Here is a 55,993-nt window from a genome sequence, read left to right on the forward strand (position 1 = left end):
CGTACTTCAGGCACACTCTGCCCTGGATGTTGAGGAACTCCTTGCTGTAGTCCCAGTAGACCGCGTGAAAGGCCTTCTCCATGACGAGGCTCGTGATGTATTCGAGCACGGTGCCGACGACGAGGCCCAGCCCGAAGACCGCGAACGGGTTGTCGAAGAACGGCAGGAGCGCGAGGGAGATCACGACTCCACCCGTGCCGTACAGCAGGTTGAAGGGCAGGTAGAGCAGGCCCAGTCGAGACTCGACGACGCCGCGGTACTCGATCGTCCAGCAGTAGAGCATCTCGACGATCACCCCGGCGAAGCTGTAGATGAAGAACAGCCAGAGGGCGATGTAGACGTAGGTGACGACGGTAGCGAGATCCACTCGAGCCTCCCCAGGAGTGCGGTTGCCGAGAGACTATCGGTACCTGTCGGAGGCGCACGGTAGCGTCGCGGCATGGACCTGCTGCTGATTCCCGGTTTCTGGCTCGATGGCGATTCGTGGGGCGAGGTGACGACCCGCTTGCGCGATGCGGGGCGCACGGTGCATCCGCTCACGCTGCCAGGCCTGGAGTCGGTGGATGCCGACCGCTCGGGGATCACCCTGCGCGACCACGTCGACGCCGTCGTCGCCGCGGTCGATGCGATCGGCGAGCGCGTCGTCCTCGTCGGCCACAGCGGCGGCGGATCGATCGCGTGGGCCGTGGCGGATGCCCGGCCGGAGCTCGTGGCCCGCGTCGTGTTCGTGGATTCCGGCCCGCTCGGCGACGGGGGAGTCATCAACGACGAGCTGCCTGTGGTCGACGGGGAGATCCCGCTGCCGGACTGGTCGGTGTTCGAGGACGAGGACCTCGTGGACATGACCGAGGAGCTGCGCGACCACTTCGCGGCGATCGCGAAGCCGGAGCCCGCGCGCGTGGCGAGCGACAAGCAGGTGCTCTCCGATCCGCGACGCTACGACGTCCCCGTGACGGTGATCTGCTGTGAGTTCACGGCGAACCAGCTGCAGCAGATGATCGACGGCGGGGCGCCGTGGGTGGCAGAGCTCGCCGCGGTGAAAGAGCGCGTGCTCATCGACCTGCCGACAGGCCACTGGCCCCAGTTCACGAAGCCCGTGGAGCTCGCGGAGGCGATCGTCGGGGCGCTCTAGCGGCGCTTCTTCGCGGCGAGTGCGCTCGCGGCGCCGTTGCGCATGACTGCTTGCCGAGCTGCGAACGACATCACCGAGAAGACCGCGGCGGCGGACAGGATGCTCCCGAAGGCCACCCACGACCCGATGGAGAGCACCGAAAACGCCGACCCCACCGACCCGATGCTGCCGATCGACCCGATGCTGCCGATCGACAGGAACGACCCGCGGCTGCCGACCGACAGGAACGAGTCGCGCGAGCCGATGCTCAGGATCGAGTTGCGGGCCATGGGGTGAGGTTACTCCTGCCGTGGGGCTCAGCGAGTGGCGAGTTTCGCACCTTCGTGGAGGGATTGTGCACCGGTGAAGGTGCGAAAGTCGCTACTCAGTGCCGTCCTAGCTCGCGGGCTAGTTACACGCGCCCGGTACTATTGACCGGTCCGCGCCTCCTTAGCTCAGTTGGCCAGAGCATCGCTCTTGTAAAGCGAGGGTCATCGGTTCGAATCCGATAGGGGGCTCCAACGAAAACAGGGCCGACCCCGAAGGGCCGGCCCTGTCTCAGGCTGAGGCGGGTCAGACGGCGGGGCCGTCGGTCTCCGTCACGTTGCGGGTCACGCGTGCACCGCTGGCCGGGTCGACACCCGACGTCGAGGTGGTCACGGCCGCGCGCCGACGGAACATCGCGATGAGTCCGATGAGGAACACCACGACTCCGGCACCCATGAGGATGTAGCCGATGAGGTCGATGTTGACGACTCCACCGAGATCGAAGTTGAGGGCGAACACGAGGATCGCGCCGATCACGAACAGGACAACTCCGGTACCGATACTCATTGCTTCATTCCTTTCCGCCCTGGGTAAGGGCTTGTCCCCGAAGGGGACCACTCGACGCTAGAGGTTGGCGGACGCGGGCGAGTAGGGGTTGATTTCCCAGCCGGTTTTGGGGCATGAGAAGAGGTCAATTCACGTCTGGCGCGACTCGCCGCTCTCCGGCCCCCATGCCCACGTCGCCACCACCTCGGCGGCGTCGCCCCTGAGCTCCACCAGTGCCGCGCTCTCCAGGGTGACACGGTCGCCCTCCTGCGGGCGGGTCTTGCCGACATGGGTGATGTGGGGCCGGTAGTTCGGCGAGAGGTACTGCGGCTCCGCGAAGGCCATCCCGTCGAGCACGAGCTGTTCGTGCAGCGCCGTGAGGACACTGGAGGGCTCAACGAGGCTGACCTCTACAGCACCATGCGCGCCGAATAGCGCCTCGACACCGACCTGGATCGCACAACGTCGGGCCCGCCGGAGGACCGGATCGACGAGCGCGACCAGGGCCTCTGTTCCGCCATCCCATCGGAAGTTCTGCCCGACGGTCACGTGCAGCGGCCACGCTCGGCGGGAGAAGGACTGCCCCGCATGCAGGGCCTCGAGCGGGCACACGATGACGAAGGTCTGGCCCATCCCGAAATAGTAGTGACCGCGCCACCCACTAGCCTCGACTAGTCATGTCCACTCAGCACCGCCCCGCATGGGTCACCGTCGTCTGCACCGCGGTCGCCGTCGCGTGCGGGCTCGGGATGGCGGCGCAGGCCCGGGTCAACGGCGAGCTCGCGACGCGCATCGAGAACGGGCCGCTTGCGGCGTTCATCTCATTCGGCACGGGGCTCATCATCATGATCGTGGCGATGGCGTTCTCGCCGGCGGGGCGAGCGGGGGTGGGCCGCGTCGCGGCGAGCATCCGGGAGCGGAGCATCCCGTGGTTCTGGATCCTCGGCGGACTCGGCGGTGCGTACCTCATCCTCTCCCAGGGCCTGGTCGCGGCGACCCTCGGGGTCGCCCTCTTCTCGGTCGGGGTCGTCGCCGGTCAGACGCTCAGCGCCCTCGTCATCGACCGGCGCGGGCTGGGGTCGATGGCCCCGAAGCCGATCACAGCACTGCGGGTCATCGGCGCCCTCCTCGCGCTGGGCGCGGTGATCTTCGCGGGCTCCAGCCAACTGCACGGCGACTTCCCCGTCTGGATGCTCCTGCTCCCGTTCTCGGCAGGCATCGGCATCGCTTGGCAGCAGGCGTTCAACGGGCAGATCCGGGAGGTGAGCGGATCGGCCGTCACCGCGAGCTTCGGCAACTTCGTCGTCGGCACCCTGGCCCTCGGCATCGCGACGCTGGTCGCGAGCCCGTGGAACGGCTGGCCGGACTCGCTGCCGCTCGACCCGGTCGTGTACCTCGGCGGGCCGATCGGCGTCATGTTCATCGTGTGCGGCGCGATCGTGGTCCGCTACATCGGCGTGCTGCTGCTCGGGCTGGGGATGATCGCGGGGCAGCTTCTCGGTTCGCTCGTGCTCGACATCGTGGTGCCCGCTGCGGGGCACGAGCTGGGAATCCCCACAATCGTCTCGACGATCGTCACGCTCGTCGCGGTGTCTCTCACCGCGCTCGGCGGTCGCCCCGCTCGAGCACGCTGATCAGTCGAGCACGCTGATGAGCGGCTCCGCGTCGATCGGCTTGCGCGGCTTCTCCTTGTCGGGGATTCGCCCGCCGACGTAGAGCCAGCCGAGCAGGTGCTCGTCATCGCCGAGTCCGTGCATGCGGTGCACGGCGGCGGCGCGGGTGTGGCCGCCGGTGCGCCACATGACGCCCCAGCCCGCGTCATCCAGCAGCAGCGACAGCGTGTGGGCGACGCCGGATGCGACGGCCTCCTGCTCCCACGCGGGCACCTTGAAGCTGGGTACCGTGCGTGCCACCACGGCGATCAGCAGACTCGCACGCAGGGGTTTCGCGGCGAGCTTCTCGGCGTCCTTGCCCTCGAGCCCGCTCGCTTCGACGAAGGCGGCGCCGAGCCGTTCGCGTGCGGCGCCTCGCAGCTCGATGAGCCGCCACGGCCGCAGGGCGCTGTGGTCGGCCACGGTCGCTGCGGCGGCCACGAGGGGCAGCAGCTCCTCGTGGGTCGGAGCGTCGGCGGTCACGCTCGAGTGCGACCGCCGACGCAGCACGGCGTCGAGCGCCGAGTGGTCGGCCACCTACTCGGCGGCCTCGAACGAGAGGGAGACCGAGTTCATGCAGAAGCGGTCACCGGTCGGCGTCTGCGGCGCGTCGTCGAAGACGTGGCCGAGGTGGGAGCCGCAGTTGGAGCACCGCACCTCGACGCGCTCCATGCCGAGCGAGGTGTCCTTGACGAGTTCGACGGCGTCCTGCTCGCTCGGGATGTAGAAGCTCGGCCAGCCGCAGTGCGAGTCGAACTTGGAGGTGCTCCGGAACAGCTCCTGCCCGCACGCCTTGCACTTGTAGACGCCGGTGCGGTTCTCGTCGAGCAGCTCGCCCGTCCAGGGGCGCTCCGTGGCGGCCTGGCGCAGCACCGCGTACTCCTCGGGGCTGAGCTGCTCGCGCCACTCGGCGTCGGACTTGTCGACGTTGTAGGTCATGGGTTCTCCGTAGAAGGGGTGACGATCACCACCATTAAACTCGGGCGCGTGCCCGAATCTTCCGTGATCGTCCGTCGCAGCGACGAGCTCTCCCTGCGAGAGCTGTACGCGATCCTCAAGCTTCGCACGGATGTGTTCTTCCTCGAGCAGCATGTCGACGAGGAGGAGCTCGACTGGCGCGACCTCGAGGCCGCGACCGTGCACTACGCCGTGCTCGACGAGACCGGCGCGGCGGCGGCGTGCTTGCGTGTACTGCAGGATGCCCACCCCGAGCACCTCGACGCGCGTCGCGTGATCGGCCGGGTCGTGACCCGCGCCGACCGCCGAGGGGAGGGGCTCGCGTCAGCCCTCCTCGGTCGCGCGATCGAGGACTTCGGGTCCGAGCCGATGCTGCTGCACGCCCAGGAGTACGTTGCACCTCTGTACGCGCGGCACGGGTTCGTCGCGTTCGGGGAGGTCTACGAGGAGGCGGGCATCCCGCACATCTCCATGTACCGGGACGCTGGGTAAGGTAATCCTAACCAAACTTTTGACACCGCGACCTGTCTCCCGCTAGCGTCGAAGTTAGCTTAGCCTTAGCTAAAGCTCGGCTCCCCCAGAGCCGACACCTCCCGAGCACCGCACCCTCGAACCGAGCCGTGCGCGCCACGGGTCTACTGGAGCGAACACTCGTGAAGAAAGCCGCGTCGCAGCAGCGCGCCCTGTCCCGGAAGGCGTTCGCGGCCCTCGCCGCCGGCGCCCTCGTCCTCACCGGCCTGTTCGGCTACGGGCTCCCCGCCGTCGCCGACGAGGCGACTCCCGACGTGGTCGTTGTGGACGAACCCGCCGTCGAGGCCCCGGGGGAGGAGGCTCCGGTCGAAGAGGCGCCGGTCGAGGACGCTCCGGTCGACGAGGCGCCCGTTGAAGAGGCGCCCGCCGCCCAGGATGCCCTGCTCCCGTCCGAGGTGGAGGCGGCAGTATCCGCGCAGCCGGCCGCCGACGTGACGGGGCAGGCGAGCATCTCCGTGTCGCAGACCTCCGGCTTCGACCCGGCGGCGACCACGGCAGTGACCGTCAGCGGCTCCGGGTTCACCACTACCGGGAATCTGGGCACGAGGCCGCCGCTCTCGGGCATCCCGGCGGGTGTCTACGTGGTGTTCGGCAAGTTCGCCGACCAGTGGCGGCCGTCGACGGGCGCCGCGTCATCCACCCGCACGGTCCTCGACCAGAAGTGGGCCGCGCCCGGAGCGCCCGCCGCGCTCGCGGGTAACGCGCAGTACGTGCCCCTGAACGAGGATGGCTCGTTCACGGCCACGCTGAACGTCGCCGTCGGCACGTCGGCCAACCCGAACTACGGCATCTACACGTACCCCGCGAGCGGCGCCGTCAATGCGGCTGAGGAGCTCTACACACCGATCACTTTCCGCACTCCGAGCATCTCGGTCTCGCAGACGGACGGCTTCGACCCGGCCGCGACGACGCAGGTGACGGTCACAGGCTCGGGCTTCACGGCAGCGGGCAACCTCGGCACGAGGCCGCCGCTCTCCGGCATCCCGGCGGGTGTCTACGTGGTGTTCGGCAAGTTCGCCGACCAGTGGCGGCCGTCGACGGGCGCCGCGTCATCCACCCGCACTGTGCTCGACCAGAAGTGGGCCGCGCCGGGGGCTCCGGCGGCGCTCGCGGGCAACGCTCAGTACGTGCCCCTGAACGCCGACGGAACCTTCACCGCCACACTGAACATCGCCCCAGGCACGTCGGCGAATGCCAACTACGGTATCTACACCTACCCCGCGAGCGGAGCGGTCAACCCGGCGGAGGAACTGTACGTGCCCGTCACGTTCGCCGTTCCGGCCACCGCGACCACGACGACGCTGAGCGCGCCCGCGAGCATCCTCGTAGGGGACACGGTGTCGCTCACCGCCACGGTCGCGCCGGCTGCGGCGGGCACCGTGACGTTCTTCGCCGGATCGACCGAGCTCGGCTCACACGACGTGACAGCCGACTCCGCAACCGTCACTCAGTCCTTCGCGCCTGACGCAGCCGGCGTCGTCACCCTCCGCGCCGAGTTCGAGCCGGCCGACGCCGACGCGTTCGCCGCGTCGAGCGACGAGCAGGAGGTCACGGTCACCGAGCCGACGGTCGAGGAGCCTGAGGCGACCGCTCTGGACCTCACCGCCTCTCCGTCCGCGGGGGCTTCGGTCGGCTCGACCGTGTCGCTCTCCGCGACCGTCACCCCGGCGGCTGCGGGAACGGTGGCGTTCTCGGTCGGCGGCACCGTCATCGCGACCGCGCCGGTGACCGCCGAGTCCGCCACGGCGACGGCGGAGTTCGTTCCGACGGCCGCGGGCACGCTCGGGATCGCGGCACAATTCACGCCGACGGATGCCGCGGCCTTCGACCCCTCGCAGGACTCCCTCGAGTACTCCGTGACCGCCGCCCCTGCGGCCACCGGTCTCGAGTGGGGCGTCAAGGAGTCCTTCCGCACCTACGTCACCGGTCCGATCGCGCACGGCACGATCACGACCCTCGGCGACGCGGGACGCCGCGGTGACCTCTTCACCTTCGCGGCCACCACGGGCGGCACGTTCTCCGGAGCGACCGGTACCGGCACCGCGCTGTACAGCGGCGGGGTGAACTTCTTCGGCCACGCGGGTGCGCTCGACCTGACGCTCTCCGACCCGAGCATCCGCGTCGACTCCGCGTCGAGCGCGGTGCTCCTGCTGTCCGTCGACGGCGGCGAGGCGATCCCGTTCGCGACCCTCGATCTGGCCTCCGCGAGCCGCACGTCCAGCGATGACACGATCACGTGGGCCGGCGCGCCAGCCTCGCTCACCGCTGAGGGCGCCGCGGCGTTCACCGTGGGCGGGTACACGGCGGGCACGGCGCTCGACCCGGTGACCTTCGTCGTGACGGCGCCGAGCACGGGCCCCGAGCCGGTCGCCACCTCGGTCGCTTTCTCGGCGACTCCTGCGGGCGGCACCACCGTCGGCGGCGCCGTGACGCTCACCGCGACCGTGACGCCGTCGGCCGCCGGCACCGTCACCTTCCGCTCCGGCTCGACGGTACTCGGCTCGCGCCCGGTGACGTCGGGCTCCTCCACGGCGACGCTCGCCTTCACCGCCACGACCGCGGGCATCGCCACGCTGCGGGCGGACTTTGTGCCCAGCGACTCTGCCGCGTTCCTCGGCTCCGCGGCCACGCTCGACTACTCGGTGACCGCACCCGCGGTCGCGGCCGGTTCGTTGCGCTGGGGTGTCAAGTCCTCGTTCCGGTCCTACGTCACGGGCGGCATCGCCCAGGGTGCGATCACCACGAGCGGCGCTGGGGTCGACGGTGGCGAGTTCGTCTTCGGCCAGTCCACGGGCGGCTCGTTCTCGCCGGCGACCGGAACGGGAACCTCGAACTACTCCGGGTCGGTGCGCTTCACCGGGCACTCCGGCCTGCTCGACCTGACGCTCGCGAACCCGGTGGTGAGCATCCAGTCGTCCTCGACCGCGATGCTCCTCGTGTCGGTCGACGGCGGCGCCCCCGTCCCCTTCGCCACGCTCGACCTGAGCGCCGGGTCGTACAGCACGGCAGGCAACGCGGTCGGGTGGTCGGGAGTGCCGGCATCCCTGACGAGCGCGGGCGCGTCGGCGTTCTCCCTCGACGGCGCCAACTTCTATGCGCCGGGAACCGCCCTCGATCCGGTGAGCTTCGTCATCGGCTCGCCGAGCTCGGGTGGTTCCGGGACGCAGACCGTGAGCGCCTACGCCGGGCCCCGTGAGCCGGCCGCGACGCCGCCGTCGAGCGAGGGCATCACGGTGCTGAACCCCGACGAGGTCGTCGCGGGCGGCGAGATCTCGATCCGCGCCGAGGGCTTCGAGCCGAACGAGGAGGAGATCCTCGTCGTGATCTACTCCGACCCCGTTGTGCTCGATCGGGATGCGCGTGCCGACGCGAACGGCGTCGTGACGTGGTCCGGCCGCCTCCCGAGCACGCTCACCGGCACCCACACCCTGACCCTGCAGGGCAGTGTGGACCGCGGCGTCGTGCTCGACATCCCCGCGCGCATCGCGCTCGCGGCCACCGGCTGCACGGTCGAGTCCTCGACTCTGTCGTGGGGCTTCAAGGAGTCGTTCCGCAGCTACATCTCCGGCTCGATCGCCAACGGGGAGTGGACCGTCGCGGGCGGCACGACCTACGAGACTCCGCACTTCGGCTGGGCCGACGGCGACGGGTCGTACGACGCGGAGACGGGGGAGGGAGTGGTGGCCTTCGTGGGCTCGATCACGTTCACCGGCCACGGCGGCATCCTCAACACCACGGTCGCCAACCCGCGGCTGCAGTTCGTCGACGCCGACACCGCCATCCTCCTGCTCGACGTGAGCGGCACCACCCAGGAGGGCACCGCCGTCGACGCGCCCGGCGTGGAGTTCGCGGAGCTGGACCTCTCAGGCGCCACCGAGCTCGTCGACGGAGTGCTGACCGTGACGGATGCCCCTGCCGTGCTGCTTCCCGCCGGCGCCGAGGCCTTCGGCACCTACGAGACCGGGGAGGCCTTCGACCCGGTGTCCGCGGAGCTCGTGCTCGCGAGCGGCTGCGAAGTCGTGGCCGCTCCCGAGGAGCAGCCGGTGGATGACTCTCCCGCCGACGACGCGCAGCCCGTGGGCTGGTGGGTGTGGGCGATCGCGATCGCCGCGCTCCTCGCGCTCGTCGTCGCGATCGTGGTCTTGGTGCTGCGCCGCCGCACCGCGGAGTAACCCGCACGGCACGAGGGCCCCCGACCGGCTGATCCGGGTGGGGGCCCTCGTCGTTCGGGGCTACTGGCCGGGGGCGTAGATCGCGCGCGCGAGTGCGTCGAGCACCCCGGCGGTGCGGGGTCCGAAGCTCAGGATGTCCCCGTCCGCCATGTCGACGAAGCGGCGGTGCTGACCGGCGGCGGTCAGGGCGATCGCCGGCTTGGAGGCGAGCAGTCCGTCGACGCCGTCGACGCTCGCGAGGCCGTCGGTCATCACGAGGATGAGGTCGGGGTTCGCGGCGACCATGGCTTCGTCCGTCATCGGCCGCGAACCGGAGAAGCCGAGCTCGGCCGCGACGTCGACACCCCCGAGCGAGGTGATGAGCACGTCGGCGCCGGACTCCGCCCCGAAGAGGTAGTAGATGCCGCTCGATCCGCGCAAGTAGAGGAAGAGCATCCGCAACGGCTCCCCGGCGGGCACGATCTCGGCGATCTCGGCGACCTTCGCCTCGATGCCGGAGACGAGCTGCCCCGCGAGCTCCTCGCCGGCGGCAGGCGCGCCGAGCGCCGCGGACACCTGGCGGGCGAGTTCCCCGACCCCGTCGATCGACGGGTCGGTATCGACGAAGACCACGGCGATCCCCGCATCGCGCAACTGCAGCACGACGTCGATCGGGCCGATCGTGCCGTCCGTGATGACGACGTCGGGTCGCAGCGCGAGGATCGCCTCACTGTTGACAGTGTGGCCGCTCGAGGTGACGACCGGCAGGTCGGCGGCCTCCGCGAAGGTGGTGGAGATGTCGCGGCCCACGACCGATCCGCCGAGCCCGAGCCCGAAGACGGTCGCCGCGATCGAGCCGGAGAGGTCCATCGGGATGATCCGGTCGGTCGTCGTCACGGTGACCTCGCGGTCGCCGTCAAGGTCGTGGGACGTGACGGTCACCGGCAGGTTCTGCTCGGGAGCCGGGAGCGCCGGGATGCCCGAATCCGCGAGCACCGCGGTCGATTCGCCGACGTAGGAGCGCGGGTCGTCGAGTACGTCGAGCTGGGAGAGCGGCACCGAGGGGTCGCCGGTGGTCGTGGGACTCGTGGTCGCGGCGGGCGCCGTCGTCGCGCAGCCACCGAGGGCGACGAGAAGGGCCGCCCCCGCCGTTGCGGCCAGCACGGCGGAGAGTCTCGAGCGGGTGCGCATGGGGGCCAATCGGTCGGAGCAAGTACTTAGGCGATCCTAACTCGTGCGCGATCAGCGGCAGCCGGGAATGCGTCGTCGCCCGCGAGGCTGCCCGGATGCCGTGTCCCGGGGCCCTATGCTGGGCGCGACCACCGGGAGGAACAGTGGGCGCGCAGCCGCAGCACGAGCAGGAGCCGGAGTCCGGGCTCTCCGACCGTGACGCGCGCATCCTCGACTTCGAGCGCCGCTGGTGGACGCACGCGGGAGCGAAGGAGGAGGCCATCCGCTCCGAGTTCGCACTCAGCGCGGCCCGCTATTATCAACTGCTGAACGCGGTGATCGATACGCCCGAAGCGGTGCGACACGATCCGATGCTGGTGAGGAGACTGCTCCGGGCGCGCGACGCTCGCACGAGCGCCCGAGCCGCCAGGGCGTTCAGGATCCCCGCCTCCGACGAAGAATCGAACGACTGAGCTATGGCCTCATACCCTAAGGACCGCTTCGACGAGCTGCCCGCGGACCTGCAGCGCGTCGGCGCCCACCGCGGCCCCCGACCGCGCGGCCGCGGCTGGATCATCGTCGCGTGGTCTGCCCTCGCGACCGGTCTGCTCGTATTCGGAGGCCTCTTCGGCATCAGCAAGTTCCTCAACATCGACCTCGAGATCGGGCTCTTCCCCGTCGCGGAGACCCCGACTCCGACCCCCACCCCCACGCCCACGATGGACCCGCTCGACCCGACGGCTCTCGACCCGGCCCGGGCGATCACGGTGACCGTGCTCAACGGCACTCCGATCGTCGGCCTGCAGAACACGGTGGGGCAGCAGCTCGCGGCGCTCGGCTGGCCCGTCCTCACGATGGCGAACGCGTCGGCGAACGATGTCGAGAAGACCTACGTCTACTACAGCGACCCGCTGAACGAGGATGTCGCACGTGGTCTCGTCGTCTCGATGGGCAAGGGCGACATCCGGCTCGTGTCGCCGGAGACGTTCCCCGGAGCGCCGATCACGATCGTGCTCGGCGCCGACGAGGAGACCCCCGCCGACGAGGAGACGCCGGCGCCGTAACCGGCCCGACCGGCCTCGAAATCGCTCGCCGTTTAACGGGCGTGTTACGGCCGTGTTTAACTTTCCCGCCCAGGCCCGTTCTGGCCTTTTCTGCCCGCTTCCGCCCTGTTCTGCTCGGCTACCATCTGGAACTGGTTGCCCCCTCAGGCCACCGCAGCAATCACAGCAGGGAGTAACACATGGCGAACGGAACCGTGAAGTGGTTCAACGCTGAGAAGGGCTACGGCTTCATCACCGTCGACGGCGGCGGACAGGACGTCTTCGTGCACTACTCGGCCATCGATATGGCCGGCTACAAGGTGCTCGAGGAGGGCCAGCAGGTCGTCTTCGAGGTCGGCACCGGCTCGAAGGGCCCGCAGGCCGAATCGGTCAAGCTGGCCTAGTCGCCCCACAGTCACCTGCGCCGCCCCTCGGGGCGGCGTTCGTGCTTTCCGCCCTCCTTCGTGCTTTCTTGCACTCCCCAGGGTCGAGTGCTAGTTTTTCCTTTGGCACTCGCGCGTTTCGAGTGCTAAAGAATTCGTTTGCATGACGTCCGGGAGGGACGAGAAACACACATGGCAAAGATCATTTCCTTCAACGAGGAGGCCCGCCGCGGCCTCGAGCGCGGCCTGAACATCCTGGCCGACGCCGTCAAGGTCACGCTCGGCCCGCGCGGACGCAACGTCGTGCTGGAGAAGAAGTGGGGCGCCCCCACGATCACGAACGACGGCGTCTCCATCGCCAAGGAGATCGAGCTCGACGACCCGTACGAGAAGATCGGTGCGGAGCTCGTCAAGGAGGTCGCCAAGAAGACTGACGACGTCGCCGGTGACGGAACGACCACCTCGGTCGTGCTCGCCCAGGCGCTCGTGCGCGAGGGACTGCGCAACGTCGCCGCCGGCGCCGACCCGATCAGCCTCAAGCGCGGCATCGAGAAGGCTGTCGCGGCCGTCATCGCCTCGCTCGTCGAGAGCGCCAAGGAGATCGAGACCAAGGAGGAGATCGCCGCGACCGCGTCCATCTCCGCCGGTGACACCGAGATCGGTGCGCTCATCGCCGAGGCGATCGACAAGGTCGGCAAGGAGGGCGTGGTCACCGTCGAGGAGTCGAACACCTTCGGCACCGAGCTCGAGCTGACCGAGGGCATGCGCTTCGACAAGGGCTTCCTGTCGGCGTACTTCGTCACCGACCAGGAGCGCCAGGAGGCGGTCTTCGAGGACCCGTACATCCTCATCGTCAACAGCAAGATCTCCAACATCAAGGACCTGCTGCCGATCGTCGACAAGGTGATCCAGAGCGGCAAGCAGCTGCTCATCATCGCCGAGGACGTCGACGGCGAGGCGCTCGCGACTCTCGTCGTGAACAAGATCCGCGGCATCTTCAAGTCGGTCGCCGTCAAGGCCCCCGGCTTCGGTGACCGCCGCAAGGCCCAGCTCGCCGACATCGCCATCCTCACCGGTGGCCAGGTCATCTCCGAGGAGGTCGGTCTCAAGCTCGAGAACGCCACCCTCGACCTGCTCGGCCGCGCGCGCAAGGTCGTCATCACCAAGGACGAGACCACGATCGTCGAGGGCGCGGGCGACCCCGAGGCCATCGCCGGCCGCGTCAAGCAGATCCGCGCCGAGATCGAGAACACCGACAGCGACTACGACCGCGAGAAGCTCCAGGAGCGCCTCGCGAAGCTCGCCGGCGGTGTGGCGGTCATCAAGGCCGGTGCCGCGACCGAGGTCGAGCTCAAGGAGCGCAAGCACCGCATCGAGGACGCCGTCCGCAACGCGAAGGCCGCCGTCGAGGAGGGCATCGTCGCCGGTGGTGGCGTCGCGCTCATCCAGGCCGGCAAGACCGCGTTCGAGTCCGCCGCCATCACCGGTCTCTCCGGTGACGAGGCGACCGGCGCGAACATCGTCAAGGTCGCGGTGGATGCCCCGCTCAAGCAGATCGCCCTCAACGCCGGCCTCGAGCCGGGCGTCGTGGTGGACAAGGTCCGCAACCTCCCCGTCGGCCAGGGCCTCAACGCCGCCACGGGCGAGTACGTCGACATGCTCGCCGCCGGCATCAACGACCCGGTGAAGGTCACCCGCTCGGCGCTGCAGAACGCGGCGTCCATCGCGGGCCTCTTCCTCACCACCGAGGCCGTCGTCGCCGACAAGCCGGAGAAGGCCGCCGCTCCCGTCGGTGACCCCACCGGCGGCATGGACTTCTAAGTCCGACTGGCGCACGAGAAGCGGCCGGTCTCCCTCGGGAGGCCGGCCGCTTCCTTGTTCTAGCGCTGGAACAGGCGGGCGTTCGAGCTCTCGATCTCGGCGTACTGCTGACCCGCGTGGCCGAGAGCCTGGCTGATCGCGCCGAGGTTCTCCTCCACGCGCTGCTGGGTCGACTTCCACTCGTTCACGACGGCCGAGAAGGCCGAAGCCGCCTGCCCCGTCCACGAGCCCTCCAGTGCGGAGAGCTGGCCGTAGAGACCGGCGACCTCCGCCTGGATCCGAGCGATCGTGCCGCGGGCGGCGCCGGTCGCGTTGAGCACTGCTTCACTGTCAACTTGGTATCGCGTCATGGGGTGACGGTAGCTCCGCGGCGGGGGAGCGAGCGGGCTGTCAGGAGGCCGTGGGAGCGGGCGCGGCATCCGTTCCGCTGGGGAGGAGGGGAAGCAGGACCCGGAAGGTCGCCCCGCCACCGGGGGTCTCGACGACCTCGACCTCTCCGTGGTGCGCATCGACGATCGCGGCGACAATGGCGAGCCCCAGCCCGCTCCCGCCGGTCTCGCGAGCGCGCGAGGTGTCCGCGCGCCAGAAGCGCTGGAAGATCTTCGACCGGATCTGCGGCGGGATGCCCTCGCCGTGGTCGATGACCGCGAGCACCGCCCTCGAGCTCGCGCGCTCCACCCCGACGCCGATCTCGATGGGGGAGCCGTCGGGCGTGAACCGCATGGCGTTGCCGAGCAGGTTGGCGAGCACCTGGCGGATCTTGTTCTCCTCCGCAGAGACCACGGCGCGCAGCGCGGCCGCCGGAGGCTCGGGCAGCGTCAACGACACCGCGAGCTCCGCGGGCCGCGGGGGGCGCGTGCGGCGGGCGAGCCGTCGCAGCGCTCCGGCGAACGCGATCGGGCCGGTAGCGAGCGCGGCGACGCCGCGCGATGGCGTCGCGGGGGAGGAGGGCAGCTCGAGCACTCGGGTGGGCGGGGTCGGATCATCCGCCGTTGCCGACTCCGGGGCAGGACCCGGCGCCTCGTCCTCGAGTCCGATGACGGTGACCACTCGGCCGGGCGACGAGGCCATCGCGTCGAGGGCGGCGTCGTTGGCGAGCGGGACGAGGTCGACCGGGGCGAGCTGCAGCGGCTTCGTCTCATCCAGTCGGGCCAGCTCGAGGAGGTCCTCGACGAGCCCGCCCATCCTGATCGCCTCCTTCTCGATGCGCTCCATCGCCTGCGCGACGTCCTCGGGCTTGGTGAGTGCCCCCATGCGGTAGAGCTCCGCGTAGCCGCGCACGGAGACGAGGGGGGTGCGCAACTCGTGGCTCGCGTCACCGACGAAGCGACGCATCTGCTCGATCGTCTTCGCGCGATCGGCGAAGGCGCGGTCGATGCGGGAGAGCATGGAGTTGAGGGAGCGGTTGAGCCGGCCGACCTCGGTGTTGGGCGTCGCGCCGGAGAGGCGCTGGCTGAAGTCGCCGCCCGCGAATCGCGCCGCCGTCGCCTCGACCTCGCGCAGGGGCGCGAACGTCGAGGTGACGAGCAGGCGGGTGAGGGCACCGCCGACGATGACGACGGTGAGGCCGAAGAACAGGAAGATCGCCGCGTAGCGCGCGACGATCGCGTTGGTGTCCTTGAGGTCGATGCCGATGACGACGGAGAAGTACTCGGTGCCCGATCGGTTGGTCGCCGGGTAGGCGCCGATGCGCCACTGGCCGCCGGGCTCCGTGCTCGCGACGGTGATCTCGTCGTCGAGCTGGCTCACCCGGTGGAGGGTGAGGTCGGAGACGTCGGGGTGGGCGGAGTCGGTGGGACGGTTGCTGCACACCGTCGACCCGTTGGCGTCGATGATCGCGAGGTAGAGGTCGTTGGGCAACTGCGAGACCGAGCAGCGTGCCGTCTCGCCCGATCCCACGGGGGCGATCTCGCCCTCGTCGAGCTTGGCGGCCGCGGCGCCGATCTTGTTGTCGACCTCGTCCTGCAGGTACCCGCGGAGCACGGCCATGGTCCCCACGCCCGCCACGATCAGGCCGGCCGTCAGGAGCAGTACCGTGACGCCGGTGACCTTGGTGCGCAGGGAGACACGGTTCCACCACTCCGCGAGCTCATGCATCGTCAGAGAAGACTACTTCGCGGCTTTGAGCATGTACCCGAAACCGCGCTTGGTCTGGATGACGGGCTCCTCCGTGAACTGGTCGAGCTTGCGGCGCAGGTAGGAGATGTAGCTCTCCACGATGCCGGCGTCGCCGTTGAAGTCGTACTCCCACACGTGGTCGAGGATCTGGGCCTTCGAGAGCACGCGGTTGGGGTTGAGCATGAGGTAGCGCAGGAGCTTGAACTCGGTGGGGCTCAGCTCGACCGCCTCGCTGCCGACCGTGACCTCGTGGGTGTCCTGGTCCATGGTGAGCTCGCCGGCGCGGATGATCGCCTCCTCGTCGTCCTGCATGGTGCGGCGCAGGATCGCCTTGATGCGGGCGACGATCTCGTCGAGCGAGAACGGCTTGGTGACGTAGTCGTCTCCGCCGACGGTAAGGCCGGTGATCTTGTCCTCGGTGTCGTCTTTCGCCGTGAGGAAGAGGATGGGGGCGGTGTAGCCGGATGCCCGCAGCCGCTTGGTCACGCCGAAGCCGTTCATGTCGGGCAGCATGACGTCGAGGATGATGAGGTCGGGCTCCTCCTCGAGTACCGCGGAGATCGCCTGGGCGCCGTTGCCGACGGCGCGAACCGCGAACCCCGCGAAGCGAAGGCTCGTGGTGAGCAGGTCGCGGATGTTGGGCTCGTCGTCGACGATGAGAATCTTGGGTCCTTCAGCCATGCCACACATTCTCTGATAGTTGTCTGGAACTTTTCTGGGAGCGATGTGGATGTCGAGTGAGCCCGGGCTGAGAGGGGGGGGGTGCCCGGTAGCCTGAGGGGCATGAGCGCGATCATCCGGGAGCCGATAGCCACCCCGGTGCTCGTCGTCGAGCGGGGCATCCTCGAGTCCAACCTCCGCGAGATGGCGGACCTCGCGGCGGCACGCGGCGTCGAGCTGTGGCCTCACGCCAAGACGCACCGGATGCCCGCGCTCGCGTCCCTCCAGCTCGAGCACGGGGCTGCCGGGCTGTGCGTCGCGAAGCTCGGCGAGGCGGAGGGTTTCGCGGATGCCGGGGCGCGGCGCATGCTCGTCGCCTATCCCGTCGTCGGCGACGACAAGGCGCGCCGCGCGCTCGCGCTCGCCGAACGCATCGACCTCACGCTCGGCACGGACAGCCTCGAAGGCGCGACGGCTCTCGCCCGCGTCTTCGCCGATGCCGGTCGGCGGGCCCGCGTGATGCTTGCCGTCGACACGGGTCTCGGTCGGGAGGGAGTGCTGCCGAGGGATGCCCCGGCGCTCGCCGCGCGACTGGCGGGCCTCGACGGCCTCGAGCTCGTCGGCCTCTACACCCACGAGGGGTCCGCATACGCGGCCGCAGACCCCGCCGACCTCGAGCGACGCGCGCGGGCGGCCGCCGAGTCGATGGTGGCCGTCGCCGAGCGAATGCGCGCGGCGGGCATCCCGCTCGAGCACGTCTCCCTCGGCTGCTCGGCCTCGGCGCGCGCCGTGCTCGACGTGCCGGGGGTCACGCAGGTGCGGCCGGGCATCTATGCGGTGAACGACCTCGGGCAGATCGCGCTCGGCGTCGCAACCGAGGCGACCACCGCCATCCGCGTGGTCGCGACCGTCGTCAGCCGCGCCGCCGCCGACCGGGGATGCCTCGACGCCGGCTCGAAGGCGCTCGGAGCCGACCTCCTGCTCGCGTCCGCCTACCGCGACGAGTTCCCCGGCTACGGCCTCGTCGTCGGTCACCCCGGCTGGGTCATCGAGAAGCTCTCGGAGGAGCACGGCTGGCTGCGCTGGACCTCCGAGGACGAGCCGACCCCACTGCCGGTGGGGGAGCGGGTCGAGATCATCCCGACCCATGCGTGCGTCGCGTTCGCGGCGTTGCGGCGGGCGACCGTCGTCGAGGACGGCCGTGCGGTGGGCACGTGGGATGCCCTCGGCCCGGGCAGTTCGGAGTAGCGGTGGCTCAGCGCATCCTCTTCGTCCGCGCCGTCAACGTCGGCGGCGCGAGCCTGCCGATGGCGGAGTTCCGCGAGCTCCTGGGCTCCCTCGGCGCCCGCAACGTGCGCACGTACATCGCCTCGGGCAATGCCGTGCTCGACCTCGACGGCGACCCCGACGCGTTCGACCGCGCCGTCGAAAAGGGCCTTACCGAGCGCTACGGCTACGTGCGCGAGGTCATGTCGCGCACGGCCGAGGAGCTGAGGGCAGCGCTCGAGGCGCACCCGTTCGAGGTCGTCGACGAGAAGTGGTCGTACGTGTCGTTCCTCGCGGGCGAGCCGACGCCGGCGGCCATCGAGGCGGCCGCGTCGGTGAAGACCGGCGACGACCTCTGGCAGGTGATCGGCCGGGAGCTGCACCTGCGCTACGCGAACGGCGCCGGCACCGCGACCCTCAACCAGGAGGCCCTCACGCGCAAGCTCGGCGTCCCCGCGACGGCGCGCAACCTCCGCACCGTCCGCGCGCTCCTCGCCCTCTCGGGCTAGAGCCGCCCGAGTTGCCACTGGTGGTCGTCATCGGACGCTGAAAGTCACCACGAGTGGCACCTCACCAGCGTTGTGGAGGGCAGGCGACGCCACAACCGCGTGTCCGGAAGAGTGCGAGGATGCGCCCGCCCTCCCCTCTCCCTCCACCTCTGCGCGGTCGGGGCTTCTCCACGCGGGAAGCGAGCGACGCCGGGGTCTCGCGATCACGCACGCGGGCCTCGGATCTCAGCGCTCCGTACCGCGGTGTCCGGATCCCTCGTGGCCACACGGGCCTCGACGAGGTGTGCCAGGCGCTCGCCACCCGCCTCACCTCCAACCAGTACTTCAGCCACTCGACGGCGGCCGCGCTGCACGGCCTTCCCATCCCTCACAGTGAGAGCGGGGTCATCCACCTCACGACACTGCAGGGGCGCAGTCCCCGCATTAGGGGAGTCGTCGGTCACCGGTCCACGGATGCGCACATCGTTACCCGCGCGGGGCTCCGGATGTCTGCACCCTCGGCGGCTTGGTGCGAGCTCGCCGAGCTGGCGACGCTCGATGAGCTGATCATCGCTGGGGATGCCCTGCTCCGTCGTCAGAACCCGCTCGCCGACCGCCCGGCTCTCCTGGAGGCGATCTCCCGGTGGGGTCGCCGACGCGGCGCGGTGGCGCTTGCGGAGGCAGTACAGTGGGTGCGACCTGGCACCGACTCGCCCCAAGAGACTCGGATCCGCTTGGTACTGCTGCGTGCTGGGCTGCCCGAGCCGCAGGTGAACGCGGTCATCGCGGATGCGGACGGTCGCTTCGTTGCGCTCGGGGACCTCGTCTACCTCAATTCAAGGTCGTGATCGAGTACGACGGCGGCCACCACTTCACCGATGAGCGCCAGGTGTACCGAGACGTGGACCGTGTTCACCGCATCGCGGCGCTCGGGTGGCGGGTCATCCGCATCAGCCGAACACACACCGACGCCTACATCACGTCAACCGTGACCTCGACCCTCATCTCCGCTGGCTGGCGTCCGTGAGCTGCCACTCGTGGCGGCTCACCGTGGCTGTTGACGGCCACGAGGGGCAACTCGGTAGCGGGCTAGGTCACGCGGCGGCGAGGGACTCCGCGTCGAGGATCGTGTACGAGTAGCCCTGCTCGGCGAGGAAGCGCTGGCGGTTCTGGGCGAAGTCCTGGTCGACGGTGTCGCGGGCGACGAGTGTGTAGAAGTTCGCGGGCAGTCCCGACTCCTTCGGACGCAGCAGGCGGCCGAGGCGCTGGGCCTCCTCCTGTCGGGAGCCGAATGATCCGGAGACCTGGATGGCGACGGTCGCCTCGGGCAGGTCGACCGAGAAGTTCGCGACCTTCGAGACGACGAGCACCTTCGTGACGCCGTCCCGGAACTCCTGGTACAGCCGCTCGCGCTCGGCGACGGGCGTCGACCCGGTCAGGGCAGGGGCGCCCAGAGCATCCGCGAGTTCGTCGATCTGGTCCAGATACTGTCCGATGACGAGGATGCGCTCGCCGTCGTGCTTGGCGACGAGCTGCTTCACGACCGAGAGCTTCGCGGGGGCCGTCGCCGCGAGCCGGTAGCGCTCGTCGTCGGCGGATGCGGCGTACTCGAGCCGCTCGCCCTCCGGGAGGTCGACGCGCACCTCGAAGCACGACGCGGGGGAGATGAAGCCCTGCGCCTCGATCTCCTTCCACGGGGCGTCGAAGCGCTTGGGTCCGATGAGGGAGAACACGTCGCCCTCGCGGCCGTCCTCGCGGACGAGGGTCGCGGTGAGGCCGAGGCGGCGGCGCGCCTGCAGTTCGGCGGTGAGCTTGAAGACGGGGGCGGGCAGCAGGTGCACCTCGTCGTAGATGACGAGACCCCAGTCGAGGGCGTCGAGCAGCGCGAGGTGCGCGTACTCGCCCTTCCGCTTCGCGGTGAGGATCTGGTAGGTCGCGATCGTGACCGGCCGGATCTCCTTGGTCTGGCCCGAGTACTCGCCGACCTCCTCGTCGGTGAGAGTGGTGCGCTTGAGGATCTCGGCCTTCCACTGCCGCGCGGAGACGGTGTTCGTGACGAGGATGAGCGTCGTCGCCCCCTGCGCGGCCATCGCCCCGAGTCCGACCAGAGTCTTGCCCGCACCGCAGGGAAGCACGACCACTCCCGAACCGTGGGCGGAGAAGTTGTCGATCGCCTGATGCTGGTACGGCCGCAAGTGCCACGCGGTCTCGTCGAGGTCGATCTCGTGCGGGGTGCCGGGCGTGTAGCCGGCGAGGTCCTCCGCGGGCCAGCCGAGCTTGAGCAGTTCCTGCTTGAGCTGCCCCCGCGCCCAAGCCTGAACGACGTAGCCGGTCTCGCCCCGCTTCTCGAACAGCAGCTCCGCGACCTTCTTCGCCCGGGTGATCTCGTTGAGCACGGCGCGGTCGGTTGCCGTGAGCACGAGCACACCGTCGTCGTCTCGCTCGATCGTGAGCCTGCCGTAGCGGCCCACGGTCTCGGTGATGTCGACGATCACCGACTGCGGCACGGGGAACTTCGAGTAGCGCTCGAGGGTAGCGACCATGTCGGCGGCGTCGTGGCCCGCGGCCCGCGCGTTCCACAGCCCGAGTCGGGTGATGCGGTAGGTGTGGATGTGCTCGGGCGCGCGCTCGAGCTCGGCGAACACGGCGAGGTCGTGGCGGGCATCCTCGGCGTCGGGGTGGGCGACCTCGAGCAGCACGGTGCGGTCGCTCTGCACGATGAGCGGGCCGTTCGGAGACATCCTTACAGCCTACGCGTGCCGCCCTCGAGATCCGGGGGGAACGGCGGCCCCCGCGACCCGCTAGCTTTGCTCCCATGAGCCGTGCGCGCCGCCCCGTCCTCGCGGCGGTCGCCGCCGTCGTGCTCCTCGGCCTGGGGGCGGGAGTCTCGGTCGTTCTGACCGATGCGCTCGGCATCCGCACCGAGAGCTCAGACATCCCCGTCGAGTCGCCCGGCGTTGCATCCGAGCAGCCAACGGTGATCGCGCCCACGTTCACGGCCATCGAGGCCCCGGCGGGCGCGCGCATGGATCTCGCGGTCGCCGAGCTGCGGGATGCCGCCGCCGGCCCCACGACGGCGACGCTCTCCGTCACCGCGGGCGACGGCGACCCCGCCGTCGAGACCTACACCCTCTCGGGCACCGCTACCGCGCTCAGCATCACCGCCGAGAGCCTCACCGGCGCGGTCCGCGGCGTGTACGACCTCGCCGCCGCCGCGAGGGATGGCCGCGAGTTCGAGTTCGGCACGGTCGAGTCGGAGCTACCGCTGCGCATGGTCGACCTCGGTGCGGTCGGCGTCGACGCGGACCCCGCGCAGTGGGTGGACGGCACGGACTACTCGCACAACTCGAGGGCGTTCGAGCGGGTCATCCTCGCCGACGCGCCCTATATCGACGAGGATGCCCTCGCCGAGGCCACCGCCGACTTCGAGCTCTTCGTGCAGCACGCCCTCGCCGAGGGGTACACCGCCGTCGCCGTGCCCGGCCTCATCGAGTACCTGACCTTCGACGGTCTCGGCGTCTACGACGAGGGCGACGACCACATCGCCCGGGCCGAGGCGATGCGCGCGGCATTCGGCCCGCTCTGGCAGTACGCCCACGACCTCTGCATGCGCGTGTACCTGCGCACCGACATGCTGACCCTCACGACGCCCCTCGAGCGCTACTTCGACGAGCGGTTCGGCGGTCTCGACACCGAGAACCCGGAGTTCTGGTCGGTGTACGCGTCGGGCCTCGACGAGCTCTACGCCGCGGCGCCCTCCCTCGACGGCGTGCTCATCCGGATCGGGGAGGCGGGGCGCGTGTACGACCTGCCCGGCTGGGACTACTACTCGAAGCTCGGTGTGACGACGACTCCCGCTGTGCGGGCGATGCTCACCTCGCTCACCGATCAGGCGGAGGCGACCGGTCGCGAGGTGATCTTCCGCAGCTGGACGGTCGGGGTCGGCGACGTGGGCGACCTGCACACGAGCCCGGACTCGTACGCGGCGGTGCTCGACGGCATCGACTCGCCCGCCCTCATCGTCTCGACGAAGTACACGCTCGGCGACTTCTACAGCCACCTGCCGCTCAACACGACGCTCGAGGGAGGCGACCAGCGGCGCATCATCGAGTTCCAGTCGCGCCGCGAGTTCGAGGCGTTCGGCGCGTTCCCCAACGACCTGGGCTCGCTCTACCAGCAGGCGATCCAGCGCTTCATCGCCGCGAACCCGAACGTCGAGGGCATCTGGACGTGGACGCAGGACGGCGGCCCGTGGCGCGCCGGCCCCATGACCCTCGAGCTCAAGGCCGGGTTCTGGCAGCTCTACGAGCTCAACACGGAGCTCGCCGTGCGCCTCGCTCGCGACCCGTCGGCCGACCCCGCGGAGCTCACCGCCGACTGGGCCCGCCGCTGGTTCTCGGACGACCCGGCCACCGTGCGCGCGATCGGCGAGGTCATGGCGCAGTCCCGGGCCGCGATCACCGACGGCCTCTACATCGGCCCCTACGCCGACCGCCGGGTGTTCGCGATCGGGCTCGAGCCGCCTCCCATGATGTGGATCTTCGAGTGGGACATCCTCACCGGCGACAGCGCCGTGCTCGACGTCATCTACGCTGTGAGCCGCGACGACCTCGACGAGGCGATCGCGGGCGGGCAGCGTGCGCTCGACACGGTCGAGTCCATGCAGTCGGTGCTCGAGTCGACGGATGCCGCGGCCTGGAAGGACCCCGCTCTCCGCGACGCGTTCCTCGCCACGCTCGACTACCAGCGCAGCACCTTCGAGGTGCTCGCCGACTACCGCACGATGGTGCTCCGGCAGGCGCAGTGGCACGACACCGGATCGGCCGAGGCGTACACGCAGTGGGCCGCGGCCAGGGACGCGTTCCGCGCCAGCGCCGACGCGCACCTCGCCGAGTACTCGGGCAGCGTGGACTACCCGCCGCTCAACCTCGAGGCGGCAGATCTCGGCATCGCGCGCGCGGACCGCGACCTCGCGATGGCGTGGGCGGCCCGCGTCGGGCTCGCGCTCGTCGTGCTCTGGCTCGTGCTCGGGATGCTCGGCTCCCGCCTGCGCCGCGTGCCGGGTGCCGCGGTCGCCCGTGCCCTGTGGCTCGCCGCCACCCGTCCGTGGCGCGCCGCCGAAGCCGTCGCGCCCTTGACGAGAGCACAGCGGGTCGCGCTCGTCGCGGTTCCGGGGGCCGCGTTGGTGGGGAGCCGGGGCATCCTGACCTGGTTCGAAGCGCCCGCCCACCTGCTCGTGTCGCTCGCCTCGTGGCTGGTGTTCGCGGTCGTGCTCGTACTCGCCGCGCGCCGCGCGGTGTGGCCGATCGTCGCCGTCGTCGCGGGAGCGGCGATGCTGCGCGTCGCTCTCCTGCTCGCGGTTCTCACCCCGACTGGCCCGGGCGGCTACTGGTTCGGCTTCTGGACGGACCCGGTGGCGCGCTCCGTCTACATCACGATCGCGTTCGCCCTCTTCGCGTGGGTGATCGTGGCGGCCGGGTGGGCGCTGTCGACGCAGGTCGGAGCGCGCCGGGCGATCGGCGCGGTGCTGCTCGCCGTCGGCGCCGTTCTCGCCGTGATGGGCGCGTTCGTCGGCCTCCTCGGGGCCGAGCAGGCGCTCACCGTCTGGAACGACCAGCTCGGGCTGCTGCCGTGGGGGCTGTCCCGCATTCTCGGAATCACGGTGTACCTGGAGATCCCCGCCGACACCCCGTGGTTCGCTGCCGCGTTGGGTGCGGTGCTGCTGGCCGCGGGGGCGCTGCTCGCCTTCGTGCGGAGGCGAGCCCGGGCGTCCTAGGTCCTACGCCGGTCCGACGGCGACGATGCTCGCCAGCGGCAGCGTGCGCTCGAGGTCGGCCCGCCTGTCGCGGGCGCGCAACCGGCCGCCGGCGACGCTCGCAGGCTCGAGCTGGTAGTCGGCGGTACCGCCGTCCGGCATCCGCACCGTTACCGTCACGAGCGCCTTCGAGCGGATCGCCGCCTCCAGCTGGCGGGCGATCCACGCGCCCTCGGAGTCGGCGGCCTCGGCCGGTTCGAGCCGCAGTCGCGCGATGAGGGCGGCCGAGGCATCCGGCGCCGCCTCGGTCCGCGCCGCCGGGGCGCGTCGCCGTTCGGGGACGACGACCCGGCCGCTCGCGTCCTCTGCGGCGACCGGGTAGCGGGCCTCGCTGAGGCTCCAGAACACGACGTCGCGGTCGAACCGGCTCACGAGGTGGTCGCGCTCGCCGCGGAGGCCGATCGACGACAGCGACTGGTCGACGAGAAGGGTGCGCAGAAGGGCGGCGTCGTCAGAGTGGATGCTCGAGTGCCCGTCGGCCGTCGAGCGCACCCGCACGAGTCCGAAGCGCACCGCGGCGTCGCGCAGGAGGTATTCGAGCGGTTGCGGGATGCCCGTGAGCGAGATCTGGGACAGGAACGACCGGATCTCCTCCGCGGTATCGCCCGAGGCGAGTGCCCGGGTGAGGCTCTCCGCCGAGATGCGGTACGTGCTCGCGAGACCGCGGTTCTCGAGGTCGGCGATCTGCCGCAGCCTCGCGTCGACGCGCGGCGCGAGCGGCCCGGGGGAGACGACGGAGAGGTCGTGCTGCAGGTACACCTGCTCCACCTCCGGCGGGAAGAGACCCGCCATCGCGGTCGCGGCTGCGGGGGCACCCGTTGCGAGGAGGGCCGCGCCGGGGGTGCTCGGGATGTGGTGCGCGGTGACGCCGAGCAGCTCGGCGTCCCGCGTGTAGACGGCGATGCGCTCGCGCATCCAGTCGCCGCCGGCGGGGAAGAGCCACGACGTGAACTGGTCGAGCCGCTCGCCCCACTCCGAGTGGGCTCGCTCGGCGAGGACACCGCGTACGTCCGCCGGGAGCCGCTCGAGCCACGCGCCAGCCAGCCGCGACCAGCGGTGTCCTGAGTCGCCGACGAGCCAGTGCTCGCTCGATTCCGCCGCCGACCAGCGCGCGCCGTCGCGAACCACGAGCCCCGCGCGTTCCGCGATCTCCACCAGGCCGACGACGCGGTCGAGCTCGACACCCATCGCCGCCGCGAGTCGCTTCGTGTCGGGAAGGGCGATGCCGCCGCGAGCGAGCTCGCGGGCGGGCTCGTGCTGCAGCTGCGCGATGAGTTCGGCCACCGAGGCCGTTGTCGCGAACGCGCGCTCCGAGGCGAGGCGGTCGGTCGTCGACGGATCAGCGGAGGCCACCGGCGCGAGGGTCGACGGCGCGGGGTCGCCGAGGAGCTCGGCGAGGTCCGGGAGTCCCCGGGACGGCCACTCGGCGAGAGCGAGGGCGAGGCCGCTCGTCGGTGCGACCCGGTCGCCTTCGCGGAGGACGAGGGCGAGCCGCTCGCCCGTCGAGAGGGCCTCGTCGGTGGTGGGGGCGGTGATCGTGGTGGCGGAGGACCGCTGCCGCACCTCGTCGTCGAGGCGGGCGGGTGTCGTCGGCCCGAGCTCCGCGAGGACTGCGAGCACGGTGAGGGTGGGTCGGTCGAGGCGGGAGAGAGCCGCCTGCACGCTCGAGGGCTCGAGCAGGGCATCCGCGAGGTCGAAGAAGTCCCGGATGCCCGTCGCCCGCACCTCGCGCGCGGCGAGCAGAGCGGCGAGGTCGTCGTCGCTGCGCTGCCTCAGCTGGCCGGCGAGCAGCAGGGCCGAATCGCTAGCCGCGGGCATCCTTCGACTCACGACCCCGGCGGATTCCGGTGAGAACGATGAGCACGATCATGAGGATGAGACCGATCGGCAGGCCGATCGCGGGGAGCACGACGATCGTCGGCCACGGCGCGGCGCTGAACTGCTCGGCGGTCACGCCGACGGCGGTCGCGATGATGAGAGCGATGAAGCACAGGATCGACAGACCCACCGCCGAGGCGATCATGTAGGCGAGGATGCGCTCGATGCGTCGGGGGTTCTGGGGGGTGTCGGCCACAACCCCAAGGATACGGGACTCGGGTCGACCCTCTAGGCTGGAGGGCACGAGCATAAGGAGTTCCGTCATGCCCAGCGGCAAGGTCAAGTTCTACGACGACGAGAAGGGCTTTGGTTTCATCTCCAGCGATGACGGCCAAGAAGTCTTCCTCCACGCGTCGGCCGTGCCCGCCGGCGTGACCATCAAGTCGGGCATGCGCCTCGAGTTCGGCATCGCCGACGGGAAGAAGGGCGCGCAGGCGCTGTCGGTTCGCGTGCTCGATGCTCCGCCGTCGCTCACGAAGATCAATCGCAAGCCGGCCGACGACATGGCGGTCATCATCGAGGACCTCGTCAAGCTCATGGACGGCATCGGTGCCGGACTCAAGCGCGGGCGCTACCCCGACAAGGCCCACGGTGCGAAGATCGCCGCCATGCTGCGCCGGGTCGCGGACGAGCTGGATGCCTGAGCCCTCGATCCTCGATATCGCCCGGGCCGCGCTCCTCGACATGACGCCCGAGGCGACAATCGGCGAGCTCCTCACGGAGGCCGTCGAGGAGGACGGGTCGATCACGGTGCGCTTCGCCTCCGCGCTCCCGGGATATCCGGGGTGGGCGTGGACGGTGTCGCTCGCCCGCGTCGAGGGCTTCGATCCGACTGTGCTCGAGGCCGAGCTCGTGCCCGGCGACGGGGCTCTCCTCGCCCCGGACTGGGTGCCGTGGGCCGATCGCCTCGCCGAGTACAAGGCCGCCCAGGAGGCGGCGGAGGCGGAGGCTGCGGCCGCCGCTGCGGCAGCGGGCGAGGATGCGGGCGCCGAGAGCGACGACTCCGATGTGGATGACGACTCCGAGGGTCTCGACAACGACGATCTGGACGACGACGACCTCGACGACGAGGCCGACGACGAGGACGACGACCTGCTCGGCAGCGACGTCCTTCACGGCGGCGACCTCGACGGCGTCGACATCGACGATCTCGACGAGGACGACGAAGACGACTCCGATGACGATGACTCCGAGGACGACGACCTCGACGACGAGGGCGAGCGCTCCTACTGAGTCGTACCGCTAGCGGTGGCGGTAGTGCGTGTAGAGCAGGCCGATGAGGCCGAGGGCGATTCCCGCGATGCCCGTCCACAGCCACCACGCCATCCCGGCGGCGGTGAGCTGCGGCAGGAGCACGAGCAGCACGGCGAGGGCCACGAGCCACAGGGTGATTCCCACGAGCATCGCCTTGCGGTCATCCGTCTTCACGGGCGCAGGATCAGGCCGCCGCTCGGAGTCCTTCAGCCACAGTCGCACGCCCCGAGCCTAGCGCGGGCGCGTCGCGGCGGGGACGCCCGTGCCGAGTGTGACGTTGCTGCGGGTTTCAGCAGCGCGCACCCGCAACAACGTCACACTCGGCGAGTGGCGCGGGTCAGTAAGGTGAGCGCATGAGCGAGGAGTGGCGGCGGGCGATGGGCCTTGTGGCCGCGAGCTGGCGCGTGATGCTCGCCTTGTGGGTGCTCGCGCTCTTCGGGTCGGTGTGGCTGCACCTGCCCGAGCCAGTGCGCTACAGCAAGGGACTCTTCACTTTCGGGGTCGCACTGGTACTCGCCGCCTTCCACTTGTTCGTCTCCCTCGCCGCGACGTCCCCTATTCGCCGCCGGCTCCGCGAGTTGCGGCAGAGCACCGGCGCGATCGTCGAGCTCGTCGGCCTTGATCCGGCATGGTTGCCGGTCGACGGCGGGGGCACGGGCGCGCACCGGCCCGGGCTCCTGATCGCGGACGGCACGGGCATCCGGCTCACCGACCTCGACCAGGCCGAGGCGGTGCTGGATGCCGCGTGGTCGGAGGCCACTGCGGTCGCAATGCAGCACGTCCCGCGACCGGCCGTGGAGGTCGAGTTGGCCTCGCGGTGGTGGTTCACTCTCTGGAGGCCCGCCGCGCTTCCCGACTGGGTCCTGCCGCGCACCGGCCGGGTGCGGTCGCTCGTCGCCCGCCTCGAGGCGCTGCGCGAGGCATCCCGCGCCGTCGCGGCTCGCTAGAGGTTCTCGACCACGTACTCGATCGACGCGATGAGGGCGCGCACGTCGGCGGGATCGATCGCGACGAACGTCGCCACGCGCAGCTGGTTGCGACCGAGCTTGCGGTAGGGCTCCGTGTCGACGATGCCGTTGGCGCGGAGGGAGGCGGCGACGGCCGCGGCATCCACCGACTCGTCGAAGTCGATCGTGACGACGACCTTCGAGCGGTCCGCGGGGTCGGTCACGAACGGGGTGGCGTACGAGGAGCCTGAAGCCCACTCGTACAACGCCGACGACGACTCGCTCGTGCGCGAGTCCGCCCACGCAATCCCGCCGTTGCCGTTGATCCAGTCGACCTGCGATTCGAGCAGCAGCAGCGTCGACAGCGCCGGAGTGTTGAGGGTCTGCTCGAGGCGCGAGTTGTCGATCGCGTTCTTGAGGGAGAGGAACTCGGGGATGTACCGCCCCGAGCCCGCGATCGAGAACACCCGCTCGATCGCGGCGGGGGAGAACAGGGCGAACCACAGTCCGCCGTCGGAGGCGAAGTTCTTCTGCGGGGCGAAGTAGTAGACGTCGGCCTGCGACGCGTCGAAGTCGATGCCGCCCGCGGCCGAGGTCGCGTCGATGACGGTGAGGGCGCCCGGAGCATCCACTCGGGTGACGGGGGCCATGACGCCGGTCGAGGTCTCGTTCTGCGGCCACGCGTACACGTCGACGTCGTCGAGCTCGACGTCGGCGCGGGAGCCGGCAGGCGCCGAGATGACGCGCGGCGCCTCCAGGTGGGGGGCGGCGGCGGCCTGCGCGAACTTCGCCCCGAACTCGCCGAAGGTGAGGTGCTCGCTGCGGCGCTCGATGAGCGAGTAGGCAGCGGCATCCCAGAACGCGGTCGATCCGCCGTTGCCGAGCACGATCTCGTAGCCGTCGGGAAGGCGGAACAGCTCGCCGAGACCGGAGCGCACGCGGCCCACGAGGTCCTTCACGGGAGCCTGCCGGTGGGAGGTGCCGAGGAGGGCCGACTGGGTCACGAGGTGGTCGATCTGCTCCTGCCGGACCTTGGAGGGGCCGCATCCGAATCGACCGTCGGCGGGCAGCAGATCAGAGGGGATGACGAGGCTCGGCATGCACCAATCCTAGGGTCGCCTCCGGTTAGGCTTGACCCCATGACGGACCTCGTCGACACCACCGAGATGTACCTGCGCACCATCCTCGACCTCGAGGAGGAGCACATCGTGCCCCTGCGCGCGCGCATCTCCGAGCGGCTCGGCCACTCCGGCCCGACGGTGTCGCAGACGATCGGCCGGATGGAGCGCGACGGCCTCGTGGTCGTCGAGGGCGACCGGCACCTCGAGCTCACCGCCGAGGGCCGCACTCGGGCCATCCACGTGATGCGCAAGCACCGCCTCGCGGAGCGCCTCCTCGCCGACGTCATCGGTCTCGATTGGGCCTACGTGCACGACGAGGCCTGCCGCTGGGAGCACGTCATGAGCGAGCAAGTGGAGCGCCGCCTGCTCGACATGCTCGGCAATCCCTCGGAGTCGCCCTACGGCAACCCGATACCGGGTCTGGAGGAGATCGGCGGCTCGCCGGCTCCCGCCTTCATGGACGGCGTCGTCAACATCGTGGAGTTCGTCGCCGGATCGACGGATGCCCGCAGCGGAGTCATCCGCCGCCTCGGCGAGCCCGTGCAATTCGAGCCGGAGCTCCTGCAACAGCTCCAGAACGCCGGCGTCGTGCCCGGCGCGACCGCGACCCTCTCGGCGTCGGGTTCGTACGTCGTCGTGCAGGTGGACGGCTTCGGCGAGGGGCTCGAACTGCCCAACGAGGTCGCCGTGCACATCTTCGTCGAGCGCTGATCAGGCCCGACCCTGAGCCAGTTTGTGGGGGTTCCTCAAGCTGATAATCAGCCTTGAGGATGATGCGGCAGCAGTCTCGACGTGACAGGCCGGGGGGCCTCGCGTAAACTCGCTGAGTCCTCATCGGCCGCTCCCGGGCCAAAAGGACCCGCTCTGAGCGTCTCGTTAACCCGTCTCAGTGCCGGTACGTGAATCGACATACGAAACGGATGGGGCAACAACCTAGAGTTGCCGAGGCGCCAGGAGGTAAAAACTCTTGACAAATGTAGGACCCGAGCTTCACCGCAGTACCGAAACACCCAGCAACGACTCCCCGGCACTCGCCTCCGGACTCCCGGTACCCGCCGCCTTCACGAAGGCCTCCCCGAGCAAGCGCAAGTCGAACTTCCTGAGCGTCGCCGTCACCGCGCTCGTCGTTCCCGGCATCTTCGCGACCATGGCCCTCCCGGCCTACGCGTTCCAGCCGGTCCAGGACACGACTGCGGCCGACGCGACGGTGGCGCTGCAGGCCCTCAAGGAGTCGGATGCGCAGACCGTGACGGTCGCGGCGGCTGCGGCCTCCGTCGCCGCCACCCGCGACGGGTTCTCGGCGACCACCCACGAGGAGATCGTCGCCGAGCAGGCTCGCGCCGCGGCGGCTGCCGCCTACGCGGCCTACTCCGGCCCGTCGATCGGCGACCTTCTCGCCAACCCGCCCTACCCGAACTTCGATCTCGCGCAGGTCGCGGCAGTCGCCCAGCAGTACCAGGGCGTTCCGTACGTCTACGGCGGCAACACCCCCGCCGGCTTCGACTGCTCGGGCTTCGTGTCGTTCGTCTACGCGCAGTTCGGCATCGCGCTGCCGCATTCCGTGTCGGGCATCGCGGCGATGGGAACGCCCATCGCGACCGAGGCGGCCCTGCCCGGCGACATCGTGACCATGAGCGGCCACAACGGCATCTACCTCGGCGGTGGCATGTTCATCGACGCGCCGAGCGAGGGGCGCGTCGTGGAGATCCGCCCGATCTACACGAGCGACTACTACATCGTCCGTATCGGCATCTGATCCCGTCGGGGCGCGCCACTGAGCCAGTGCCGCCCCGACGTGGGTTACCCTGTAGCTCTCGGAGTCTTTCGCACGAGGAGAGCCACATGTCGAGCAGGCGCAGCATCCAAACCGTGGATGCGCGCGTCCGGTTCCTCATACGGCACACCGGTCGGTGCGCGGTCAGCCGCGCGCTCCAACACGAGGCACTGTCCTAGCGACAGTGCCTTTTTGTTTGCCCGGAATCCTCTCGCGCGTCACCTCCGAGACAGTCGAACACGCCTGCAAGCCGTGCAGGCTCTGTCGAGAGGATGACTCCGTTGAGAACCCTGGTGCTGAATGCGGGCTACGAGCCCCTCGCCGTCGTGTCGTTCAAGAGGGCACTCGTGCTCGTCATGAACCAGAAGGCGTCGATCGTCGCGGCGGATGCCGAGCATCCGGTCTGGGGGTCCGCGGGAGCGTGGGATCGCCCTTCGGTGATCATCCTGCGCAACTACGTGCGCATCCCGAGCGGTCGCAACGTGCCTGTGTCGCGACGCGGCGTGCTGCGCCGCGACAATCAGCGCTGTGGTTACTGCGGCGGCTCGGCGAACACGATCGACCACGTGCTGCCCCGCTCGCGCGGTGGCAAGGACTCGTGGGAGAACCTCGTGGCCTGCTGCCTCAAGTGCAACAACATCAAGGGCGACCGCACCCCCGCGGAGATGAACTGGACGCTGCGGATCATCCCGCGGCCGCCGCACGGCACGTCGTGGCTCGTGCGCGGCATCGAGCGCGCGCTGCCCGATTGGGAGGAGTACCTCGCTCCCGCGGCCTAGCCGTTACTTTGCTGTGACAATTAGACTTGTCGCGGGTCGTCGCGTACCCTCGAAAAGTCATCCTTTTCCCGAAAGGCACCTCCTTCGTGGTCGATTACACGCCGTCCGGCTCCTCGGACGACCTGTTCGCCACTGAGGCGACCCCGCAGCCGGTGCAGTACACGTCCCGCCGCGAAGCCCGGGAGGCGCTCGCCGCCCAGTCCTCGGCCGCGGGCAAGCCGGCCCGACGCTCGGTCGCTCCCGAGGTGCGCGTCGCTCCCGCGGAGGTGCGCCGCGAGCTCGCACAGCCCGCCATGGGGGCGGTTCGGGCATCCGTCGCGGCACAGCCCAAGCGCAACCCGCTGAGCGTGCTCGCGACCATGGCGGTCGTGGGCGGACTCTTCGCGGTGGCCGGTCTTCCCGCCTATGCGCAGCAGGAGGCGGAGTCGACGACCGCGGATGCCGCTCCCGCCGGCGTCGCGCAGTCGATCGAGGTGGATGACGACGCGGTCACCGGGCTTGCGACGCGCGACGGCTTCCTCGCCACCACCCCGGAGCAGCTCGCCCAGGCCAACGAGGACGCGCTGCGCGCCGCAGCGAACGAGGCATACCTCGCCTCCGGCGCCCGCGAGCTCGGCGACGACTACCCGTGGCCGTACGAGCTGACGGATGACCAGGGCGGCGGGCTCTCGCCACTCAACTACTACTACCGCGAGTGCGTGGACTTCGTGGCCTGGCGCATCAACCGCGACCAGGGCTACTACGCGGCCCCCTTCAAGTGGGTGTGGTCGAACCTGACCCCCTACGGCGGCAACGGCGGCCAGTGGCAGTACAACTGGGAGGCCCTCGGCCGCACCGTGTCGAACGTGCCGATCCCCGGCGCTGTCGCCTACACGGGCGGCAACCACGTCGCCTACGTCAAGTCGGTCAACGCCGACGGCACGGTGACGCTCGAGGAGTACAACTACGTGCCGGGCATGTACAGCCAGCGTACGATCCCGGCCTCGTCGGTCGTGTCGTTCCTGTACCCGCCGAGCTAGGCTCGCCGCTGGCTCGCTGGCTTCGCCGAGTGTTCCGATTTCGTCGGAATAGGGCCCTCCATAGCGGCAATTTCGGAACACTCGCGGTGCGAGACTCCCCATCGGCGCCCGCCGGTAAGCTGGATGCCGCCACGCCTCTGTAGCTCAATGGAAGAGCAGTTCCGTCCTAAGGAAAGGGTTGGGGGTTCGAGTCCCTCCAGGGGCACGAATGCGAGAAGCCCCGCAGCGTGCGCCGCGGGGCTTCTCGCATTCGTGGTCGTGGGTGGCACCTCGGAGCGCTGGGGTCCCCGCCTCGGCAGTCCAGAATGTCGCTTGTCGACTGACTCGCAGGCTTCGCGCTGCCGCGACATTCTGGCGGCCTAGGTGGGGCGTCGAGTCCCTCCAGGGGCACCGCTGGGGGTTCAACCCCCTGGGGAACGGTGATGACCCCAACATTCTTCTCCGTTCCCGCGACTTCAGCGATCGTGGCGTTGGGGTTGCGGCCCTTGCCGCGGCCGGCACAGCACCGTTGGGGGCTCAACTTGCACCGCGGCGTCGTGGCAATTTGCGCGGACCACTTGCGGTGCCGGTCTCTCCTCAGCCTCCTGATACCTGACCGCGCGGGGTCCTTCCATCGCGTTATCAATCCAGAGCGACCATCGCCCAAGGTCGCCAGCACGAGAGTGGGGGTCGACTGCCAGCGTGATCGTCAGCAAGCAACCGATGTTGCCTCAGACCGTCGCGAGGGCGGCGAGGCACTGATCGCGACCTTGAAGAATATTCTTGTTTGTCGCCTGGCGCCTGAGTGACGACGACCTCCCGACGCGCGCCTGGGCAGATGCTGGAAGCCGGTTCGTTCATCAGGCGCAAAAGGTTGGGAGTCGACGGTGCGGACCCGATCCTCCGATTCGGAAGTTCCTGAAGAATTCGCGAAGCGTGGCGTGCTCGCGTGCCGCGACACCTTCGCGAGCTTCTGACATGGCCGACGTCGCTCGAGCTGCGATGATGTCATCTCATAGGAAACGCTCTCCAGCGTGGGATAGAAATGCCCACCTGCGCCATCATGATTCATCTGGAGTGTGCCGCTAGTCTTGTCGTTGCAGGGCACGAGGGCGGGCCGACGGCAGCGGCCAGCGGATGGACGAGGGAGATCAAAAACGATGCCGTCCCAGGACCTAAGGGCCGCACTCGACCGGGACCTTCTCTTCGGCCTTGTTCAGCAGGCGATCGCCCGACCCGACCGGATTCCTGCTTCTCGTCACGAGAACGGCTTCGAGAAGTTGACGCTCGGCGTCGATCCCGCGACGGGCGCGCTCATCCGTGCCCACTTCTGGAGTCGTGTCGACAGCGAATCCGACGCGGCTACCGTCGGCAATCTGCATAACCATCGCTGGGATTTCGCGTCCTTGGTTCTGCGCGGCGAGCTCCGGATCGCGACGTACGTCGAGTCGTCCGCGGGCGAGGACTACTACTACTATCGGTACTGGCCGGAACGCGGGGACGAGTTGGAGTTCATCGGCGTCACTCGACTCGCACGCTATGCGATCGTGTCCCTCGGCGCGGGATCCGAGTACGACGAGCCGGCGGAGGAGATCCATCACGCGTCACCCCGTGCCGGCGTTGACACGGTCACGGTGATGGCACGGAGCCCAGGTCAGAAGACCTTCGCAGATGTCTATTCCCTGAGGGCGCGCCCGGACGTGGTCGAGAGCTCATCCGATCTGCCGATGAGCCGAGTCGCGGAGCTCCTTGACGACTTGGCCGGCCTCGTCGAGGCCGCGAGACTTCGCAGGAGGTAGGGAGCGTCGTGTCAGCAGTTCTCCGCCGCGCCGCCATATCGATGCAGATCCCTTTGGCGCTGAGCGCCGACCCGGATTCGACCTGGCAAGTGGGCCCCTTCAACAACCGATGGCGTGAAGGATCTGACCGGGAGCTATCCGGCGATCGCGTGGGCCGGAGGAAGTATCTGATTGAGGGTCTCGACGAAATCCTCTACAACAACCGCTGGCATCAGTCGAGTCCCTCACTGTCGCTGCCGCCGGTTGCAGGGGTCACGAAGGTCAAGGCGGTCGAAGTTTGGCGGCTGCCGACGACTGGCCCGCGTCCCAACGGGATCTTGATCGTTCACCTCTCGATCGACCCCGACGCCGACGTCCTGAGGGTCATCAACAAGGTCGTCAATCACAACCCCAGCCACGGGGGTGCCATGCGCCTGTGGGTTGACGAGATCGTCGACCCTTGGGGTCGCATCGTGTCGTCGCACCGTCGCGCGGAACACGTGTCTCTCGTGACGAGCGACTCTTCCACGATGCCCGACACGCCCCTCGTGAAGGTCTCCAAGAAGATCGACGGTCACAACCTGTGGCTTGCGAGCCTGGAGGCGTCGGGGCGGTACGGGCCGGACGTCACGATGATGCCGAACGTCGGCACCTACATCCCCATGTCGAATCGGATCCGTGGTCTTGTCGGCCGCGGGGCGATCGCTCTTGTCGGCCTGCTGCCGGACGATGGAAGCTCAAGAGGTGCGACCGGTTTTGACTACGGGGGCCTCGAGTTCTTTGCGGAAGGTCTCTACACCGACACCCTGCTCTTCGCCCGCCTCCAACGGATCATGGTCGGAGAATTGCGCGATGAGTTGGCCGAAGCGCGGAACAGCGGAACCGGCAAGCAGGCGCTCTGGCGACTCGAGCGGCGACTCGTCGACTTCCGCCGCATCTACTGGCGCACCGATATCGCTCCGCAAGGCAGCCAAGACGACTTCCTGCGGGCGTACCAGGCCGAGAACGCGGTTCCCGCCCAGCTAGCTGAGGTTGCCGCGCAGTTGACGGAGTACTCGGCGCAGGTTCAGCGCACGGAGCAGGAGATCACCAACGCGCTGCTGGGGCTCGTCACGGTTGTCGCCCTTCCGATCAGCTCCGCGATTGCGATCTGGGCGGGAATCGATGAGCGCACGGTCTGCCAGCTCCTCATTGCGCTCGGGATCGCCATGGCCCTGGCCGCTGTCCTCGTCGCGACCCCGGCGGCGCGTTCGCTCCTGAAACCACTGTTTAAGAAGAAGCATGTGTCGTGATTGCCGCCAGATGGGAAGCACTCCGCGTCGTCAGCGGCTTGGTCGTCCTCGGTCTCCTGCCCGAGTCGCTCGGACGCGGTGGGAAGTGGCGACTCTTCGGGAGTTGGTCGATCCTCCTGCAATCGGAGGAACTCACGCGGCTTCCGCAGGACATCGACATCCAGCTCTCCTCTGGGGGTCCGACGGCCCCGACGGTGCTGGACGAATGGCGACGATCGAGCGGGCCATTCGAACTGAGATCGGGACGAGCACGCGCGGTGACGTTCTCCGACCCGCGGACCAGTCCGAACGCTTCCTGGCAGACGGTCGACCTGCTTCACCGAGGCGAGGTCGTCGCGGAGGAGGCGATCAACTGGGTGTGGCCCGCGTCGGTCGACGATCGCGACATCGAAGCCCTCCACGCTCGGGATGATGCATGGATCGACCTGAGACTGACCCCGGCGTTCTCTGTCGCGGCTTACGCGCTTCCGGAGATCGCCGACCTCCCACTGGCCCGAGTTCGTGCCGCGAGCCGCGAAGAGTGCATCGCGCAGAAATGGACGCGGATCGCCATGATTCGCACCGGTGCTCGTCGCCACACGCGTTGGCAGGACCTGGCCGACGTATACGACCTGGTCCTCGGGGAGTCTGCATCGCTCAATTCTTCGCGCCTCGTCGACTGGCTCAGAGAGAGAGCCGGTGCCCGGGGGCTCGGCTGGCCGATCCTGCTCTCTGAGCCTCCATCCGAATGGCTCGACGTCTGGGACTCCTACAACTTTCGATCCGGAGTCTCGCGTCCCCGTCCAGCCGACTGTACGAGAGAGTTGAACGCATTCCTGCGGGACCTCGCCTAAAATCCGCCCAGTTGTCCCGTTCAGGCGTCGCGACTGAACGGGACGAGCAGTTCGTGGTACCCGCGGACCCCGAGATCTACCTTCGTCAGGACGGCGGGCCCGCCCTCCTGATGGCTGACGTTTCCGACAGCGGCGGCGAGTCTCTGCTGCGTCGGCCCCGTGACGGGTTCGCCGTAGAGGTAGCGAATCCGCTCGGGTGAACCGTCTGGCGCCAACTTGGTGATGCAGAGTGCTGCTTCGACGCGTGCGAGCGAATCGCGGAGCGAGCGCCCAATCTTCAGTTCCACGATGCCGACCCCGATGGGGAGCACATCCTGTCTTCGCCCGAAGGCATCGAGGTCGCGAACGATCGTGCCCAGGGTTCGTGCGTGCGCAAACGCGAAGATTCCGTCTCCGCGGGCGAAGATCGGGCACTCCAATCCTTTGATAGACGCGAGGGCCTCCAAGGTGTGCTGAAGCCGTCGGGTGACGGAGAGGCGGATTCGATAGGCGTCCGCCAAGAAGTCGGCGAAGGAGATGGTTCCGCGCCTGAAGTCCTCCAGCCCGGGCAACAGCAGGCGCCTCAACCCGTCCCAGCGTCCGGGCACCCCGTCGAAAAGGCCGTGCACATCGGTTGCCAACAGGTAGTAGTCGTCCTGCGCCCGACGAGACGCGAATTCGGCGTAGAACTCGTTCTCCCTGATCAGTTTCGGGAAATGAAGGTCGCGAACGTCTTCTGTGAGGGGGGCATCCGTCAGCAGGTCGGACGCGTCACCACGCCAAGGAGGCGTCGTGAAGCACTTCACGAGATCTCGGTCGTCCTCGACGCTATCCGCGCGTGCCAGCGCCTCTTCGATCGCGCTTTCCGCGTGCCAGGACGGAAGCTTGCGCTTCCGTGTCACGGCGCTGGCGATGGATGCGATCCACCCCGCACGCTGAAGCAGATCGGCAGCTTCGTCGGGCGCCATCGTCACCTCCAGCCGGCATCGTGTGAGTGGGCCGAGAAGGTAGGACGCGAGCTCGGTGGGCGGGCGTTCATGACTGGAGTTGAAGGGCTGCGGCTCGCTGACCGCGAACGACAACAGTGTCTTGCCGAACATCGTGTGGACGAAAGGGCCGGCACGATGCGCCTGTCCGACCTCCCGCAGGTCGCGTCGCACCTGCCCGAGCGCGAGAAACTGACTGTAGGGCCGCGACTCGGTGTGGGTCGGCACTGATTCGCTCCGGGCCTGAACCCAGACGTCGATCGTGGCGTCGCTTGGACCGTTCCGGAGATCGCGGAGGATCTCGCCGGCGAAAGCTCCGCTGTCGGGCGGATCGCCGTTTCGAAGGTATCCCGCGGTCGCCGAACGGTCCGCCACTCGATCAAGCGGCCAGTAGTTGTGTTTGACCATGGCATCACGCTATCGCCGCGTCGACAGCGGCCTTCGACACCCGTCACAATTCGAGGGTGGAATCTCTCGACATGTCGACTGGCTTCGGCTGGATCTCTCACGAGTACGTGCAGTCGCGCGGCGGCGCCGGCCGCATTTCGGCGCTCGCGGATCTGATCGACCCCTACTTGTGCCGCGACGGTATCGTCGTGGAGCTCGGAACCGGCCCCGGTCAGCTCGCTGCGAGACTGACGACCGCGACCCGGAGAGTGGTCGGAGTTGACATCTCGCCCGAGATGATTCGACTGGCATCGCCGATCCTCGACGGGAATGCGGTCGAGGCGGACGTCGAGCATCTTCCTTTCGACGCGGAGACGTTCGATGGTGCGATCGCCGTATGGGTTCTCAACCACGTGGCAGATCCTCGTCGGGCCCTTTCGGAGGCGAGACGCGTTCTTCGCCCCGGCGCGCGGATGTTCTACCTGTCCGGTATCCCCTCGCATCCGGAGTGGGACGTCATCGGCAGTCTCCTTCAGCGGCTCGACGTCGTCAGAGCGGATCGCGTCGAGCGCGAGACGGCGATCGTGTCTCTCGCGGAGTCGTGCGGGTTCCGTGTGGTGACCGCCGGTGACATGGTGGTGAAGTTCTCCCAGCGACCCGACGGAATGGCTGATCGAATCGCCACTCGCTCGTACGGTCACCTTCGAGACCTTGACGAAGAAACGTGGGCGACGATCGTGCAACCGGTCGTCGATGAACTGCGTCGAATGGATGACCATGACCGTCATCGCAACCGGCAGAACATTCACGCATTCGCCGTCTTCGAGAGGATGTGATCCGCGGTCATGGACGTGCCGCTCTCCTCGCCGGGTCCCGGACGACTCTCCGCCGCGGACTTTCATTCGTGGTCGACGATCGCGACCTGCGTGCTGGCGGCATCTCATCGGCTTACCCGAGGTTCCCGGCCCGTCGTCGCAGACCTGGACGGGACGCTCACCGATCCGGGACATCGACGCCACCACCTCGCGTCGAGCATCCCCGATTGGCTCGCATTCAGCCTTGCGGCGAAGAACGACCCGCCACTCCTCCCTGAGATCGAGTGGCTCGACAGCCACAGCGCCGAGCGGCCGGTGGTGATAGTCAGCGGTCGCCCGTCGATCGCCATGCAACTGACCCAATCCTGGCTCGAGCGACACGAAGTCCGGTGGGACGCCATCGTCCTGCGCCCTCCGGGCGACACTGTGCGCGGTCTCGAGCACAAGATGCGTGTTCTGACCGCACTCAGCGAACTGGGGATCGAACCGGAGTTCGCGTTTGACGATTCGTCCGAAGCCCGAGACGCCTATGAGGCAAGAGGTGTCGAGTGCCGAACCCTGCCGGGGACCACGTCGCCCTCATTCGCGTCGAACAGTACACCCGACCTTTGAATGGGCGGTGATGGGAAAACGTCAGTCGCGTCCGCGAACTGATCGGTACATTTGGGGTTGGAAGGTCACTCCAGGGGCACCGAGGCCGCAGTCGAGTTCTTCGCCCGTCCCCTGTGGATCGTCTAGGCGTTGACAGCGGCCATGAATGCGCGAGTCAGCGCGTTCCAGAGGTCGCTGCTCACTCGCTCGTATTCGTCGGAGTCACCCTGGACAGAGTCGTTCCACGACCCCATCCCCCCGAAAATCCAACCGTGAGTGGCCGCCGCGAGGAGCTGATGGCGATCCAAAGGCAACGAACCCTGGGGCACCATTTCGGGGTAGTAGGCGCATTCGGGACTCTCCGCTGAAAGCTGCGACCGCGCCCGCTGCATCACGGTCGCCCACCCGGACTCTCCGCTCCGCGCCGCGAAGTCTCCGAGCGCCTGCAATGCGGTGTCGAGTTCGACGGCGCTCAGGCGGACGTCTGGAGCGGGGGCGGCGAGGGTCGTCCACTCTCCGGTCACGGTGACTCGCCAGATCCGGCGATCGGGGGCCGATGGGTTGGCGACCTCCCAGCGCGCCCTCCAGAGCACGGGTCGAACTCCCACCGACACCAGTCCCCAGTCGTTGCCGTTGGCGAACGCTGAGGCGAGCCACGGTGACATACCGCCTGCCGCCGTGTTGAGGGTCAGGCGAACGTGCTGGGCGCCAGTATCTCGGACGGCGTCGAACCAGCCGCCGGTGCCCTCCGGCGCCCGATCGACCCGACCGAGGCCCGAGGTGACGGTCGAGAACTCCCCGATGAACTTGAACGTGTCGTCGATCCACAGCAGATCGACGGCTGGCGGCTTCGCATCCGCCGCCAGCCATTGGTTCGCGCGCAGGGCGAGATCGATCAGCATTGCGAGTCCGCCGTTCACACGGCCACCCTATCCGGCTGATGCGGGCCGCCTTTACTGTCGTAATGGACACTAATATGATACTGTCCTATAGGACGGTTTCTGAGTAGTGCACTCCGCGCTGACTTGTCGAGAGATCGTGCGGAATAGAGGAACGACATGAGCAAGCAATTGACGAGCGCCGAGCTCCCGGCAGCCGTGCACGGGTTCGTCGACGGATGGCAAGGGCGTAAGCCCGACGGGGTCGAGGCGCTCTTTGCCGAGAACGCCGTCGTATCCGACGAAGGGCACACCTACCGCGGACGCACCGAGATCCGTGGGTGGATCGACGGTGCGATCGGCCTCTACTCGACCACCCTTACCTTTCTTCGTGCCCGCGAGGTGGACGGAATGGTGGGTGCGTCGTACCGACTGGAGGGAGACTTCCCGGGCGGCGTGGTGGAGCTGGAGTACCAGTTCCACCTGGACGATGACGGGCGGGTCATCCAGCTCGACTTCGCGCCGGCGTCGGAATCGGTCTAGCGACCGCGAACGATACGAGGGGGCTGCCGGGGAGGCGGCCCCCTCGTCGTTGACGGAGGGGTTCTACGCCTCCAGTGGGCGCAGCCCGCGTTCCAGCATCGCGTCTGCCGCGCTGATCGCATCGCTGACGAACCGGCGCGTGAGCGAGGTGTAGAGCTCCACGTCCTCTCGCGACCACTGCTCGAGCACCTCGTTGATCATTCGATCGCCGAGCTCGTAGACGCCTCGGGCTGCGGTCTCGCCTTCCTCGGTCAGGGCGATCAAGGTTGCCCGGCGATCCGTTGGGTCTGTCGAGCGAACCACGAGGCCGGCCTCCTCGAGTCGCCCCACGATCTTGCTGACGTGGGATGCGCCGGTCCCGAGGACCTCCGACATCGCGGTAGGGCGCATGGGACCCCAGGCCAGGAGATGCCGAAGCGCGGCGTGCGACTGCTGGTCGACTGCTCCGCCCGTCTTGGCGAGAATCTGACCCTGTACGGCCGGTGAGTCCCACAACAGGATGAGGGCGCTCAGGTTCGCGAGGAGCTCCGAGCGGTAGGGGAAGTCCGCCGCAATCCGACGTGACGCCTCGGGCCTGTCGCTCGTGCTCATGACCCCGAGTGTAATCCTGTCGTTTCAGACAGCATATGGAGGGGTCCCGCGGGTCGTCCCGCGGGGCCCCTCTTTCGTCTGGCCAGGCCTATTTCGTGATGACGATGTCCCCGATCTGTACGGCCCACGGCGTCGCATCCGAGATCGTGGCTCGGAGGTACGTCGTGCCGGCGGGCAGGTTCGCCGTGGGGGTGAACGTCGTCCGCGACCAGTAGTTCGCGGTCGCCGTCGGGGCGGTCGTGTTCGTCGCGACAGTGGTCCACGTCGTGCCGTTCGTCGACGACTGCCAGGTGATCGCAATGGTCGACCAGTAGTGGTAGACCCGGGCGGAGAAGGTCTTCATCCCTGCCAGCGACCAGGTGACCGAGCCGGCCGAGGCATCCGACCGCGACACCCGCGACGCGTCTCCAGCCATCTGGTTCATGGGGCCGGTGGTGTCGAGCACCATGTTCGCCGAGTGCGACGTCGTGAGGTTCCAGTTGTTCAGCGGGTCGCCGAGGGAGCCGGGGTCCGTCATCGTGTTCGCCTCGTGGAAGCCGCGGCTCGGCACCGCCGTCGGCGACAGGACGTTACCGAAGTAGTCCTTGCCGCCGTTGCCGACGATGAGCGTGCCCGACCCCTTCGCGGGCGACGTGCTCGAAATCGTGTAGCCGGCGACCGAGGTGAGGCCGGTGGGTGCGGTCGTCGACGGGGAGACGAGCAGCGGGTTCGAGGTGAGCTTGTGCGGGTCGGCCGGCTCGCTCGAGGGGTGGTTGCCGTAGAAGACGTTGTAGTCGAAGACGGCACCCGCGGTGTTCGGGTAGGTGTAGCCACCCGAGCCGTTGTTCACGACGATGTTGTTGCGGAAGCTCCACGCGCCGCCGGTCGAGCCGTCGCATCCGTCGCAGTACATGATCTTGGAGGCGAGGCCCGACTTCACGTAGATCGTGTTGTTGTAGATCTCGGTGTTGATCGGGACGCCGTACGAGAAGGTGAAGATGCCCTTCTCGCCGCCGTAGCCGTCGTTGACGCTGAGATTGTTGCGCACGGTCAGGTTCGAGGATGCGCCCGCCATCATCAGCAGGAACCCGCCCTCGTTGTCGTGGCTGTAGTTGTACTGCACGAGGGTGTCGATGCTCGCGAGGTCGACGTCGAAGCCCTGACCGTCGGTGCCGTGCGTGAGAGTCCCGTAGACCTCGTTGTACTGCACGACCGCGCCGATGGAGCGCGTCGGCCAGAGACCGGCCGAGGGTGCGGTGGTGGAGTTCTCGATCGTGCGCTGACCGGCGTTCGCGACGACGTTGCGCTGCAGCATCGCGTTGTACGTGCCGAGCACGAGCACGCCGTCGCTGTCGATGGTGCTGACGGTGTTGTCCTCGACCTTGACGCCCGTGCTGAGCAGGGGCTGGTCGATGACCCAGTCGGTGAGGGAGAGGCCGGTCGACTCGTCCCAGAACACGATGCCGCCGCGGCCCACGTTGCTGACCGAGTTGTGGTCGATGCTCACGCCGCTGAAGGAGTCGTTCTCCTGCTCGGCGCGCACGACGATGCCGCCGTTCGAGTGGGCCTCGATGCCCTGGCACGTGAAGCAGCCGTTGACGTCGCTCACCGTGTTGTTGGTGATGGTGATGCCGCCCAGGGTGCCCGCTCCGTTGTTGTAGACGAGGATTCCGTGCCGCTGAAGCTTCCAGTCGGCCTCGTTCAGCCCGCCGAAGTTGTCGACGCCCGAGTTGCTCTTCACCGCGAGCCCGCTGATGGTCCAGTACTGCTGATTGACGAGGTACACGGCGGCGCCGGTGCCCCAGCCGCTCGGGAGGCTCGCGCCGTTGATGAGGGGCTTCGACCCGGTGCCGTAGGAGCTGATGGTGATGGGGGAGCCGGAGGTCCCGGAGCCGAGCGGGTGCAGCTGCCCGTTCCAGGTCTGGCCGCTCTTGAAGAGGATGCTGTCGCCCGGCTGGAACGTGGTGGCGTTCACCTTGGCGAGGGTCTTCCAGGCGGACGACGTGGTGGTGCCTGCGGCGTTGTTATCGCCGGCGACGGCGTCGACGTAGTAGGTCGTGGGAACTGCGGCTGCGGGGGCGGCGACCGCCGCCAACGAGGCAGCCATCCCGATGGCTGTAGCGGCGAGCGCCGCCAGGATCCGGTGATGCATCATTGCGTTCTCCTCCGCGCTGGCATCGTTGCCAAAGCGCTTTATCACGGCACAGCCTGGCACGGAACGGCAGCCGAGGTCAATGCTCGTGAACGCGATTGTGAGGCCGCGGGGCCGGGGAAATAGCGAGCTATCCTCTGGGGTAAAAGCGATTCGGCAGCTAGACTCGAGCGAGACAACTCGGGAGGCTCCATGTCCAATCGATCGGTGCGGCTGGTCGAAGTGGCCCGCGCGGCGGACGTCTCGCTCGCGACGGCATCCCAGGTCATGAACGGGTCGGGGCGCGTCGCGGAGGCGACCCGCCAGCGCGTGCTCGAGACGGCGAGACGACTCGACTACCGGCCGAACGCGCTCGCCCGCTCCGTCGCATCCGGTCGCAGCAGCACCGTGGGCATCCTCGCCGAGAACGCGTCCGGCATGTTCTGCATGCCCGTGCTGGTCGGCGCCAACCGCTCCCTCAGCCGCGTCGACCTCGCGAGCACCCTCTATGACGCGGCGCACGACGTGAAGCTCCGGCGCGAGCATGTGCGGAGGCTCCAGGCCCGCCACGTCGACGGAGTCGTGGTCATCGGCGAGGGCACCGACTCGCGCAGCGCCTCCGTGTCGCACGAGTTCTCCGGGCCCGTCGTGTACGCCCTCTCGCGCTCCGACGACCCCCAGGACATCTGCGTGCTGCCCGACGACGCGCACGCCGGCGCGCTCGCCGCGCAGCACTTCCTCGAGGTGGGGCGGTCGCGCATCGCGCACGTCACGGCCGAGTCCAGCCTGACCTCGGTGCGCGACCGCGAGCGCGGGCTCACCGAGGAGCTCGAGCGCGCCGGGCAGCGGCTCGTGGATGTCTCGTACGGCTCGTTCACCCGCGACTGGGGTTTCGCCGCCGCCCGCCGCATGGTGGAGGACGGCAGCATCCGCGACATCGACGCCATCTTCGCGGGCAACGACCAGATCGCGATCGGGTTGGAGGCGCAGTTGCTCGCGTCGGGCATCCGCATCCCCGAGGACGTCGCGATCGTGGGCGTCGACAACGCCGCCGGCATGATCGGCAACACCGACCCGTTCCTCACGTCGATCGACTTGCGGTTCGACGTCGTCGGCGCGACCGCCGCCGACCTCGCGGTCGCGCGCCTCGACCCTGCCGCCGACGACGACAAGCCCACGATCGTGACGGTGCCCGGGATGCTCGTGCCGGGCCGCTCCACGGTGGGCGGCACCACGAGCCCGCGCTCGCTCGTGCTCGAGTCCCTCATCAGCTGACGGGCGCGCTCAGCCGGGCCGGATCGTCAGTCCTTCAACCCCGACGATGCCCCGACGCCCGACAGGATCTGCTTCGAGAAGACCATGAAGAGCACGACGGGCACGATGGTCGCGAGGAAGAGCGCCGCGAGGAACACCGACAGGTCGGTGATCTTGCCGACAATCGGCAGGGCGACGGAGATCGGCTGGACCGAGGCATCCGCGAGCACCAGCGACGGCCAGAGGTAGTCCTTCCACGCCGCGATGATCGACAGCAGGGCGACCACTCCGAGGATCGGTCGCGAGAGGGGGAGCACGATGCTCCACAGCATCCGGAGGTTGCCGGCCCCGTCGAGGCGCGCCGCCTCGATGAGCTCGCGCGGCAGCGACCGGAAGAACCCGACCATGATGAGGATGCTGAACGCGTTCGCCGCGGCGGGCAGCCACGCGGCCCAGTAGGTGTTCTGCAGGTTCACGCCGAACGGGGGCAGGTCGAGCACCGTGAGGTACAGGGGCACGAGGGACACGATGCCGGGCAGAAACAGCGTCGCGAGGATCGCCCCGCTCAGCACGCCACCCCACCGCGGGCGGAGCACGGCGATCACGTAGGCGGCAGAGGTCGAGACGATGAGGTTGGCGAGGCAGGCGCCCACCGCGAAGACGACCGTGTTGAGCAGGTAGCGGCCGATGTCGATCGTGCCGAAGGCCGCGGTGTAGTTGGACCACTCGTCGGCGTGGAACCACACCGCGAAGGGGTCGCGAAGCACCTCTTGGGTGGTGTTGAGCGACGCGAACGCGAGCCAGGCGAGCGGGCCGGCTCCCGCGACGACGACGCCGACGAGCACGAGCACGTGGATCGTGCGGACGAGGATGCTCGTGCCGGGTCGCCGGAGGTCGTGGCGGGAGAGCAGCCCGCGCGACTCCGGCTCCGCGATCGCGCGGCTCACTCGCTCCACCTCCTCGTGATGACGAGGTAGAGCGCCGAGAGCGCGGCGAGCACGAGGGCGAGGAGCACACCGAGGGCGGTCGCCGCCCCGTAGTCGCCGCCGGTGAACGCGTACCGGTACAGCAGGAGCATGACGGTGAGGGTGGCGTTCTGGGGGCCGCCGCCGGTGAAGAGGTACGGCTCGGCGAAGACCTGCGCGGCGCCGATGACCTGCAGCAGCAGCATGATGAGGATGACCGTGCGCAGCTGGGGGAACGTGACGTGCCAGATCCTCGAGGCGATGCCGGCGCCGTCGAGTTCCGCGGCCTCGTACAGCTCCGGCCGCACCGAGGTGATCGCGGCGAGGTAGATGAGGGTCGCGGTGCCGGCTCCGGCCCACGTCGCCTCGAGCACGATCGAGGGCATCGCGGATGCCGCGGCGTTGAGCCACGGGAACGGCCCGAGCCCGACGGCCGCGAGCACACTGTTGAAGAGCCCGCTCTCGCTCGGGTCGTAGAAGACCTTCCACAGCAGGATCGCGACTACCGGAGGCACGATGACCGGCAGGTAGGCGAGGAAGGACGCGAGTCGCCGGGTGCGGTCGCGCAGGGTGGAGACGGCCACCGCGAGGGCGAGCGGCAGCGGGAATCCGAACGCGAGCGCGAGCACGGTGAAGAGGAGGGTGTTGCCGACCGCGACCGCGAGGAGGGGGTCGGCGAGGACGTACTGGAAGTTGGAGAGCCCCACCCACGTCGGGTCGGAGACGAAGTTCCACTTCTGGAAGGCCATCACGACGCCCTGGACGAGCGGCTTCCAGGAGAAGTATCCGAAGACGATCAGGACGGGCAAGGCGAGGGCGAGCGCGCTCAGCCCGCCGCGCCGCCGCCAGCGGATGATCCGCTCTCGCGGCGAGGACGCGCGGTGTATCGAGGTGCTCATCGTGTCTTTCTGGTGGGGTGGTCGGGACCGCCGGGTAAGCGCGATCCCGACCACCGGTCTGTCAGCGTGCGAGCCGGGCCTGGATGGCGTCGGCGGCTTGGCCGAGGAGCGCGTCGACATCGGCGCCCTCGTCGGTGAGTACAGCTTGCACGACCGGGTCGAGCGCCGCGTAGAGCTCCTGTGCGTCGCTCTTCGGCTCCGGGATGACCGTCTGGGAGGCCGCCCGCTGGAGGTACGGCTGGAAGTTGGCGGTCGGGACGTTGTTCAGGTCGGCGATCCAGCCGAGGTACGTCTCGTACTGCTCGTCGCTCACGGGGGACAGGCCCGGGATGGCCACGGCCGTGTTCTGGTCGACCTTGAGCTGGGCATCCGCGATCGCCGCGTCCTCCGAGCGGTACTTCTCGAGCTTGTAGAAGTCGATCCACTCGACGGCGGCGACCTTCTCGGCCTCCGTCGCCTTCGCGTTGACGATCTCCACGTTGCCACCCGAGAGGGTGACCGGGTCGCCCCCGTCGGCCGTCGGCAGCGTCGTGAAGCCGAAGTCCTCCGCGGGCATCCCGAACACCTCGACGATGGGCTGGTAGGCGAGCGACTGGATCACGAACATCCCGACCTCCCCGGCCGCGAACGACTGGGCGAGGTCCGCGGCGCCGAGCAGGAAGTTCGACCCCATGGAGTCGTCCTCCCACCGCATCGTGCGGATGACGTCGAGTGCCTCGCGGGTCTCGGCGGAGTCGAAGGTCACCTCGGTGCCCTCAGCGTTCTCCATCGTGCCGCCGAAGCTGTAGGTCTGCGCGGTGAGGATCCACCCGCCCTGGTTGTCCTTGGTGAGCTGCGAGTAACCGGCCTTGCCGGTGGCCTCGGTGATCGCCTTCGCCGCGACCTGGACCTCCTCCCACGTCGTGGGCGGGCTGTTCGGGTCGAGACCGGCCTCCTCGAAGAGCGCCCGGTTGTAGGCGAGGCCGAGCGCGTAGGCGTCGGTCGGGATGCCGAACACGTGTCCTTCGCCGTCCTGGGCGATCTCGAGCGTGGAGGCGTTGAGCTGGTCGGAGAGCCCGGTGGTCTCGAGGGCGCTCGTGATGTCGGCGACCTGGCCGCGCTCGATGAGGCTGCCGATGTCGGTGAAGGGCACGCCGAAGACGGTCGGGAGGTTGCCGCCGGCGAGCTGCGCGGCGAACGTCGCCGGATCCCACGTGGCCTCCGATGTCTCGATGGTCCAGTTGGGGTGCGCCTCGCGGAAGGCGTCGACCTTCTCGGTGAAGTAGGCGAGCTCCGCCTCCTGGCTGGCGGGCGGCTGGTTGCCGATCGTGATCGTGACGTCCTGCTTCTCGAAGTCCTCCGCGGTGGGGGCTCCCGCGCACGCGGTGAGGCTCGCGAGGGCTACCGCGGCGGTGGCGGCCGCGAGGGTCCAGGGGGTGCGTTTCATCGTTGAAACCTCTCTCTTCGCTTCGTTGCTGTGTTGGCTATCGGGTGGTAGCTTGTCCGAGCGCTGCTAAAGCGCTTTATCACCTTAGCTGAGTCGAGCATCGCCGCTCGCGAGCCCCAAGTCAAGCCGAACCGACGAATTCCTCGTCGCCACGGCCGAAAGGACGCCCTTCGTGCTCAACAGACACCCCCTCTCCGCCGGCTGGACCGGCCGACTCGCTTCCGGCGGACCCGCGCTGCCGGATGCCCGGCTCGAGGAATTCGCGGCGACGGTACCGGGTTCCGTGCACGCCGATCTGCAGGCCGCGGGAATCATCCCCGACCCCTTCGACGGCGACAACGAGCACGCCCTGAGGTGGATCGGGGATGCCGACTGGACGTTCACGACGACCTTCGACTCGCCGGCGACGGGCTTCGATCGCACCGACCTCGTGCTCGAGGGCGTCGACACGGTGGCCCGCGTCGTGCTCAACGGGCAGGAGCTCGCTCGCACCGAGAACATGCACCGCACGTATCGCCTCCCGGTGGTGCTGAGCGACACGGGCAACGTGCTCGAGGTGCACTTCACCTCGCCCCGCCGATTCGGCGCGGAACGTCGCGACGAGTACGGGAAGCGGCCGAGCGCCTACAGCGACTTCCCGCCTTTCATCCGCAAGATGGCGTGCGACTTCGGCTGGGACTGGGGCCCGGATCTCGCGACCTCGGGACTGTGGCGGCCGGTGGCGATCGAGAACTGGAGCACCGCCCGAATCGCCTCCGCGCGACCGATCGTGTCGATCGACGGAGAGACCGGCATCGTCGATCTCGTGCTCGACGTGGAGCGCGCCGGCGAGCGGAGCGACCTCGCGGTGCGCGTGGCCGTGGGCGATCACGTCGTGGACTCGGAACTCGCATCCGACGCTGACAGGGCCGTCGTTCGAGTCGAGGTGCCGTCCGTCGAGCGGTGGTGGCCTCGAGGGCTGGGGGAGCAGTCGCGCTACCCGGTCGCCGTGACCCTCCTCGCCGACGGCCAGCCGCTCGACGAGTGGTCGTCGCGCATCGGGTTCCGCGAGGTCGTGGTCGAGCAGCCGGAGGACGCCGACGGCGACGGCAGCGCCTTCCGCCTCGTGGTCAACGGCGAGCCGCTCTTCGTTCGCGGCGTCAACTGGATCCCCGACAACTCGCTCGTCGCGACCGTCACGCGCGAGCAGTACGCGACCCGGGTGCGCCAGGCGACCGAGCTCGGCGCCAACCTCATCCGGGTGTGGGGCGGCGGATGCTTCGGCACCGACGACTTCTACGAGGAGTGCGACGAGCAGGGCCTGCTCGTGTGGCAGGACTTCCTGTTCGCGTGCGCCGCCTACCCGGAGGAGGGGCCGTACGCCGCCGAGATCGAGGCGGAGGCCCGCGACAACATCGCCCGGATCATGCCGCACCCGAGCCTCGCGCTGTGGAACGGCAACAACGAGAACGTCTGGTTCTGGTTCATCCACGACTGGGAGACGGTGCTCGAGGGCAAGACCTGGGGTGAGAAGTACTACTTCGACCTGCTTCCTTCGCTCGTCGCCGAGCTCGACCCGCAGCGCTTCTACCTCGCCGGCAGCCCGTACTCGGGCGCCCGCGATCGGCAGCCGAACGACCCGGCGCGGGGAGTCGTGCACTCGTGGATCCCCGGCGACTACCGCGAGTACCGCGAGATCGCGCCGCGCTTCGTCTCCGAGTTCGGCTTCCAGGGGCCGCCGAGCCGGGCGCTGTTCGACTCGGTCGTGCACGAGGCCGATCCTCAGCCGTTCAGTCCGGGCGTCGGGCAACGGCAGAAGGCCGTCTACGGCACCGAGCGCATCGAGGACGTCCTGCGCGTGCACCTGGGCATCCCGACCGACTTCGACGAGTGGTACTGGCTCGCCGAGCTCAACCAGGCCCGCGCCGTCGGCTTCGGGATCGACTACTTCCGCTCGCTGTCGCCGTGGTGCCGCGGCACGGTCGTCTGGCAGCTCAACGACTGCTGGCCCGTGATCTCGTGGTCGGTGCTCGACTCGGCCGGCCGCTGGAAGCTCGCTGCCTACGCGATGCGTCGGGCGTTCGCCGACCGGGTCGCGACGGTGCAGGTCGTCGATGGTCAGGCACGGGCGTCGTTCGGTAACGAGGATCGCGAGGCGTGGGTGGGGGCCGCGCGCGTGGAGCGCTGGACCGCGAGCGGGCGGGTGTCCGAGGCATCCGTGGACCTCGCGGTGGACCCCCACGACACGCAGTGGGTCGACCTCGGGCCGATCGGGCTCGACGAGCTCGTGGTCGTCACGGTAGGGGACATCCGGGCGACCGCGCTCGGGGGCGTCGACCTCGACTTCCCCGACGCACCGGCCGAGTTCGACGTGGAGGTGCAGCCGTCGAGCGGCAGCGTCAGCATCACGGTTCGCGCGGGGAGCCTGCTGCGCGACACCTGCCTCTCCGTCGGTGCGCTCGACGCGGATGCCCACGCCGACCGCAATCTCGTGACGCTGCTCCCGGGGGAGACCGAGACGTGGAGCATCACGACCCGCCACCCCGAGCGCTTCACTGCGGAGAGCGCGCGGGGGGTCGTCAGGACGGCGCGAGCCGCGACTACCCGCTGACAACGGGGACCTGACGACCGAGCCGCGGCGGCGTGATCCGACCGCCGTCGCGGCTCCGCTCAGGCTCCGAGGACCTCGGAGATGGCCGCGAGGATGCGGCTCGAGCGGGAGTCGAGCGATCCGACGGGCGGGTAGAGCATCCGCTGACTGACGTATCCGAACGAGACACCCGAGCCGAGCTGCGCGAACCCGAGGCGCCCGCCCATGCCGGAGTGCCCGAACGAGCCCTCGCCGAGCATGGGGTTCTCATAGTTGCTGATCTCGAATCCGAGACCCCACACCTGGGGAACTCCGGTGGCCCACGGGTCGCTCGCTCCGCAGTCCGGCTTGCGGATGCCCGCCGCCTGGTCGCGCGCGGCCTCGGCGATGAGGCCCTCGCTGACGAGACGGACTCCGTTGACCTCGCCGAGGCACGCGGCGTACATCCGGGCGACGGACCGCGCGTTCGTGACGACGTTGCCGGCGGGGATGCTCGCCGCCCGGAACTCGGGGCGGTTGAACGGCTCCGAGCCGAGCACTCCGTCGACGCGCCGGAACAGCGGCAGGAGCTGGACGGTGGAGAGAGCGACGGCCCGGCAGATGCCGGGGGCGTCGGGCACGGGGATGACCGGCCCGGCGTCGATGTCGTCGGTGATCGACGGCAGGTAGCGGGGTTCGGCGCTCGCGGGCTGGCCGACCCACAGGTCCAGGTCGAGCGGACCGGCGATGTACCGCTGCACGTAGGCGTCGAAGGGGAGGCCGCTGACCCGCCGGACGATCTCCCCCACGAGGAAGCCGAAGCTCAGTGCGTGGTAGGCGAAGAAGCGGGTGGTGTCGTACTGGGGCGCTTGCGCGGCGAGCGTCGAGGTGGCGAGCTCCCAGTCCACAACGCGGGTGAGCGGGTCGAGCTCGATGACGGGGAGACCCGCGCGGTGCGACAGCACCTCGCGCACGGTGATGGCGGCCTTCCCCGCTGCTGCGAACTCCGGCCAGTACCGGGCGACCGGCACATCGAGGTCGACGAGGCCGCGGTCGACCAGCTGCAGGAGGGCGATCGCCGCCACTCCTTTGCTCACGGAGAACGCGATCGTGATGCTGTCGCGCGCGAACGGGGATCCGCTCAGCGGGTCGGTCCCGCCCCACAGGTCGACGACGGTCCGTCCGTCGACGCTGACGGAGAGGCTCGCGCCCTCGCCCCGGTCGAGCTCGAGCGTCTCGGCGAACGCATCGCGAACCGCTGTCCAACCGGGGGCGACAACTCCGTCGTGCATGGCTATAGTCTATCCCCAAATGCCAAAGCGCTTTATCACTCCGCTCGTCACCCGGCTGACCGTCGATCGATCCACGGCGCCGTTCATCTCCTCGTCGCGCCCGCGCCTGTCGTGGACCGCCTCCGCTGACGGGCAATGGCGGCAGGCATCGGCCCTCCTGCGCCTGACCCGCGGCGGGCTCTCGACCGAGCGCCGGCACGACGGTCCCGAGTCCGTCGACGTCGAGTGGCCCTTCGACCCGCTTCAGCCGCGGGACGACGTCGCGATCCAGGTGCAGGTCGTCGGGAGCGACGGGTCCCGATCGCCCTGGAGCGCGCCCCATAGCTTCGGCGCGGGGTTCCTCGGCGACGGCGAGTGGCAAGCCGAGTTCCTCACCGATGGTGCTGGCCCCTCTCGTTTCCGCACCGAGTTCACCACCTCCACTGCCGTCGCCCGCGCCACTCTCTTCGCCACCGCTCGCGGCGTCGTCGTCGCCCACCTCAACGGCGACCGCGTCAGCGACGACGTGCTCGCCCCGGGATGGACGGCGTACCGCCAGCGCCTGACGCTCGAGTCGTGGGATGTAAGCGCGCACGTCGCGCTCGGCGTCAACCGCCTCGAGCTCACCGCCGCTGGCGGCTGGTACACCGAGTCCTACGGGTTCGGCGACGACCACGCCCGCTACTACGGCGACGAGGTCGCCGTCGCGGCTCAGCTCCACCTCGAGTTCGAGGACGGCACCACTGCGACCGTCCGCACCGACGAGTCGTGGTCCGCGAGTTCGACCGGTCCCCTCGTCTCGAGCGGCATCTATCCGGGGGAGGAGTACGACGCCACGCGGACGTGGACCGGGTGGAGGCCCGCGCGGGTGGCCGAGCGCGGCATCCTGCCCTCCGCTCGGAGCGCGCCCCCCGTGCGCCGACAGGAGCTCGTTCCGGTGAGCCGGGTGCTCGAGACGCCGAGCGGAGCGCGCGTTCTCGACTTCGGGCAGAACCTCGTCGGCCGCGTCCGCCTGGTGTCGCGCGGGCGACCCGGCGACGTCATCACGCTCCATCACGCCGAGGTGCTCGAGGGCGGGGAGCTCGCGCTGCGCCCCCTCCGCCGAGCGGCAGCGAGCGACCGGTACACCCACGGCGGCGAGGGTCCAGAGGTCTGGGAGCCGGAGTTCACCTTCCACGGGTTCCGCTACGTGCAGGTCGACGGCGTCGACGATCTGCGCGCCGACGACTACCGCGCCGTCGTGCTGCATAGCGACCTCGAGCGCACCGGCTCCTTCGAGTCGTCGTCGCCCCTCCTCAACCGGCTGCACGAGAACGTCGTCTGGAGCATGCGCGGCAACATGCTCGCCCTGCCCACCGACTGCCCGCAGCGCGACGAGAGGCTCGGCTGGACGGGCGACGTGCAGGTCTTCGCCCCGACCGCTGCCTTCCTGTACGACTGCGACGGGTTCCTCGCGTCCTGGCTCGAGGACCTGGCGCTGGAGCAGTCCGCCGCGGACGGCATCGTGCCCGTCGTCATCCCGTGGGTGATCGGGTGGGAGCCGACGGAGGTCGCGGGCTGGGGCGACGCGGCGACCGTGGTGCCCTGGGTGCTCTTCGAGCGATTCGGCGACCGCTCGGTCCTCGAGCGGCAGGCAGGATCGATGCGGTCGTGGGCCGATCGGCTGCGTCGTCGGGCGGACGGGACGGGACTCATCCTGGGGGGCTTCCAGTTCGGGGACTGGTTGGACCCGGCGGCCCCGCCGGAGCATCCCGAGCGCGGCGCGACGAGCCCCGATCTCGTCGCGTCGGCGTGGTACATCCGCTCGCTCGACCTCGTGGCGCGGCTCGATGCGCTGCTCGGGGCGGCGGACTCGGGATACGCCGCCGACGCGGCCGCGGCTCGCGACGCCTTCCGCGCTCGATTCGTCGCGGGCCCGGGCCGACTCACCTCGGATTCGGCGACGGCGTACGCGCTCGCGATCGCGTTCGACCTCGTTCCGGGCGCTGCGCCCGCGTTCGGCGAGCGGCTCGCCGAGCTCGTCCGCACCGCCGGCTACCGCATCACGACGGGCTTCCTCGGAACGCCCCTCCTGCTGGATGCCCTCTCCTCGACCGGTCACGACGACGCCGCCGTCGACCTCCTTCTCCAGGAGGAGTGCCCCTCGTGGCTCTACCCCGTGACGATGGGAGCGACGACGGTCTGGGAGCGCTGGGACAGCATGCGGCCCGACGGCTCGCTCAACCCGGGCGAGATGACCTCGTTCAATCACTACGCCCTCGGGAGCGTCGCCGATTGGATGCACCGGCGCCTCGCCGGGCTGAGCGCGCTCGAGCCCGGCTACCGGGTGGTGGGCGTCGCCCCGCACGTCACGGCTCGGCTGGACTCGGCTCGCGCCGAGCTCGCGACCCCGTACGGCGTCGCGGCGAGCGGTTGGTCGCGCCAGCCCGACGGGTCGGTCCGCGTCGAGTGCACGATCCCGACGGGTACCCGGGGTGTCGTCGAGCTGCCGACCGGCCTCGTCCTCGAGGTGGGACCGGGGATGCACGGGTGGACGCTGTGAGGTACCGCGAGGTCTTCCCGTCCCGCGCCGTCGAGGTCGTCGGTGCCCTGGACCTGCCGGTGTCGGGCGCGGGCCGAGTGCGACCGCGTCGGCTCCCGGCGTGGACGCGGTCCCAGATGCCGTCGGAGAACTTCGACTTCGTGGTCTCCATGACCTCGGGCGTGCGGATCGTGACGCGGACCGCGGCGACCGTGATCGAGCTCGTCGCCGACTTCGTCTCCATCGCACCGCCGGGGATCGAGCCCGCGCCCGTCGTCCTGGAGCTCGTCGTCGAGGGCGTCCCCCGCGCGCGTCGCGTCGTGCGGGTCGACCACTCCACGCTCGTCGACCCCGAGCGCTACGCGGTCCGACGACAGGGCGAGCCGGCCGCCGTTCGCTTCTCCGGACTCGAGCCTGGCGAGAAGACTGTGGAGCTGTGGCTGCCCCACACGTGCGCCGTCGACCTCCTCGAGATCCGCAGCGACGCGCCTCTCCGGACCGCGGAGCGCTCGCGACCGCGGTGGGTGCACCACGGATCCTCCATCAGCCAGGGGGGAGAGGCGTCGGCACCCACCCGCACCTGGCCGGTGGTCGCCGCGCGGCTCGCGGGAGTCGATGTGCTCAACCTGGGCTTCAGCGGGAACGCGGTCGGCGACCCGTTCGTCGCGCGGACCATCCGCGACCTGCCCGCGGACGCGATCAGCCTCGAGATCGGAATCAACGTCGTCAACGGCGACCTCATGCGCAGGCGCGCGTTCGAGCCCGTGATGCACGGGTTCCTCGACACCATCCGGGACGGGCATCCCGACGCACCGCTGCTGCTGATCGGTCCGATCCCGTGCCCGTCGGTCGAGTCCCTGCCCGGGCCTACGGTCATCCGCGGCGGCATGGCCGCGTCGGCCGGCGATCCCCGCCAGCTCGCCGAGGGCGCCATGAGCCTGTCGGTCGTGCGGGACGCGCTCGCCGCCGTGCTGCGGAACCGACGGGATGATGCCCTCCACTACCTCGACGGGCGAGCGCTGCTGCGACCCGCGGAGGTGTCCGACCTGGACGACGGCCTCCATCCGAACGCTCGAGCGCTCGTGCGGATGGGGCAGCGCTTCGCCCGCACGGCATTCGCGGAGGGTGGGCCGCTCGCTCCTAGGCTCGCGAGGTCAGCGAGCCGGTGACGTTCACGAGCGCCCGGCGGGTCAGCAGCTTCGACGTGACGACGGTCGCGCGATTGCGCGCCCCGGACACGATGCTCGGCGGCGGGTTCGTGCCGTCGAGGCTCCGCAGAGCGAGGGAGACGACCTCCTCCGCCGACTGGAACGCGCCCACCCGCGCCTCCTCGCCGGCGATGTCGAAGAACTCGGTGCGGGTCGCGCCGGGGGAGAGGGCGAGCACCTGCAGGCTCGTGGTCTTGTTCTCGAACCACAACGCCTCGGTGAAGCTCAGCACGAACGATTTCGTCGCTCCGTAGACGGCCATCCACGGCACCGGCTGGTAAGCCGCGGTGCTCGCGACGTTGACGAGGACGCCGCGCTTCGCCGCCTGCAATTGGGGATAGAACTCCCGCGTGAGATCGACGAGGGCGGCGACGTTGAGGGCGACCTC

At 69.3% G+C, this 55,993-nt stretch carries 54 protein-coding genes and 2 tRNA genes (2 of these 56 cut by a window edge); 32 read left to right on the forward strand and 24 right to left on the reverse strand.

The features are described from left to right. Positions 1-367, reverse strand: partial view of a putative ABC transporter permease gene (locus Q5716_RS14270; protein WP_305003823.1) — the 5' end (the start) only. It extends 452 nt beyond the left edge of the window; only the first 367 of its 819 coding nucleotides appear in the window; its start codon is at positions 365-367; the stop codon falls past the left edge of the window. 72 nt (positions 368-439) lie between these two features. Here Q5716_RS14270 and Q5716_RS14275 point away from each other — a divergent pair, with 72 nt between their 5' ends. Beyond that, complete coding sequence (locus Q5716_RS14275; RefSeq protein WP_305003824.1) at positions 440-1,132, forward strand: alpha/beta fold hydrolase; 693 nt, start codon at positions 440-442, stop codon at positions 1,130-1,132. Here the strand turns inward: Q5716_RS14275 and Q5716_RS14280 are convergent. Then, the gene (locus tag Q5716_RS14280; protein WP_305003825.1) at positions 1,129-1,401 is read right to left on the reverse strand and encodes a hypothetical protein; all 273 of its coding nucleotides are present in this window, start codon (positions 1,399-1,401) and stop codon (positions 1,129-1,131) included. The two genes, Q5716_RS14275 and Q5716_RS14280, sit on opposite strands and share 4 nt — an antisense overlap. 154 nt (positions 1,402-1,555) lie before the next feature. On the opposite strand from Q5716_RS14280, the gene Q5716_RS14285 reads away from it, so the two are divergent. Then, positions 1,556-1,632, forward strand: a tRNA-Thr gene (locus tag Q5716_RS14285). A gap of 52 nt (positions 1,633-1,684) precedes the next feature. On the opposite strand, the gene Q5716_RS14290 is transcribed toward Q5716_RS14285, so the two are convergent. Further along, positions 1,685-1,945, reverse strand: coding sequence for a hypothetical protein (locus tag Q5716_RS14290; RefSeq protein ID WP_305003826.1), 261 nt, complete (start codon positions 1,943-1,945; stop codon positions 1,685-1,687). 129 nt (positions 1,946-2,074) lie between these two features. Next, the gene (locus tag Q5716_RS14295) at positions 2,075-2,557 is read right to left on the reverse strand and encodes a 2'-5' RNA ligase family protein (protein WP_305003827.1); all 483 of its coding nucleotides are present in this window, start codon (positions 2,555-2,557) and stop codon (positions 2,075-2,077) included. A gap of 44 nt (positions 2,558-2,601) precedes the next feature. Here Q5716_RS14295 and Q5716_RS14300 point away from each other — a divergent pair, with 44 nt between their 5' ends. Then, on the forward strand, positions 2,602-3,558 hold the full coding sequence (locus Q5716_RS14300; RefSeq protein ID WP_305003828.1) for a DMT family transporter: 957 nt from the start codon (positions 2,602-2,604) through the stop codon (positions 3,556-3,558). Here Q5716_RS14300 and Q5716_RS14305 read toward each other — a convergent pair whose 3' ends face one another. Together Q5716_RS14305 and msrB are read right to left on the reverse strand one after the other, a co-directional pair. Beyond that, on the reverse strand, positions 3,559-4,113 hold the full coding sequence (locus Q5716_RS14305) for a nitroreductase family protein (protein WP_305003829.1): 555 nt from the start codon (positions 4,111-4,113) through the stop codon (positions 3,559-3,561). It lies immediately after the preceding gene. Continuing rightward, complete coding sequence (gene msrB, locus Q5716_RS14310) at positions 4,114-4,515, reverse strand: peptide-methionine (R)-S-oxide reductase MsrB (protein WP_305003830.1); 402 nt, start codon at positions 4,513-4,515, stop codon at positions 4,114-4,116. A gap of 48 nt (positions 4,516-4,563) precedes the next feature. Here msrB and Q5716_RS14315 point away from each other — a divergent pair, with 48 nt between their 5' ends. Both Q5716_RS14315 and Q5716_RS14320 read left to right on the forward strand, forming a co-directional pair. Beyond that, complete coding sequence (locus tag Q5716_RS14315) at positions 4,564-5,025, forward strand: GNAT family N-acetyltransferase (protein ID WP_305003831.1); 462 nt, start codon at positions 4,564-4,566, stop codon at positions 5,023-5,025. A 161-nt stretch (positions 5,026-5,186) separates the two neighbouring features. Next, positions 5,187-9,236, forward strand: coding sequence for an HtaA domain-containing protein (locus tag Q5716_RS14320; RefSeq protein ID WP_305003832.1), 4,050 nt, complete (start codon positions 5,187-5,189; stop codon positions 9,234-9,236). A 60-nt stretch (positions 9,237-9,296) separates the two neighbouring features. On the opposite strand, the gene Q5716_RS14325 is transcribed toward Q5716_RS14320, so the two are convergent. Further along, positions 9,297-10,406 carry a heme/hemin ABC transporter substrate-binding protein gene (locus Q5716_RS14325; protein WP_434056622.1) on the reverse strand — a complete coding sequence of 370 codons (1,110 nt, stop codon included), beginning with the start codon at positions 10,404-10,406 and terminating at the stop codon, positions 9,297-9,299. Between the two features lie 143 nt (positions 10,407-10,549). Here Q5716_RS14325 and Q5716_RS14330 point away from each other — a divergent pair, with 143 nt between their 5' ends. The 4 genes from Q5716_RS14330 (at position 10,550) to groL (ending at position 13,632) form a co-directional block, all read left to right on the forward strand. Further along, positions 10,550-10,858 carry a DUF3263 domain-containing protein gene (locus Q5716_RS14330; protein ID WP_305003834.1) on the forward strand — a complete coding sequence of 103 codons (309 nt, stop codon included), beginning with the start codon at positions 10,550-10,552 and terminating at the stop codon, positions 10,856-10,858. A 3-nt stretch (positions 10,859-10,861) separates the two neighbouring features. After that, positions 10,862-11,449 (forward strand): LytR C-terminal domain-containing protein, encoded by a 588-nt coding sequence (locus tag Q5716_RS14335; RefSeq protein ID WP_305003835.1) that lies wholly within the window; start codon positions 10,862-10,864, stop codon positions 11,447-11,449. Positions 11,450-11,628: 179 nt separating this feature from the next. Then, positions 11,629-11,832 carry a cold-shock protein gene (locus Q5716_RS14340; RefSeq protein WP_305003836.1) on the forward strand — a complete coding sequence of 68 codons (204 nt, stop codon included), beginning with the start codon at positions 11,629-11,631 and terminating at the stop codon, positions 11,830-11,832. A gap of 171 nt (positions 11,833-12,003) precedes the next feature. Next, positions 12,004-13,632: a chaperonin GroEL gene (gene groL / locus Q5716_RS14345; protein ID WP_305003837.1), complete on the forward strand. Its 1,629-nt coding sequence runs from the start codon at positions 12,004-12,006 to the stop codon at positions 13,630-13,632. 59 nt (positions 13,633-13,691) lie between these two features. On the opposite strand, the gene Q5716_RS14350 is transcribed toward groL, so the two are convergent. From Q5716_RS14350 to Q5716_RS14360, 3 genes are read right to left on the reverse strand one after another with little or no spacing between them, the layout of a single operon-like run. Beyond that, the gene (locus Q5716_RS14350) at positions 13,692-13,982 is read right to left on the reverse strand and encodes a WXG100 family type VII secretion target (RefSeq protein ID WP_305003838.1); all 291 of its coding nucleotides are present in this window, start codon (positions 13,980-13,982) and stop codon (positions 13,692-13,694) included. A gap of 40 nt (positions 13,983-14,022) precedes the next feature. Then, positions 14,023-15,729 (reverse strand): sensor histidine kinase, encoded by a 1,707-nt coding sequence (locus Q5716_RS14355; protein WP_305003839.1) that lies wholly within the window; start codon positions 15,727-15,729, stop codon positions 14,023-14,025. A gap of 12 nt (positions 15,730-15,741) precedes the next feature. Then, on the reverse strand, positions 15,742-16,431 hold the full coding sequence (locus Q5716_RS14360; RefSeq protein ID WP_305003840.1) for a response regulator transcription factor: 690 nt from the start codon (positions 16,429-16,431) through the stop codon (positions 15,742-15,744). A gap of 102 nt (positions 16,432-16,533) precedes the next feature. On the opposite strand from Q5716_RS14360, the gene Q5716_RS14365 reads away from it, so the two are divergent. From Q5716_RS14365 to Q5716_RS14380, 4 genes are all read left to right on the forward strand, one after another. Continuing rightward, positions 16,534-17,658: an alanine racemase gene (locus Q5716_RS14365; protein WP_305003841.1), complete on the forward strand. Its 1,125-nt coding sequence runs from the start codon at positions 16,534-16,536 to the stop codon at positions 17,656-17,658. Between the two features lie 2 nt (positions 17,659-17,660). Further along, positions 17,661-18,185 (forward strand): DUF1697 domain-containing protein, encoded by a 525-nt coding sequence (locus tag Q5716_RS14370; RefSeq protein WP_305003842.1) that lies wholly within the window; start codon positions 17,661-17,663, stop codon positions 18,183-18,185. Between the two features lie 119 nt (positions 18,186-18,304). After that, positions 18,305-19,012 carry a hypothetical protein gene (locus tag Q5716_RS14375; protein ID WP_305003843.1) on the forward strand — a complete coding sequence of 236 codons (708 nt, stop codon included), beginning with the start codon at positions 18,305-18,307 and terminating at the stop codon, positions 19,010-19,012. After that, a complete protein-coding gene (locus tag Q5716_RS14380) occupies positions 19,009-19,191 on the forward strand; it encodes a PDDEXK family nuclease (RefSeq protein ID WP_305003844.1) in 183 nt (60 codons plus the stop codon). Before Q5716_RS14375 ends, Q5716_RS14380 begins: the two co-directional genes overlap by 4 nt. 67 nt (positions 19,192-19,258) lie before the next feature. On the opposite strand, the gene Q5716_RS14385 is transcribed toward Q5716_RS14380, so the two are convergent. Then, entirely contained in the window at positions 19,259-20,905 is a 1,647-nt protein-coding gene (locus tag Q5716_RS14385) for a DNA repair helicase XPB (RefSeq protein ID WP_305003845.1), read from the reverse strand. 74 nt (positions 20,906-20,979) lie between these two features. Between Q5716_RS14385 and Q5716_RS14390 the strand changes: the two genes are divergently transcribed. After that, the gene (locus tag Q5716_RS14390; protein ID WP_305003846.1) at positions 20,980-23,940 is read left to right on the forward strand and encodes a hypothetical protein; all 2,961 of its coding nucleotides are present in this window, start codon (positions 20,980-20,982) and stop codon (positions 23,938-23,940) included. A gap of 3 nt (positions 23,941-23,943) precedes the next feature. Here the strand turns inward: Q5716_RS14390 and Q5716_RS14395 are convergent, their stop codons facing one another. Beyond that, positions 23,944-25,797 (reverse strand): helicase-associated domain-containing protein, encoded by a 1,854-nt coding sequence (locus Q5716_RS14395; protein ID WP_305003847.1) that lies wholly within the window; start codon positions 25,795-25,797, stop codon positions 23,944-23,946. Further along, a complete protein-coding gene (locus Q5716_RS14400; protein ID WP_305003848.1) occupies positions 25,784-26,053 on the reverse strand; it encodes a hypothetical protein in 270 nt (89 codons plus the stop codon). The genes Q5716_RS14395 and Q5716_RS14400 overlap by 14 nt, the downstream gene beginning before the upstream one ends. Positions 26,054-26,120: 67 nt before the next feature. Here Q5716_RS14400 and Q5716_RS14405 point away from each other — a divergent pair, with 67 nt between their 5' ends. Further along, complete coding sequence (locus Q5716_RS14405) at positions 26,121-26,501, forward strand: cold-shock protein (protein WP_305003850.1); 381 nt, start codon at positions 26,121-26,123, stop codon at positions 26,499-26,501. Next, entirely contained in the window at positions 26,494-27,090 is a 597-nt protein-coding gene (locus Q5716_RS14410) for a DUF3027 domain-containing protein (protein WP_305003851.1), read from the forward strand. Before Q5716_RS14405 ends, Q5716_RS14410 begins: the two co-directional genes overlap by 8 nt. 9 nt (positions 27,091-27,099) lie before the next feature. Here Q5716_RS14410 and Q5716_RS14415 read toward each other — a convergent pair whose 3' ends face one another. Then, positions 27,100-27,333, reverse strand: coding sequence for a DUF2530 domain-containing protein (locus Q5716_RS14415; protein ID WP_305003852.1), 234 nt, complete (start codon positions 27,331-27,333; stop codon positions 27,100-27,102). A 131-nt stretch (positions 27,334-27,464) separates the two neighbouring features. On the opposite strand from Q5716_RS14415, the gene Q5716_RS14420 reads away from it, so the two are divergent. Then, the gene (locus Q5716_RS14420; RefSeq protein ID WP_305003853.1) at positions 27,465-28,058 is read left to right on the forward strand and encodes a hypothetical protein; all 594 of its coding nucleotides are present in this window, start codon (positions 27,465-27,467) and stop codon (positions 28,056-28,058) included. Here the strand turns inward: Q5716_RS14420 and serC are convergent. Further along, positions 28,055-29,158, reverse strand: coding sequence for a phosphoserine transaminase (gene serC, locus Q5716_RS14425; RefSeq protein WP_305003854.1), 1,104 nt, complete (start codon positions 29,156-29,158; stop codon positions 28,055-28,057). The genes Q5716_RS14420 and serC overlap by 4 nt on opposite strands. A gap of 39 nt (positions 29,159-29,197) precedes the next feature. Between serC and Q5716_RS14430 the strand changes: the two genes are divergently transcribed. The 8 genes from Q5716_RS14430 (at position 29,198) to Q5716_RS14465 (ending at position 36,633) form a co-directional block, all read left to right on the forward strand. Then, complete coding sequence (locus tag Q5716_RS14430; protein WP_305003855.1) at positions 29,198-29,890, forward strand: iron-dependent transcriptional repressor DtxR; 693 nt, start codon at positions 29,198-29,200, stop codon at positions 29,888-29,890. A 256-nt stretch (positions 29,891-30,146) separates the two neighbouring features. Continuing rightward, a complete protein-coding gene (locus Q5716_RS14435; protein ID WP_305003856.1) occupies positions 30,147-30,935 on the forward strand; it encodes a C40 family peptidase in 789 nt (262 codons plus the stop codon). Between the two features lie 299 nt (positions 30,936-31,234). Further along, on the forward strand, positions 31,235-31,732 hold the full coding sequence (locus Q5716_RS14440; RefSeq protein ID WP_305003916.1) for an HNH endonuclease: 498 nt from the start codon (positions 31,235-31,237) through the stop codon (positions 31,730-31,732). Between the two features lie 86 nt (positions 31,733-31,818). Then, complete coding sequence (locus tag Q5716_RS14445; RefSeq protein ID WP_305003857.1) at positions 31,819-32,751, forward strand: CHAP domain-containing protein; 933 nt, start codon at positions 31,819-31,821, stop codon at positions 32,749-32,751. A 133-nt stretch (positions 32,752-32,884) separates the two neighbouring features. Next, a tRNA-Arg gene (locus tag Q5716_RS14450) sits at positions 32,885-32,956 on the forward strand. A 934-nt stretch (positions 32,957-33,890) separates the two neighbouring features. After that, the gene (locus Q5716_RS14455; RefSeq protein ID WP_305003858.1) at positions 33,891-34,529 is read left to right on the forward strand and encodes a hypothetical protein; all 639 of its coding nucleotides are present in this window, start codon (positions 33,891-33,893) and stop codon (positions 34,527-34,529) included. A gap of 8 nt (positions 34,530-34,537) precedes the next feature. Then, complete coding sequence (locus tag Q5716_RS14460; protein ID WP_305003859.1) at positions 34,538-35,800, forward strand: hypothetical protein; 1,263 nt, start codon at positions 34,538-34,540, stop codon at positions 35,798-35,800. Further along, the gene (locus Q5716_RS14465; RefSeq protein ID WP_305003860.1) at positions 35,797-36,633 is read left to right on the forward strand and encodes a nucleotidyl transferase AbiEii/AbiGii toxin family protein; all 837 of its coding nucleotides are present in this window, start codon (positions 35,797-35,799) and stop codon (positions 36,631-36,633) included. The genes Q5716_RS14460 and Q5716_RS14465 overlap by 4 nt, the downstream gene beginning before the upstream one ends. Before the next feature lie 20 nt (positions 36,634-36,653). Here the strand turns inward: Q5716_RS14465 and Q5716_RS14470 are convergent, their stop codons facing one another. Next, the gene (locus tag Q5716_RS14470) at positions 36,654-38,006 is read right to left on the reverse strand and encodes a hypothetical protein (RefSeq protein ID WP_305003861.1); all 1,353 of its coding nucleotides are present in this window, start codon (positions 38,004-38,006) and stop codon (positions 36,654-36,656) included. Between the two features lie 56 nt (positions 38,007-38,062). Here Q5716_RS14470 and Q5716_RS14475 point away from each other — a divergent pair, with 56 nt between their 5' ends. Continuing rightward, positions 38,063-38,821 (forward strand): class I SAM-dependent methyltransferase, encoded by a 759-nt coding sequence (locus Q5716_RS14475; protein ID WP_305003862.1) that lies wholly within the window; start codon positions 38,063-38,065, stop codon positions 38,819-38,821. Between the two features lie 9 nt (positions 38,822-38,830). Further along, positions 38,831-39,412 carry an HAD family hydrolase gene (locus Q5716_RS14480; protein ID WP_305003863.1) on the forward strand — a complete coding sequence of 194 codons (582 nt, stop codon included), beginning with the start codon at positions 38,831-38,833 and terminating at the stop codon, positions 39,410-39,412. Between the two features lie 122 nt (positions 39,413-39,534). Here the strand turns inward: Q5716_RS14480 and Q5716_RS14485 are convergent, their stop codons facing one another. Beyond that, positions 39,535-40,311 (reverse strand): hypothetical protein, encoded by a 777-nt coding sequence (locus tag Q5716_RS14485; RefSeq protein ID WP_305003864.1) that lies wholly within the window; start codon positions 40,309-40,311, stop codon positions 39,535-39,537. 138 nt (positions 40,312-40,449) lie between these two features. Between Q5716_RS14485 and Q5716_RS14490 the strand changes: the two genes are divergently transcribed. Next, the gene (locus Q5716_RS14490) at positions 40,450-40,812 is read left to right on the forward strand and encodes a nuclear transport factor 2 family protein (RefSeq protein ID WP_305003865.1); all 363 of its coding nucleotides are present in this window, start codon (positions 40,450-40,452) and stop codon (positions 40,810-40,812) included. Positions 40,813-40,875: 63 nt separating this feature from the next. Here Q5716_RS14490 and Q5716_RS14495 read toward each other — a convergent pair whose 3' ends face one another. Next, positions 40,876-41,403 carry a MarR family winged helix-turn-helix transcriptional regulator gene (locus Q5716_RS14495; protein WP_305003866.1) on the reverse strand — a complete coding sequence of 176 codons (528 nt, stop codon included), beginning with the start codon at positions 41,401-41,403 and terminating at the stop codon, positions 40,876-40,878. 88 nt (positions 41,404-41,491) lie between these two features. Further along, a complete protein-coding gene (locus tag Q5716_RS14500; RefSeq protein WP_305003867.1) occupies positions 41,492-43,537 on the reverse strand; it encodes a right-handed parallel beta-helix repeat-containing protein in 2,046 nt (681 codons plus the stop codon). A gap of 189 nt (positions 43,538-43,726) precedes the next feature. On the opposite strand from Q5716_RS14500, the gene Q5716_RS14505 reads away from it, so the two are divergent. Continuing rightward, the gene (locus tag Q5716_RS14505; protein WP_305003868.1) at positions 43,727-44,788 is read left to right on the forward strand and encodes a LacI family DNA-binding transcriptional regulator; all 1,062 of its coding nucleotides are present in this window, start codon (positions 43,727-43,729) and stop codon (positions 44,786-44,788) included. A 26-nt stretch (positions 44,789-44,814) separates the two neighbouring features. Here the strand turns inward: Q5716_RS14505 and Q5716_RS14510 are convergent, their stop codons facing one another. From Q5716_RS14510 to Q5716_RS14520, 3 genes are all read right to left on the reverse strand, one after another. Beyond that, positions 44,815-45,714: a carbohydrate ABC transporter permease gene (locus Q5716_RS14510; RefSeq protein ID WP_305003869.1), complete on the reverse strand. Its 900-nt coding sequence runs from the start codon at positions 45,712-45,714 to the stop codon at positions 44,815-44,817. After that, positions 45,711-46,631 (reverse strand): carbohydrate ABC transporter permease, encoded by a 921-nt coding sequence (locus tag Q5716_RS14515; protein WP_305003870.1) that lies wholly within the window; start codon positions 46,629-46,631, stop codon positions 45,711-45,713. Before Q5716_RS14515 ends, Q5716_RS14510 begins: the two co-directional genes overlap by 4 nt. A 61-nt stretch (positions 46,632-46,692) precedes the next feature. Beyond that, positions 46,693-48,057: an extracellular solute-binding protein gene (locus Q5716_RS14520; RefSeq protein ID WP_305003871.1), complete on the reverse strand. Its 1,365-nt coding sequence runs from the start codon at positions 48,055-48,057 to the stop codon at positions 46,693-46,695. Positions 48,058-48,229: 172 nt separating this feature from the next. Here Q5716_RS14520 and Q5716_RS14525 point away from each other — a divergent pair, with 172 nt between their 5' ends. Further along, a complete protein-coding gene (locus Q5716_RS14525) occupies positions 48,230-50,647 on the forward strand; it encodes a glycoside hydrolase family 2 protein (protein ID WP_305003872.1) in 2,418 nt (805 codons plus the stop codon). A 59-nt stretch (positions 50,648-50,706) separates the two neighbouring features. Here the strand turns inward: Q5716_RS14525 and Q5716_RS14530 are convergent, their stop codons facing one another. Further along, positions 50,707-51,897 (reverse strand): serine hydrolase domain-containing protein, encoded by a 1,191-nt coding sequence (locus Q5716_RS14530; protein ID WP_305003873.1) that lies wholly within the window; start codon positions 51,895-51,897, stop codon positions 50,707-50,709. A 19-nt stretch (positions 51,898-51,916) separates the two neighbouring features. Between Q5716_RS14530 and Q5716_RS14535 the strand changes: the two genes are divergently transcribed. Continuing rightward, the gene (locus Q5716_RS14535) at positions 51,917-54,418 is read left to right on the forward strand and encodes an alpha-L-rhamnosidase (protein WP_305003874.1); all 2,502 of its coding nucleotides are present in this window, start codon (positions 51,917-51,919) and stop codon (positions 54,416-54,418) included. Beyond that, positions 54,406-55,566 (forward strand): GDSL-type esterase/lipase family protein, encoded by a 1,161-nt coding sequence (locus tag Q5716_RS14540; protein ID WP_305003875.1) that lies wholly within the window; start codon positions 54,406-54,408, stop codon positions 55,564-55,566. The genes Q5716_RS14535 and Q5716_RS14540 overlap by 13 nt, the downstream gene beginning before the upstream one ends. Here Q5716_RS14540 and Q5716_RS14545 read toward each other — a convergent pair. Further along, positions 55,538-55,993: the 3' portion of an SDR family NAD(P)-dependent oxidoreductase gene (locus Q5716_RS14545; RefSeq protein ID WP_305003876.1), read on the reverse strand. Its footprint extends 330 nt past the window's final position; 456 of the gene's 786 nt are visible here — the last part of the coding sequence; its start codon lies off the right edge, out of view — the gene reads right to left on this strand; the stop codon is at positions 55,538-55,540. The genes Q5716_RS14540 and Q5716_RS14545 overlap by 29 nt on opposite strands.

The sequence above is a fragment of the Antiquaquibacter soli genome (genome assembly GCF_030580675.1).
Taxonomy (GTDB): Bacteria; Actinomycetota; Actinomycetes; order Actinomycetales; family Microbacteriaceae; genus Rhodoglobus; species Rhodoglobus soli.

Bases quoted from the DNA above. Each gene is read 5' to 3' on its own strand.
- Q5716_RS14530 (WP_305003873.1), bottom strand. From the start codon at position 51,897: ATGCACGACGGAGTTGTCGCCCCCGGTTGGACAGCGGTTCGCGATGCG.
- groL (WP_305003837.1), top strand. From the start codon at position 12,004: ATGGCAAAGATCATTTCCTTCAACGAGGAGGCCCGCCGCGGCCTCGAG.
- Q5716_RS14405 (WP_305003850.1), top strand. From the start codon at position 26,121: ATGCCCAGCGGCAAGGTCAAGTTCTACGACGACGAGAAGGGCTTTGGT.
- msrB (WP_305003830.1), bottom strand. From the start codon at position 4,515: ATGACCTACAACGTCGACAAGTCCGACGCCGAGTGGCGCGAGCAGCTC.
- Q5716_RS14290 (WP_305003826.1), bottom strand. From the start codon at position 1,945: ATGAGTATCGGTACCGGAGTTGTCCTGTTCGTGATCGGCGCGATCCTC.
- Q5716_RS14500 (WP_305003867.1), bottom strand. From the start codon at position 43,537: ATGATGCATCACCGGATCCTGGCGGCGCTCGCCGCTACAGCCATCGGG.
- Q5716_RS14280 (WP_305003825.1), bottom strand. From the start codon at position 1,401: ATGGCCCGCAACTCGATCCTGAGCATCGGCTCGCGCGACTCGTTCCTG.
- Q5716_RS14350 (WP_305003838.1), bottom strand. From the start codon at position 13,982: ATGACGCGATACCAAGTTGACAGTGAAGCAGTGCTCAACGCGACCGGC.
- Q5716_RS14390 (WP_305003846.1), top strand. From the start codon at position 20,980: ATGAGCCGTGCGCGCCGCCCCGTCCTCGCGGCGGTCGCCGCCGTCGTG.
- Q5716_RS14355 (WP_305003839.1), bottom strand. From the start codon at position 15,729: ATGCATGAGCTCGCGGAGTGGTGGAACCGTGTCTCCCTGCGCACCAAG.
- Q5716_RS14455 (WP_305003858.1), top strand. From the start codon at position 33,891: ATGCCGTCCCAGGACCTAAGGGCCGCACTCGACCGGGACCTTCTCTTC.
- Q5716_RS14470 (WP_305003861.1), bottom strand. From the start codon at position 38,006: ATGGTCAAACACAACTACTGGCCGCTTGATCGAGTGGCGGACCGTTCG.
- Q5716_RS14495 (WP_305003866.1), bottom strand. From the start codon at position 41,403: ATGAGCACGAGCGACAGGCCCGAGGCGTCACGTCGGATTGCGGCGGAC.
- Q5716_RS14410 (WP_305003851.1), top strand. From the start codon at position 26,494: ATGCCTGAGCCCTCGATCCTCGATATCGCCCGGGCCGCGCTCCTCGAC.
- Q5716_RS14295 (WP_305003827.1), bottom strand. From the start codon at position 2,557: ATGGGCCAGACCTTCGTCATCGTGTGCCCGCTCGAGGCCCTGCATGCG.
- Q5716_RS14520 (WP_305003871.1), bottom strand. From the start codon at position 48,057: ATGAAACGCACCCCCTGGACCCTCGCGGCCGCCACCGCCGCGGTAGCC.
- Q5716_RS14490 (WP_305003865.1), top strand. From the start codon at position 40,450: ATGAGCAAGCAATTGACGAGCGCCGAGCTCCCGGCAGCCGTGCACGGG.
- Q5716_RS14325 (WP_434056622.1), bottom strand. From the start codon at position 10,406: ATGCGCACCCGCTCGAGACTCTCCGCCGTGCTGGCCGCAACGGCGGGG.
- Q5716_RS14375 (WP_305003843.1), top strand. From the start codon at position 18,305: ATGCGCCCGCCCTCCCCTCTCCCTCCACCTCTGCGCGGTCGGGGCTTC.
- Q5716_RS14480 (WP_305003863.1), top strand. From the start codon at position 38,831: ATGGACGTGCCGCTCTCCTCGCCGGGTCCCGGACGACTCTCCGCCGCG.
- Q5716_RS14385 (WP_305003845.1), bottom strand. From the start codon at position 20,905: ATGTCTCCGAACGGCCCGCTCATCGTGCAGAGCGACCGCACCGTGCTG.
- Q5716_RS14365 (WP_305003841.1), top strand. From the start codon at position 16,534: ATGAGCGCGATCATCCGGGAGCCGATAGCCACCCCGGTGCTCGTCGTC.
- Q5716_RS14360 (WP_305003840.1), bottom strand. From the start codon at position 16,431: ATGGCTGAAGGACCCAAGATTCTCATCGTCGACGACGAGCCCAACATC.
- Q5716_RS14335 (WP_305003835.1), top strand. From the start codon at position 10,862: ATGGCCTCATACCCTAAGGACCGCTTCGACGAGCTGCCCGCGGACCTG.
- Q5716_RS14275 (WP_305003824.1), top strand. From the start codon at position 440: ATGGACCTGCTGCTGATTCCCGGTTTCTGGCTCGATGGCGATTCGTGG.
- serC (WP_305003854.1), bottom strand. From the start codon at position 29,158: ATGCCGAGCCTCGTCATCCCCTCTGATCTGCTGCCCGCCGACGGTCGA.
- Q5716_RS14535 (WP_305003874.1), top strand. From the start codon at position 51,917: ATGCCAAAGCGCTTTATCACTCCGCTCGTCACCCGGCTGACCGTCGAT.
- Q5716_RS14505 (WP_305003868.1), top strand. From the start codon at position 43,727: ATGTCCAATCGATCGGTGCGGCTGGTCGAAGTGGCCCGCGCGGCGGAC.
- Q5716_RS14395 (WP_305003847.1), bottom strand. From the start codon at position 25,797: ATGCCCGCGGCTAGCGATTCGGCCCTGCTGCTCGCCGGCCAGCTGAGG.
- Q5716_RS14300 (WP_305003828.1), top strand. From the start codon at position 2,602: ATGTCCACTCAGCACCGCCCCGCATGGGTCACCGTCGTCTGCACCGCG.
- Q5716_RS14430 (WP_305003855.1), top strand. From the start codon at position 29,198: ATGACGGACCTCGTCGACACCACCGAGATGTACCTGCGCACCATCCTC.
- Q5716_RS14515 (WP_305003870.1), bottom strand. From the start codon at position 46,631: ATGAGCACCTCGATACACCGCGCGTCCTCGCCGCGAGAGCGGATCATC.
- Q5716_RS14340 (WP_305003836.1), top strand. From the start codon at position 11,629: ATGGCGAACGGAACCGTGAAGTGGTTCAACGCTGAGAAGGGCTACGGC.
- Q5716_RS14420 (WP_305003853.1), top strand. From the start codon at position 27,465: ATGAGCGAGGAGTGGCGGCGGGCGATGGGCCTTGTGGCCGCGAGCTGG.